The organism is Denitromonas iodatirespirans (assembly GCF_018524365.1).
Taxonomy (GTDB): domain Bacteria; phylum Pseudomonadota; class Gammaproteobacteria; order Burkholderiales; family Rhodocyclaceae; genus Nitrogeniibacter; species Nitrogeniibacter iodatirespirans.
In genome coordinates this window covers 1-49,338 of sequence record NZ_JAEKFT010000034.1, presented here as the reverse complement: position 1 = coordinate 49,338, position 49,338 = coordinate 1, and the positions used below count along the sequence as shown (strand labels likewise).

The 49,338-nt window shown below is 65.0% G+C and carries 43 protein-coding genes, 6 tRNA genes and 1 pseudogene; 16 read left to right on the top strand and 34 right to left on the bottom strand.

All coding sequences use genetic code 11. The features are described from left to right. Positions 1–165: 165 nt before the first annotated feature. The 13 genes from I8J34_RS20970 to I8J34_RS20910 all read right to left on the bottom strand — a co-directional run bounded on the left by I8J34_RS20970 (position 166) and on the right by I8J34_RS20910 (position 8,931). Positions 166–242, bottom strand: a tRNA-Asp gene (locus I8J34_RS20970). Between the two features lie 74 nt (positions 243–316). Further along, positions 317–392 (bottom strand) — tRNA-Glu (locus I8J34_RS20965). Between the two features lie 9 nt (positions 393–401). Next, positions 402–477, bottom strand: a tRNA-Ala gene (locus I8J34_RS20960). Between the two features lie 95 nt (positions 478–572). Then, positions 573–649 (bottom strand) — tRNA-Asp (locus tag I8J34_RS20955). A 74-nt stretch (positions 650–723) separates the two neighbouring features. Continuing rightward, positions 724–799: transfer RNA gene (locus I8J34_RS20950), tRNA-Glu, on the bottom strand. Positions 800–808: 9 nt separating this feature from the next. Continuing rightward, a tRNA-Ala gene (locus tag I8J34_RS20945) sits at positions 809–884 on the bottom strand. A gap of 69 nt (positions 885–953) precedes the next feature. After that, entirely contained in the window at positions 954–2,375 is a 1,422-nt protein-coding gene (locus I8J34_RS20940; protein WP_214363585.1) for an FAD-binding oxidoreductase, read from the bottom strand. Beyond that, positions 2,365–3,324: a patatin-like phospholipase RssA gene (gene rssA / locus I8J34_RS20935; RefSeq protein ID WP_214363584.1), complete on the bottom strand. Its 960-nt coding sequence runs from the start codon at positions 3,322–3,324 to the stop codon at positions 2,365–2,367. The genes I8J34_RS20940 and rssA overlap by 11 nt, the downstream gene beginning before the upstream one ends. Before the next feature lie 41 nt (positions 3,325–3,365). Next, the gene (rimO, locus tag I8J34_RS20930; RefSeq protein WP_214363583.1) at positions 3,366–4,700 is read right to left on the bottom strand and encodes a 30S ribosomal protein S12 methylthiotransferase RimO; all 1,335 of its coding nucleotides are present in this window, start codon (positions 4,698–4,700) and stop codon (positions 3,366–3,368) included. A gap of 37 nt (positions 4,701–4,737) precedes the next feature. Further along, entirely contained in the window at positions 4,738–5,340 is a 603-nt protein-coding gene (gene phaR / locus I8J34_RS20925; protein WP_214363582.1) for a polyhydroxyalkanoate synthesis repressor PhaR, read from the bottom strand. Positions 5,341–5,459: 119 nt separating this feature from the next. Further along, positions 5,460–6,200, bottom strand: a complete 741-nt coding sequence (locus I8J34_RS20920) for a beta-ketoacyl-ACP reductase (protein ID WP_214363581.1) — start codon at positions 6,198–6,200, stop codon at positions 5,460–5,462. A gap of 202 nt (positions 6,201–6,402) precedes the next feature. Next, positions 6,403–7,143, bottom strand: coding sequence for a beta-ketoacyl-ACP reductase (locus I8J34_RS20915; protein ID WP_214363580.1), 741 nt, complete (start codon positions 7,141–7,143; stop codon positions 6,403–6,405). Positions 7,144–7,245: 102 nt separating this feature from the next. Then, on the bottom strand, positions 7,246–8,931 hold the full coding sequence (locus I8J34_RS20910; protein ID WP_214363590.1) for a PHA/PHB synthase family protein: 1,686 nt from the start codon (positions 8,929–8,931) through the stop codon (positions 7,246–7,248). A gap of 109 nt (positions 8,932–9,040) precedes the next feature. On the opposite strand from I8J34_RS20910, the gene I8J34_RS20905 reads away from it, so the two are divergent. Further along, complete coding sequence (locus I8J34_RS20905; RefSeq protein WP_214363579.1) at positions 9,041–9,262, top strand: hypothetical protein; 222 nt, start codon at positions 9,041–9,043, stop codon at positions 9,260–9,262. Between the two features lie 103 nt (positions 9,263–9,365). Here I8J34_RS20905 and pgeF read toward each other — a convergent pair whose 3' ends face one another. Both pgeF and rluD read right to left on the bottom strand, forming a co-directional pair. Then, positions 9,366–10,100, bottom strand: a complete 735-nt coding sequence (gene pgeF, locus I8J34_RS20900) for a peptidoglycan editing factor PgeF (protein WP_214363578.1) — start codon at positions 10,098–10,100, stop codon at positions 9,366–9,368. Then, a complete protein-coding gene (gene rluD, locus I8J34_RS20895; protein WP_255553136.1) occupies positions 10,097–11,020 on the bottom strand; it encodes a 23S rRNA pseudouridine(1911/1915/1917) synthase RluD in 924 nt (307 codons plus the stop codon). Before rluD ends, pgeF begins: the two co-directional genes overlap by 4 nt. Before the next feature lie 56 nt (positions 11,021–11,076). Between rluD and I8J34_RS20890 the strand changes: the two genes are divergently transcribed. Both I8J34_RS20890 and I8J34_RS20885 read left to right on the top strand, forming a co-directional pair. After that, positions 11,077–11,874 (top strand): outer membrane protein assembly factor BamD, encoded by a 798-nt coding sequence (locus tag I8J34_RS20890; RefSeq protein WP_214363577.1) that lies wholly within the window; start codon positions 11,077–11,079, stop codon positions 11,872–11,874. 12 nt (positions 11,875–11,886) lie between these two features. Then, the gene (locus tag I8J34_RS20885; protein ID WP_214363576.1) at positions 11,887–12,477 is read left to right on the top strand and encodes a DUF2946 family protein; all 591 of its coding nucleotides are present in this window, start codon (positions 11,887–11,889) and stop codon (positions 12,475–12,477) included. Here the strand turns inward: I8J34_RS20885 and I8J34_RS20880 are convergent. Further along, on the bottom strand, positions 12,462–13,907 hold the full coding sequence (locus I8J34_RS20880; protein WP_214363575.1) for a mannose-1-phosphate guanylyltransferase/mannose-6-phosphate isomerase: 1,446 nt from the start codon (positions 13,905–13,907) through the stop codon (positions 12,462–12,464). The two genes, I8J34_RS20885 and I8J34_RS20880, sit on opposite strands and share 16 nt — an antisense overlap. Positions 13,908–14,040: 133 nt before the next feature. Further along, on the bottom strand, positions 14,041–14,889 hold the full coding sequence (locus tag I8J34_RS20875) for a 3-hydroxybutyryl-CoA dehydrogenase (protein ID WP_214363574.1): 849 nt from the start codon (positions 14,887–14,889) through the stop codon (positions 14,041–14,043). A 212-nt stretch (positions 14,890–15,101) separates the two neighbouring features. On the opposite strand from I8J34_RS20875, the gene I8J34_RS20870 reads away from it, so the two are divergent. Then, positions 15,102–15,698: a LysE family translocator gene (locus I8J34_RS20870; RefSeq protein ID WP_214363573.1), complete on the top strand. Its 597-nt coding sequence runs from the start codon at positions 15,102–15,104 to the stop codon at positions 15,696–15,698. Positions 15,699–15,930: 232 nt separating this feature from the next. After that, complete coding sequence (locus I8J34_RS20865) at positions 15,931–17,334, top strand: chloride channel protein (RefSeq protein ID WP_214363572.1); 1,404 nt, start codon at positions 15,931–15,933, stop codon at positions 17,332–17,334. A 4-nt stretch (positions 17,335–17,338) separates the two neighbouring features. Here the strand turns inward: I8J34_RS20865 and I8J34_RS20860 are convergent, their stop codons facing one another. Further along, on the bottom strand, positions 17,339–19,201 hold the full coding sequence (locus tag I8J34_RS20860; RefSeq protein ID WP_214363588.1) for a DUF8508 domain-containing protein: 1,863 nt from the start codon (positions 19,199–19,201) through the stop codon (positions 17,339–17,341). A gap of 270 nt (positions 19,202–19,471) precedes the next feature. On the opposite strand from I8J34_RS20860, the gene I8J34_RS20855 reads away from it, so the two are divergent. Continuing rightward, a complete protein-coding gene (locus I8J34_RS20855; RefSeq protein ID WP_230411942.1) occupies positions 19,472–20,167 on the top strand; it encodes a PEP-CTERM sorting domain-containing protein in 696 nt (231 codons plus the stop codon). Between the two features lie 82 nt (positions 20,168–20,249). Here I8J34_RS20855 and htpG read toward each other — a convergent pair whose 3' ends face one another. Beyond that, a complete protein-coding gene (htpG, locus tag I8J34_RS20850) occupies positions 20,250–22,175 on the bottom strand; it encodes a molecular chaperone HtpG (RefSeq protein WP_214363570.1) in 1,926 nt (641 codons plus the stop codon). Positions 22,176–22,304: 129 nt separating this feature from the next. Between htpG and I8J34_RS20845 the strand changes: the two genes are divergently transcribed. Next, positions 22,305–23,144 carry a class I SAM-dependent methyltransferase gene (locus tag I8J34_RS20845; RefSeq protein WP_214363569.1) on the top strand — a complete coding sequence of 280 codons (840 nt, stop codon included), beginning with the start codon at positions 22,305–22,307 and terminating at the stop codon, positions 23,142–23,144. Between the two features lie 84 nt (positions 23,145–23,228). Here I8J34_RS20845 and I8J34_RS20840 read toward each other — a convergent pair whose 3' ends face one another. From I8J34_RS20840 to I8J34_RS20830, 3 genes are all read right to left on the bottom strand, one after another. After that, positions 23,229–24,860 (bottom strand): methyl-accepting chemotaxis protein, encoded by a 1,632-nt coding sequence (locus tag I8J34_RS20840; protein WP_230411941.1) that lies wholly within the window; start codon positions 24,858–24,860, stop codon positions 23,229–23,231. A gap of 149 nt (positions 24,861–25,009) precedes the next feature. After that, positions 25,010–25,561, bottom strand: coding sequence for a transcription elongation factor GreB (gene greB, locus I8J34_RS20835; protein ID WP_230411940.1), 552 nt, complete (start codon positions 25,559–25,561; stop codon positions 25,010–25,012). An 85-nt stretch (positions 25,562–25,646) separates the two neighbouring features. After that, entirely contained in the window at positions 25,647–25,877 is a 231-nt protein-coding gene (locus I8J34_RS20830) for a DUF3567 family protein (RefSeq protein ID WP_214363567.1), read from the bottom strand. 178 nt (positions 25,878–26,055) lie between these two features. Here I8J34_RS20830 and I8J34_RS20825 point away from each other — a divergent pair, with 178 nt between their 5' ends. From I8J34_RS20825 to I8J34_RS20810, 4 genes are all read left to right on the top strand, one after another. Then, complete coding sequence (locus tag I8J34_RS20825; protein WP_214363566.1) at positions 26,056–26,268, top strand: DUF465 domain-containing protein; 213 nt, start codon at positions 26,056–26,058, stop codon at positions 26,266–26,268. A gap of 21 nt (positions 26,269–26,289) precedes the next feature. Beyond that, the gene (locus tag I8J34_RS20820; RefSeq protein WP_214363565.1) at positions 26,290–27,594 is read left to right on the top strand and encodes an O-acetylhomoserine aminocarboxypropyltransferase; all 1,305 of its coding nucleotides are present in this window, start codon (positions 26,290–26,292) and stop codon (positions 27,592–27,594) included. Continuing rightward, on the top strand, positions 27,594–28,388 hold the full coding sequence (locus I8J34_RS20815; RefSeq protein ID WP_214363564.1) for an alpha/beta fold hydrolase: 795 nt from the start codon (positions 27,594–27,596) through the stop codon (positions 28,386–28,388). Before I8J34_RS20820 ends, I8J34_RS20815 begins: the two co-directional genes overlap by 1 nt. Before the next feature lie 93 nt (positions 28,389–28,481). Beyond that, entirely contained in the window at positions 28,482–29,273 is a 792-nt protein-coding gene (locus I8J34_RS20810) for a DUF2189 domain-containing protein (RefSeq protein WP_214363563.1), read from the top strand. Here I8J34_RS20810 and I8J34_RS20805 read toward each other — a convergent pair. Next, the gene (locus tag I8J34_RS20805) at positions 29,259–30,122 is read right to left on the bottom strand and encodes an endonuclease/exonuclease/phosphatase family protein (RefSeq protein WP_214363586.1); all 864 of its coding nucleotides are present in this window, start codon (positions 30,120–30,122) and stop codon (positions 29,259–29,261) included. The two genes, I8J34_RS20810 and I8J34_RS20805, sit on opposite strands and share 15 nt — an antisense overlap. 169 nt (positions 30,123–30,291) lie before the next feature. Here I8J34_RS20805 and I8J34_RS20800 point away from each other — a divergent pair, with 169 nt between their 5' ends. The 3 genes from I8J34_RS20800 to I8J34_RS20790 all read left to right on the top strand — a co-directional run bounded on the left by I8J34_RS20800 (position 30,292) and on the right by I8J34_RS20790 (position 33,708). After that, the gene (locus tag I8J34_RS20800) at positions 30,292–31,803 is read left to right on the top strand and encodes a cyclic-di-GMP receptor FimW-related protein (protein WP_214363562.1); all 1,512 of its coding nucleotides are present in this window, start codon (positions 30,292–30,294) and stop codon (positions 31,801–31,803) included. Positions 31,804–31,884: 81 nt separating this feature from the next. Further along, positions 31,885–32,805, top strand: a complete 921-nt coding sequence (locus I8J34_RS20795) for a cation diffusion facilitator family transporter (protein ID WP_214363561.1) — start codon at positions 31,885–31,887, stop codon at positions 32,803–32,805. 54 nt (positions 32,806–32,859) lie between these two features. Further along, complete coding sequence (locus tag I8J34_RS20790) at positions 32,860–33,708, top strand: HDOD domain-containing protein (protein WP_214363560.1); 849 nt, start codon at positions 32,860–32,862, stop codon at positions 33,706–33,708. Here the strand turns inward: I8J34_RS20790 and I8J34_RS20785 are convergent. The 7 genes from I8J34_RS20785 to I8J34_RS20755 form a co-directional block, all read right to left on the bottom strand. Continuing rightward, entirely contained in the window at positions 33,697–34,149 is a 453-nt protein-coding gene (locus I8J34_RS20785) for a hydrogenase maturation protease (RefSeq protein ID WP_214363559.1), read from the bottom strand. The genes I8J34_RS20790 and I8J34_RS20785 overlap by 12 nt on opposite strands. Before the next feature lie 16 nt (positions 34,150–34,165). After that, entirely contained in the window at positions 34,166–35,632 is a 1,467-nt protein-coding gene (locus I8J34_RS20780) for a Ni/Fe hydrogenase subunit alpha (protein ID WP_214363558.1), read from the bottom strand. A gap of 8 nt (positions 35,633–35,640) precedes the next feature. Then, positions 35,641–36,216 carry an NADH-quinone oxidoreductase subunit B family protein gene (locus I8J34_RS20775; protein ID WP_214363557.1) on the bottom strand — a complete coding sequence of 192 codons (576 nt, stop codon included), beginning with the start codon at positions 36,214–36,216 and terminating at the stop codon, positions 35,641–35,643. 130 nt (positions 36,217–36,346) lie between these two features. After that, positions 36,347–37,063 (bottom strand): 2Fe-2S iron-sulfur cluster-binding protein, encoded by a 717-nt coding sequence (locus tag I8J34_RS20770; RefSeq protein WP_214363556.1) that lies wholly within the window; start codon positions 37,061–37,063, stop codon positions 36,347–36,349. After that, entirely contained in the window at positions 37,060–38,865 is a 1,806-nt protein-coding gene (locus tag I8J34_RS20765; protein WP_214363555.1) for an NAD(P)H-dependent oxidoreductase subunit E, read from the bottom strand. The genes I8J34_RS20770 and I8J34_RS20765 overlap by 4 nt, the downstream gene beginning before the upstream one ends. 81 nt (positions 38,866–38,946) lie before the next feature. Continuing rightward, positions 38,947–40,434: a sensor histidine kinase gene (locus I8J34_RS20760; RefSeq protein WP_214363554.1), complete on the bottom strand. Its 1,488-nt coding sequence runs from the start codon at positions 40,432–40,434 to the stop codon at positions 38,947–38,949. Continuing rightward, positions 40,431–41,771, bottom strand: coding sequence for an HD-GYP domain-containing protein (locus I8J34_RS20755; RefSeq protein ID WP_214363553.1), 1,341 nt, complete (start codon positions 41,769–41,771; stop codon positions 40,431–40,433). Before I8J34_RS20755 ends, I8J34_RS20760 begins: the two co-directional genes overlap by 4 nt. A gap of 445 nt (positions 41,772–42,216) precedes the next feature. Between I8J34_RS20755 and I8J34_RS20750 the strand changes: the two genes are divergently transcribed. Beyond that, positions 42,217–45,084 (top strand): adenosylcobalamin-dependent ribonucleoside-diphosphate reductase, encoded by a 2,868-nt coding sequence (locus tag I8J34_RS20750; RefSeq protein WP_214363552.1) that lies wholly within the window; start codon positions 42,217–42,219, stop codon positions 45,082–45,084. 326 nt (positions 45,085–45,410) lie between these two features. On the opposite strand, the gene I8J34_RS20745 is transcribed toward I8J34_RS20750, so the two are convergent. From I8J34_RS20745 to I8J34_RS24870, 4 genes are all read right to left on the bottom strand, one after another. Beyond that, a complete protein-coding gene (locus tag I8J34_RS20745) occupies positions 45,411–46,007 on the bottom strand; it encodes a Cap15 family cyclic dinucleotide receptor domain-containing protein (RefSeq protein ID WP_214363551.1) in 597 nt (198 codons plus the stop codon). Further along, complete coding sequence (locus I8J34_RS20740) at positions 46,004–46,438, bottom strand: hypothetical protein (protein WP_214363550.1); 435 nt, start codon at positions 46,436–46,438, stop codon at positions 46,004–46,006. The genes I8J34_RS20745 and I8J34_RS20740 overlap by 4 nt, the downstream gene beginning before the upstream one ends. Before the next feature lie 140 nt (positions 46,439–46,578). Continuing rightward, a complete protein-coding gene (locus tag I8J34_RS20735) occupies positions 46,579–47,982 on the bottom strand; it encodes a CBASS cGAMP synthase (protein WP_214363549.1) in 1,404 nt (467 codons plus the stop codon). Next, positions 47,982–48,110 (bottom strand): hypothetical protein, encoded by a 129-nt coding sequence (locus tag I8J34_RS24870; RefSeq protein WP_255553135.1) that lies wholly within the window; start codon positions 48,108–48,110, stop codon positions 47,982–47,984. The genes I8J34_RS20735 and I8J34_RS24870 overlap by 1 nt, the downstream gene beginning before the upstream one ends. Positions 48,111–48,206: 96 nt before the next feature. Here I8J34_RS24870 and I8J34_RS20730 point away from each other — a divergent pair. Further along, positions 48,207–49,338 (top strand): annotated as a pseudogene (locus I8J34_RS20730) (DDE-type integrase/transposase/recombinase); the annotation flags it as partial.

Here is a 49,338-nt window from a genome sequence, read left to right as displayed (position 1 = left end):
GTTTATGCTCCACGCTTCCTTCCCACGCTCGGTCGCCCTCGCGCAGTTGCGCTTCACTTCGTTCGCTGTGATCAACTTACGGCGGGACTTGCACCCGCAGGAGTGCGCCCATGCTGGGCGCACAAAGAAAAAAGCGGGCGCCTAGGCGCCCGCTTTCAAAATATCTGGCGGAGTGGACGGGGCTCGAACCCGCGACCCCCGGCGTGACAGGCCGGTATTCTAACCAACTGAACTACCACTCCACACCTTTCGGTGTCTTGACCGTGCCACCGGTCAAATCAAAGGCTGCCGTTCTTCTGGCAGCCTTCGTGCAACTTGGCGTCCCTACGGGGATTCGAACCCCGGTCGCCGCCGTGAAAGGGCGGTGTCCTAGGCCTCTAGACGATAGGGACCTTGTTCTTTGGTGGAGGTAAGCGGGATCGAACCGCTGACCTCTTGCATGCCATGCAAGCGCTCTCCCAGCTGAGCTATACCCCCGAAAGAGCCTGCTATTCTAGCTTTCCAACTTCTCCCAAGCAAGCGGATTTTTCATCTCTGCTTGCAGCAACCGGCCATGCCGATTGCAATGTTTCTGGCGGAGTGGACGGGGCTCGAACCCGCGACCCCCGGCGTGACAGGCCGGTATTCTAACCAACTGAACTACCACTCCACACCTTTCGGTGTCTTGACCGTGCCACCGGTCAAATCAAAGGCTGCCGTTCTTCTGGCAGCCTTCGTGCAACTTGGCGTCCCTACGGGGATTCGAACCCCGGTCGCCGCCGTGAAAGGGCGGTGTCCTAGGCCTCTAGACGATAGGGACCTTGTTCTTTGGTGGAGGTAAGCGGGATCGAACCGCTGACCTCTTGCATGCCATGCAAGCGCTCTCCCAGCTGAGCTATACCCCCGAAAGAGCGCGCATTATAGGTAACGTTTAAAGCGCTGTAAACCCCTTTGTGACGCGATTTTCGGAAGTTTCATGCCTCGGGCAATACCTTGCCCGGATTCATCACATCGCGCGGGTCCAGGGCATGCTTGATGGCACGCATCAGGTCGAGTTCCACCCCCGACTTATAGCGCACGATTTCCTCTCGTTTGAGCTGGCCAATACCGTGTTCGGCCGAAATCGATCCGTCGTAGCTGGCCACGAGATCATGCACACAACGATTGACGACTTCCGTCTGCGCCACCAGAGCAGCGTTGGAAGCGGCATCCGCAGCGGAGATGTTGTAGTGCAGATTGCCGTCACCCATATGACCGAAGGCGACGATACGGACCCAAGGAAAGGCATCGGTGAGCGTTTTTTCCGCTGCCGCCAGGAAGGCCGGAATGGCGCTGACCGGCAGCGACACATCATGCTTGATGCTCACCCCTTCGATACGTTGCGCCTCGGAGATGTTTTCCCGCAGCGCCCACAAAGCTTCGCATTGGGCCAGAGAGGCGGCGATCACGGCATCGACCACCCAGCCGGCCTCGAACGCGGCGGCAGCGACGCTTTCGAGCACCGTATCGAGCGGTGTCTCCTGGGCCACGTCGGCCACCTCGAGCAGTACCGACCAATCGGCGCCCCCCTCAAGCGGCGCACGCGCCCCCGGGATGTGTTTCAGTACAACGTCCAGCGCGTTGCGACCGATCAATTCGAAAGCGCTTACACGCTCTCCCAGGCGTTCGCGCGCAGCTGCCAACAAGGACAGCGCAGCGACCGGGTCGGTAACGGCAAACCACGCCACCACACGCTGACGCGGACGCGACGCGAGGCGTAGCGCCGCTGCCGTGATGACGCCAAGCGTTCCCTCGGCGCCGATGAACAGTTGCTTGAGGTCGTAGCCGGTGTTGTCCTTGAGCAGGGTCCGCAGCCCGTTCCAGACAGTGCCGTCGGGTAATACCACTTCCAGCCCGAGCACTTGCTGGCGCATGTTGCCGTAGCGAACGACATGCACGCCGCCGGCGTTGGTCGCGATATTTCCGCCGATCTGGCAGCTACCCTCCGAGGCCAGGGACATTGGAAACAGTCGATCAACACCCGCGGCTGCCTGCTGGATCTGGGCCAGCGTACATCCCGCCTCTGCCACCAACGTGTTGTCGACCGGGTCGATCCGGCGGATGCCATTGAGGCGATTGAGCGAGAGGACGATTACATTCTCGCCCGGCCGCGGCGTCGCACCGCCGCACAGGCCCGTATTGCCGCCTTGCGGCACCACGCCGACGCCGCGTTCATGGCACAAGCGAACCACCGCCGATACCTGCGCGGTGTCGGCCGGGCGCACCACCGCATGCGCCGAGCCGGTATAGCGGCCGCGCCAATCCGTCAGAAACGGCGCCATGTCGTCGCTTCGCGTCAGGACATGACGCTCGCCGACACACTCACTCAGACACGCCAGAAATTCGTCATTTTTCATGCTCGGCATTCTCCTGCCCCAGGGCATAGCGGATGGCGGGCATCATGCGGGTTACCGCGGCTTCGCCTTCGGCGATGGCCTCCTTCGCCCGATGGTAGTCCATGGGGCCGACCTGTCCGACGCGTGGTGCAATCAATACGTCGGCCGGTTCACCGGCCAGACGGCTGCGTGCGATGCGCACCTGCATGATGTTGATACTGGTGTTGAGCACATCCAGCATGGAGAATTCGTCATCGCCTTTTTGTGCGTCGTTGAGGCCGAAACGATCGAGCAGGCGCTCTGCCCAACTGCGCTCGGCTGCAGGGTCCACCACCGGTTTGACGCTTCGCGTCATGCGGCGCCGGGCGCGGCCGACGATGTCGGAGCCCAGATCGACAGCGATCACGATATCGGCTCCCATGGCCCGGCACAGCGACACCGGCACGGGATTGACCAGGGCGCCATCGACCAGCACCCGACCGCCCTGTACCACTGGCGTAAACAGGCCCGGTGTGGCAATGGACGCACGCACGGCCTGCGCCACGCTGCCTTCTCTGAGCCAGACTTCGCGTCCGGTCTGAAGCTCGGTCGCAACGCAGCCAAAGGGCAGTTTCAACTCGTCGAAACCCAGGCCGGTCACTTCACGCTCGAAGTAATCGATAAGCCGGTCGCCCTTGATCAGCCCGCCTCTCAGACTGACATCGAGATACGACACCACGGTCTGCCAGGTCAGCTTCTCGACCCAGCCCGCGAGCGCCTCGAACCCACCCGTCGCGGCGGAAGCGCCGACAAAGGCCCCGATCGAGGCGCCGCTGATGACGTCCGGAGATATTCCTTCACGTCGCAGCGCACGGATGACGCCGATATGCGCCCACCCGCGCGCCGCGCCACTGCCGAGCGCCAACCCGATCTTCGGGCCGTCGCTTCCGCGGTCGTGTTCTTCGCTGTCGTATTCTTCGGCATTTTTCATGGCGGGCCCCTCCAGGGTCAGCGCGCTCACGCCGAACCGGTCTAGCGCGGAAGAGGATCCTGCAACAGATCGGCGTAGAGATCGTGAACGTCGCAATCAGTGATGCGTACCTGGGCAAAGGTCCCGACTTCAAGATGATCCGCACCCGGGATGTACACCAGGCCATCGATATCCGGCGCATCGCCGGGCGAGCGCGCAATGGCGCCGTCTTCATCGACATCGTCGATCAGAACGGTCATCTCCCGGCCGATCTTGGCTTCGAGCCGTTGCGTGCTGATGTCCTCCTGAAAGGCCATCAGGCGCGCCCGGCGCGATTCCCTGACCGCTTCCGGCACCGGGTTGTCCAGCGCATTGGCGGCCGCCCCTTCGACCGGCGAATAGGCGAAGGCGCCGACCCGATCGAGTTCGGCCATTTCGAGGAAACGCAGCAGCTCTTCGAAATCCGCCTCGGTCTCTCCCGGAAAACCGGTGATGAAGGTGGACCGGATGGTCAGGTCGGGGCAGATGCTGCGCCACTTCTTGACGCGCTCAAGCACGTTCTCGGCGCTGGCCGGACGACGCATCGCTTTCAAAACGCCAGCGCTGGCATGCTGGAACGGCACATCGAGATACGGGAGGACATGCCCCTCGGCCATCAGCGGTATCAAGTCGTCCACGCTCGGGTAGGGATACACATAGTGCATCCGCACCCAGATACCCAACTCACCGAGCGCTTTGGCCAAGTCGAGCAAGCGCGTCTTGACCGGCCGACCGCCCCAAAAGCCGGTGCGGTATTTGACATCGACGCCGTAGGCGCTGGTGTCCTGGGAGATGACGAGCAACTCCTTGACCCCCGCCTCCGCCAGTTTCTCGGCCTCGCGCAGCACATCGCCGATCGGACGGCTGACCAAATCGCCGCGCATCGACGGGATGATGCAGAAGGTACACCGATGGTTGCAGCCTTCGGAGATCTTCAGATACGCATAGTGCTTCGGCGTCAGGCGGATGCCCTGCGGCGGCACGAGGTCGACGAAAGGATCGTGCGGCTTGGGTACATGGGCATGAATGGCCTGCATCACCTCTTCGGTGGCATGCGGACCAGTCACGGCCAGGACCTGGGGGTGCGCATCGAGAATCACATCGGATTTGGCGCCCAGGCAACCGGTGACGATCACCCGGCCGTTTTCCGACAAGGCCTCACCGATGGCATCCAGCGACTCGGCAACCGCCGCATCAATGAATCCACAGGTATTGACCACGACAAGTTCCGCGTCGTCGTAGCTGCCCGAGATCTCGTAGCCCTCGGCGCGCAGGCGCGTCAGGATGTGTTCGGAATCAACCGTGGCCTTGGGGCACCCCAGGCTGACGAATCCGACCCTCGGAATGGAGTGGCTCATCGCAACTCACTCCGACAAACAGTACTCTGGTGCAGGTTCACTTCTTGCTGTTACTCGTCTTGCGCGGATCCACAGCGACATCGCCATTGGGCTGCTGGGGATTCTGCGAATAATTGGGGAACTGGAAACCGGAAAACAGGTTGCGCGTCTGGCTCTCGACCTGCTCCTGCATCTGGGTGAGCATCTTCTTGCTCTGTTCCATATAGGCGCCCATCATGCTCTGCATGGCCGGTCCCTGGAAATTCAGGAACTGCGCCCACAAGTCCTGGCTGATCGGGCTGTTTTCGCCGTAGATCGAACGCGCCTGGTCCTGCAGCTTGAGCTGCATGTCCGTAAAGGCCTTGATGTTGTTCTCCAGGTACTTGCCCATCATGCCCTGCATCGCATTGCCGTAGAAACGGATCATGTGGGAGAGCAGATCGCTGGTGAACATCGGCGCGCCGCCGGCCTCTTCTTCAAGGATGATCTGCAGGAGGATCCCGCGGGTCAGATCATCGCCGGTCTTGGCGTCGACCACCTGGAAGTCGTCGTTGGCCAGCACCAAATCCTTCACGTCCGAGAGCGTGATGTAGGAACTGGTACGGGTGTCGTACAAGCGGCGGTTCGGATATTTCTTAATCAGTCGCACTTGGTCTGGCATTGTGTTCGTCTCCACGCGGTGGGTGGATGTCCCACTCTCGCGCCGATTATACCGCGGCGCGCAAAGAAAAACCCCGCCCTAAGACGGGGTTTGCCGTGATGCTTTTCGCAATGCGGCAATTACGCCATGTGCAAACCGCCATTGATGTTCACCGTCGAGCCGGTGATGTAACCGGCCATCTCCGATGCCAGGTAGGCGCACAGGCCGCCGATCTCTTCCGGCTTGCCCAGACGCTTCATCGGCACGGTGTCGGTAATGGCCTGGCGCACGTCTTCGCGAATCGCCATCACCATGTCGGTCGCGATGTAGCCCGGCGCGATGGCGTTGACCGTCACACCCTTGGTTGCCAGCTCCTGCGCCAGCGCCTTGGTGAAGCCCAGCACGCCGGCCTTGGCGGTCGAGTAGTTGGTCTGGCCGGCCTGCCCCTTGACGCCGTTGACCGACGAGATGTTGATGATCCGACCCCAGCCGCGCTCGGCCATTTTCGGCGAGATGTGGTGCGTGACGTTGAACAGGCTGTTCAGGTTGGTATTGATGACGGCCTGCCACTGACCGGTTTCCATCTTCGGGAAAAACTTGTCGCGGGTAATGCCGGCGTTGTTCACCAACACATCGACCGGACCGATGTCCGCTTCGATCTTGTCGACCATCACCTTGCATGAGTCGTAGTCGGACACATCCCCTTCCGCGACCAGGAAATCAAAACCCAGCGCCTTCTGTTTGTCCAGCCAGGCATCCTTTTCCGCAAACCCCGGCAGACAGTTTGCCACCACCGTCATGCCATCCTTGGCAAACGCTTGGCAAATCGCAGTCCCGAGCCCGCCCATTGCGCCGGTAACCAATGCGATCTTCTTGGTCATAATCAACCCCTTATCTCACTTATCGATGACTTGGGCATCCGCGCCGCCGCCGTACGCAAGCTGTCACATCCGATTGCGCAATGCACGATATGCCTTGGCCGGATTATAAGCCTAAAACGAAAGGAATATTGCACTGCACCATAAATCTACAAAAAAGAAGGCGCACCGAAGTGCGCCTTGCTCGACAACCGGCAGCAGCCCGTCAGAACATGTGCTGTCCACCGTTGATGGAAATGTTCGCGCCCGTGACGAACGCCGCCTCTTCGGACGACAAGTAGGCAACCAGGCCTGCGATCTCTTCCGGCTTGCCCAAGCGGCTGATCGGAATCTGCGGAAGAATCTTGGAGTCTAGAATCTCCTGCGGGATCGCCATCACCATCTTGGTGCCGATATACCCCGGCGAGATGGTATTGACGGTCACGCCGTTGCGCGCGACTTCAAGCGCCAACGCCTTGGTGAAGCCATGCATGCCGGCCTTCGCTGCCGAATAGTTGGTCTGGCCAAACGCGCCCTTCTGGCCGTTCACCGACGACACGTTGATCACCCGGCCCCACTTGCGCTCGACCATGCCATCGATGACCTGCTTGGTCATGTTGAAGACGCTATCGAGGTTGGTGCTGATCACGGCATCCCAGTCGGCCTTGGTCATTTTCTTGAAGGTCATGTCGCGGGTGATTCCCGCGTTGTTGACCAAGACATCGACTGGGCCGACTTCCGCCGTCACGCGGGCCACGCATTCCTTGGCCGAATCGAAATCGGATACGTCACACGGCACGGCACGGAAGCCATAGCCCATGCCGTTCATTGACTGCAGCCACTCCGCCGCCTTGTTGTTTCCGGGCGAATGGGTCGTGACCACGCGATAGCCGAGGGCCGCCAGCTTGATGCAAACCGCTTCGCCCAAGCCACCCATACCACCCGTTACCAGTGCAATACGCGCCATATTTCTCTCCTCTCCCTTCGTTTCGCAGGGGCTTCGCACACACGCCCGGCAGCGCCCCTTTGTCCCTGCCGAGCTGAAACTCTGGCCCTGACCCCGTGCGGCTCAGGACTTCTCCTTCACATAGCGCCCCGGTGCCGGCTCGATGGCCTGATAGGTCGCATTCCCCAACCGGCCCCGCGCGGCAATGGTCTTGCCTCCGCGCTTCTTGAGCCACTCGATCCAGTGCAACCACCAGCTGCCGGGCTGCTCCTCCGCGCCTTCCAGCCATTCTTCCGGCGCTGCGGACTGCCCATCGCCCGTCCAGAAACTGCGCCGATTCTTGCTGGCCGGATTGATGGCGCCAGCGATGTGGCCACTGGCGCCGAGCACGAACGTCGTTTCGCCTCCCAGCAGCTTGCGCGCGAGATAGGCGCTCTGCCACGGCACGATATGGTCTTCCCGGGCCGCCAGCAAATACGCAGGGACATCCACCTTGCCCAGATCGACCTTGACCCCGAGCATCTTCAGTCGCCCAGGCACACGCAGGTTGTTCTCCAGGTACATGTTCCGCAGATACCAGGACAGGAACGGCCCGGGCAAGTTGGTGCTGTCGGAATTCCAGTACAACAGATCGAACGCCGCGGGCTTGTCGCCCTTCAGATAGTTGCCAACGACATACTGCCACACCAGATCGTTGGCGCGCAGCGCCGAAAACACGTTGGCCAGTTCCTGCCCGGGCAGCAGCCCGCCCTTGCCGATGGTCGCTTCACGCGCAGCCACCGAGGTTTCATCCACCAGGCAGCCCAATTCTCCGGCATCGGCGAAGTCGAGCAAGGTGGTCATCAGCGTCAGGCTCTCGACTGGATCCTCGCCGCGCCCTCTGGCCACGGCCAGCGCCGAGGTCAGCAAGGTGCCGCCGACACAGAATCCCAGCACGTTGGGCTTCTTGACACCGGTAACCTGCCGGACAACGTCGAGCGCCGCCAGCGGCCCCTGCTCGAGATAGTCGTCCCAGCTCGCGTGTGCCAGATCGCCCTTCGGGTTCCGCCATGACACCAGGAATACCGTGAATCCTTGCTCGACAATGAAACGGACCAGCGAGTTGTGCGGCTGCAAGTCCATGATGTAGAACTTGTTGATGCACGGCGGCACGATCAGCAGCGGATTCGTGGCGACCTTGTCGGTCAGCGGCGAATACTGGATCAGCTGCATCAGCGCGTTCTCGTAGATGACCGTCCCCGGCGTGGTGGCCAGATTTCGGCCCACCTCGAAGGCCTCGTCGTCGGTCATCGAGATGCGGCCCTTCTCCATGTCGGCCAGCAGATTCTGGATACCAGCCGAGATACTCTCGCCCTTGGTCTCCAGCGCCTTCTTGATGAACTCGGGATTGGTCGCCGCGAAATTGCTCGGCGCCAGCGCATCGACATACTGGCGCGTCAGGAACTGCAGGCGTGCCTTGGCGCGTCCGTCGGCGACCGGCAGAGCGTCTGCTACCTGATTCAGATATTCCGCATTGAGCAGATAAGCCTGGCGCAGATAGTCGTACATCGGGCTTTCCTGCCAGGCTTCCGACGAGAAGCGGCGATCCCCCCGAGGAGCGGGCACCAGCGGCTCGGCGCTACTACCGGGCTGGCGCTGCAGCATGTGCGACCACAATTGCGCGTGGCGACGCGCGAAGTCCTGTTGCAGGGTGGACATCGCCTCGGTCTCAGGCAGTGGAATGCGCCCGCCGGCATGCTTGAGCGATTCGCCATGCTTGCCCACCACATCGAAGAACTGCTTGGCAAACTGCTCGCCGAACTTGAACATCTCGGTCACGTTGGGGAACGTGGGCGTCTTGCTGTCTGTCATTCCTTCTCCTCGGGAACCATCCGCCCGGCCGTCGGCGAGGACCACGAAGGGCGGCTACAATCGCACGATGTACATCATCGCAATCGCCTGGCTCTACGTGGCCTTGCTGGCTGCCATCACCGACACGACGGTGGTCGGGGGCGTGCTCACCTTTGTTTTTCTGGGTCTGCTACCAATGAGCCTGTTTCTCTGGTTGTTCGGCACGCCGGCCCGTCGCCGTAAACTACGCGAAAAAGACGACGACATCGACTCCGCGGCACAGCCAAACGAATCCGACCGGAATCAATAATACCCGTGCCGCGCCATCGCGCAATCGCCACAGGCACACCACGCAATGGTTTCAGGCATGCAGATGGCACCAAATCGTTCATTCGGAACGCAATGGCCAAGGCTCAAGACAGCCACACCATGGCGGCCATCCGGCCGGTCTGGCCGTCGCGACGATAGGAGAAAAACCGCCGCGGATCACTGACGGTGCACATTCCGCCGCCATAGACCCGTGTCACGCCACATGCCGCAAGTCGCTGACGGGCCAGAAGGAAAAGATCGGCCAGCCACTTGCCCCGCTCGCTCCCCGGCTTGAACGCCGCGGCGGCCGATGCGCGCTCGCCGACAAAGGCGGCGCGCACCTCGTCGCCCACCTCGAAGGCCTCCGGGCCGATCGCCGCCCCCAGCCACGCCATCACCTCAGCGGGCGGCACCCCGAGCGCCGACACCGTGCGCTCGAGCACACCCGCGTGAAGGCCCCGCCATCCCGCATGGGCCGCGGCGACGACCCGCCCCCCGACATCGCAGAACAACACCGGCAGGCAGTCGGCCGTCATCACGGCACACACCGTCGATTCGCGCCGGGTCAGCGACGCGTCGGCCGTCGCGCCCGTACTGGTTTCGTCCGCCACCACCACATCGACCCCGTGCACCTGATTGAGCCAGACGGGAGATCCCGGCAGCGCCTCGGTCACCCGCCGCCGGTTTTCGGCGACGGCCAGCGGATCGTCGCCGACATGATCGCCAAGATTGAGACTGGCGAAGCCCCCCGAACTGACGCCACCGGCACGGGTCGTCATCAAAGCCCGAACACGCGCGGGAGCCGGCCAATCGGGGACGATCCAGTGGTCTGGATTCATGGTGCCGCATCTCCCAGCGAGGCGATCAGCGTCTGCATGTCATCGGGCATGGGCGCCTCCCAGGACATCGCTTCGCCGCTGACCGGATGAATCAGGCCAAGCTGCGTGGCATGCAGTGCCTGACGGGGAAAGGCCTGCAGAATCGGATCGAGGCAGCGACGCTTGCCATAGACCGGATCGCCCACCAAGGGGTGACCGATGTGGGCCATGTGGACCCGGATCTGGTGCGTACGACCGGTTTCGAGCCGGCAACGCACCAGCGTGCAATCGGCGAAGCGGCTGACCACCGTGTAGTGCGTGACGGCATCGCGCCCCTGCCCGACCACCGCCATGCGGGTGCGCTGTGTGGGATGGCGGCCGATCGGCGCATCCACGGTACCGCCGGCAGCAATCGCACCATGAGCCAGCGCCAGGTAGACCCGATGGACCGACCGGGCCTGCAACTGGCGCACCAGATCGGTTTGCGCCGCCAGGGTCTTGGCCACCACCAGCAGGCCGCTGGTGTCCTTGTCGAGCCGATGCACGATGCCGGCGCGCGGCACGCGCGACAATGCCGGGCAATGAAACAGCAAGGCGTTGAGCAAGGTTCCCTGCCAGTTGCCGCTGCCCGGATGCACCACCAGGCCGGCCGGCTTGTTGATGACGATCAACGAAGCGTCTTCGAAAACCACCGTCAGATCGATGGCTTCGGGCGCGTCGGCCACCGCCTCGGGCGGCGGCGGCACATCGATGAGCAGCCCCTCACCACCGCGCACGCGAAACTTGGGCGGCACCTCGCGGTCATCGACCAGCACACGCCCTTCGCGCACCCAGGATTGCAGGCGATTGCGGGATTGGTCCGGCAGCAGCTGAGCCAGCACCTGGTCGATCCGCATGCCGGCGCAAGCGTCCGGAACAATCAGTGGCAGATCCGGATCCACGTCGGGGTCTGCGCTATAATCCGCGCGATTAATCACAAGAGACAAGAGCGTTTTCGATGGCCAAAATCACCCTTCGCAGTTTAGCGGTAATCGGCGCCCTGTTGCTGGCCGGCTGCAGTGCCACACCCGACGAGTACGACGAGACCGCCGGATGGAACGCGCAACGGCTGTATTCGGAAGCCAAGGAGTCCATGTCGGACGGCGGGTACGAGCGTGCGATCCAGATGTTCGAAAAGCTCGAAGCGCGCTACCCCTACGGGCGCTACGCGCAACAAGCCCAACTCGAGGTCGCCTACGCCTATTACAAGTCGAACGAAACAGCCTCGGCGCTGGCCGCCTGCGATCGCTTCATCAAGCTGCACCCCAACCACCCCAACGTGGACTACGCCTACTATCTGAAAGGCTTGGTCAATTTCAACGAAGACCTCGGCTTGCTGGGCAGTTTGGCCAACCAGGACTTGAGCGAACGCGACCCGCGCGCGTCGCAAGAGGCGTTCGACACCTTCCGCGAACTGGTCCAGCGCTTCCCCGACAGCCGCTACGCGGATGATTCACGGCAGCGCATGCAGTATCTGGTCAACGCGCTCGGACAATACGAAGTTCACGTGGCGCGCTACTACTTCAAGCGCGGCGCGTATCTGGCATCGGCCAACCGTGCGCAAACGGCACTGACGTCCTACCCCCAGACGCCGGCCACCGAGGAAGCGCTGTACCTCCTCACGCAGGCTTACGACAAACTCGGCATGACCCAGCTGCGGGACGACGCGGCACGCGTGCTGAACCAGAACTTCCCGAACAGCATCTACCTGAGCGGCGGCCCGCAAAGCGACAAGCCCTGGTGGCAGCTGTGGTGACCGTCCGCCGCGATGGATGATGCCGTCCGGGCGGCGATGGCGAAATGGCCGGCGGTGCCGGCCGTTTTCGGCTGGCTGTCGCTCGATGCCCGCGGCCAGTGGCGCGTGGCCGACACGCCGGTGCGGCACGCCGGGCTGGCGGCCTTCATCGGCCGCAACTACCTGGCCGACGCAGCGGGCCGCTGGTATTTTCAGAACGGGCCGCAGCAGGTGTTCGTATCGCTGGCATACACCCCGTGGGTGTTCCGCCTGGCCGCCGAGGGCACGCTGAGCACCCACACCGGCGCTGCCGTCGACACCCCGTCGGCGGCCTGGCTCGACGAAGCGGGCCATCTGTTGATCAGCTGTGCCGACGGGAGCGTCGGCCTGCTCCATGATGCAGACTTGGCCCAGGCGATCGAAAGCTTTCAGACCCAGGCCGGCGACGCCGTCGATCCGGCCGCCCTGCTCGATGCAGGCGCTTGGCCCGCCGATGCGGGCATTGCCCTGGCGAGCGGCTGGGTGCCGCTCTCGCCGATTCTCCGCCGCGAGGTGGCCGGCCGTTTCGGCTTTGTCACCGACCCGACCGACGAGTCCCCCGACAACGTTCACTGCCGCCCGTAGGAATCCTCGAAGCGGACGATGTCGTCTTCGCCCAGGTAGCTGCCCGACTGCACTTCGATCATCTCCAGCGGCAGGCGCCCCGGGTTCTCCAGCCGGTGGGTGGTCCCCAGCGGAATATAGGTGGACTGGTTCTCGCTGAGCAGGAAGGTCTCGTCACCGCGCGTGACGCGCGCCGTACCCGTTACCACGATCCAATGCTCGGCCCGATGATGGTGCATCTGCAAGCTGAGCGAGGCGCCCGGATTGACCACGATGCGCTTGACCTGGAAACGATCGCCGCTATCGATCGAATCGTAATACCCCCACGGCCGCTGGATCTTGCGATGCGCGCTGGCTTGCGGCCGCAGTTCCGCCTTCAGCCGCGCGACGATCTTCTTCACATCCTGGGTGCGCGATTTGTCCAGCACCATCACCGCATCCGGCGTCTCGACCACCACCAGGTCGCGCACGCCGACGCAGGCCACCATGCGGTCGGTAGCGATGGCCAGCGTGCCGTGCACATCCTCGAACAACACGTCGCCCTGCCCGACGTTGCCCTGGCCGTCCTTCTCGGCGATCTGCCATAGCGCGTCCCACGCGCCCAGATCCGACCAAGCGGCGGCCAGCGGCACGACCACGCCGGGAATGCCCACATCTGCCCGCGTCGGCAGATGCTCCATCACCGCGTAGTCGATGGAATCCGACGGGCAGGCGGCAAACGCCTGGGCATCGACCCGAATGAAATCCGAATCGCGCCGACATCCACGCATCGCGCTTTCGCAGGCGTTCAGGATCTCCGGCTGAAGCTGGGCCATGGCACGAAGCCACACGCCTGCCCGCACCAGAAAGATGCCGCTGTTCCACAGGTAGTCGCCGCTGGCCAGATAGCGCTCGGCCGTGGACACATCGGGTTTTTCGACGAACTCGGCGATCATGCGTACGCCCTCGGCGTAGTCGGCGCCGCAGCGGATGTAGCCGTAGCCGGTTTCGGCGCGCTCGGGCACGATGCCGAAGCTCACCATGGCCCCCTGCGCCGCCATGCGGGCGCCGACCACCACGGCCTGCTGAAAGGCCTCGCGTTCGCCGATCACGTGATCGGCCGGCATCACCAGCAGCAGCGGATCCTCACCGTCGGCAATCGCCGCCAAGGCGGCCAACGTCAGCGCCGGGGCGGTGTTGCGGCCGGCCGGTTCGAGAATGATGCGGTCGCTGGCCTTGCCGATGGCACGCAACTGCTCGGCGGTCATGAAACGGTAGTCTTCGTTGCACACCACCATCGGCCGCTCGGCCACGGTGCACTCGCCCGACAGACCGTCGAGGCGCAAGGCGGTGGCCTGCAACATGGTTTCTGCGCCGGCGAGCGCAAGGAGCTGCTTGGGATACTGCTCCCGCGACAGGGGCCAGAGCCGGGTGCCGGATCCCCCGGACAGGATGACAGGCTGTAACTGCATCAATCACTCCATAGAACAGCCGCACGAGTGTGCAGCGTCAAATATGGCGAGATGATAGCGGATTACGACAATACGTTTGTGACACAGGCATCGCCCGGCATGGCGCCGGGCGAATTCATAGGCGTCGACAATCTCAGTAGACGAAGAAGCCCTTGCCGGTCTTGCGGCCGAGATAGCCGGCCTCGACCATCTCGACCAGCAACGGCGCCGGACGGTATTTCGGATCCTTGAAGCCCTCGAACAACACCTGCATGACCGCCAGCTGCACATCCAGGCCGATCAGGTCGCACAGCGCGAGCGGGCCGATCGGGTGGTTGGCGCCGAGCTTCATCGCGGTGTCGATTTCCTCGGCAGACGCCAGGCCTTCCTGCAGCGTGAAGATGGCCTCGTTGATCATCGGGCACAGCATGCGATTGACCACGAAGCCGGCGCTGTTGCGCACCTGCACCGCCGTCTTGCCCACCTTGACCACCGCCGCTTCGGCGATTGCGTAGCTCTCGTCGCTGGTCTGCAACCCACGGATCAGCTCGACCAGCGCCATCATCGGCACCGGGTTGAAGAAGTGCATGCCGATCACCTGCGACGGCCGGCCGGTCGCGGCGGCCAGCTTGGTGATCGAGATCGACGAGGTGTTGGAGGCCAGCACCGCGTCGGCGCGGGCGATCTGGTCGAGCTGGCCGAACAACTTGAGCTTGATATCGAGATTCTCGGTCGCCGCCTCGATGATCAGATCGCAGTCCGCCAGCGCAGCCAGATCGGTCGAGGTGCTCACCAGCGCCAGGGCGGCGTCTTTGGCCTCAGCGGTCATCTTCTCTTTCTTGATCAGCCGGTCGAGACTGCCGGAGATCGTCGTCACGGCCTTGTCGAGCGCCGCCTGCGCGATGTCGGTCATCACCACGTTCACCCCAGACACCGCAAAGGCCTGGGCAATGCCGTTGCCCATGGTGCCCGATCCGACGACGCCGATTTTCCTGATTTCCATTTTCATCTCCACAAAGACACAGGCCGAACAGACACCGATCCATACCGGTGCGTATGGCCAAAACTCTAACCCAACTCGCCCAATCCGCCAAACATCAAACTGTGCCGGCGTTTGCACCATGCCAATATCGACGTGGCCGGACAAAGCTTGAAGGGCGTTCGTCGCCTCGAACGCCCACACTGCAAGCATGCTCCAATGCCACAGGCCTCCCCATGCTTGACCTTCTGCCCCTGCTCAGCTTCGTCGTCGTCGCCTCGATCACCCCCGGCCCGAACAACATCATGCTCGCCACCGCCGGGGCCAGCGCGGGGTTTCGGGCCACCGTGCCGCATATGCTGGGCATCAGCATCGGGCTGTGTGTCCAGATCGCCCTGGTCGGCACCGGCATCGCCACGCTGATGCACCAGTCCCCTGCCCTCACGTTTGCCATGCGGATCCTGGCCGTCGGCTATCTCCTGTGGCTGGCCTTGCAATTGCTCAAACCGGCCCGTGGTGGCGAGCGCAGTGGCGCCGGCCAACCGCTCAGCTTCATCGGCGCGGCCTTGTTCCAATGGATCAATCCCAAGGCCTGGATGATGGCGCTGACCATCAACGCCGCCTTTCTGCCCACCGACACGACCCCGGAGGCGGCCATCGCACGGGTGGCGCTGGTCGCAGCGCTGGTCAACCTGCCGTGCATTGCCTGCTGGGCGGCCGCCGGCTCGTCGATCCGCCGGCGCCTGGCCGACCCAGCTCACCGGCGCACCTTCGACGGCGTGATGGGTATCGCGCTGGCTGGCACCGCAGTGTGGCTGGCCATGAGCACGTAATATCTGCATAGAATGCGCACGAGCTCCCGTCAAGATCCTTGCCGGGAGCCGATTCCAGCCCCAAAGTGCATGAAATTTACCGGCCCGGCGTGTTAAGGTTGACCGCTCCCACCTTTCCCATCATCCGGCGCTTTTCACAAATAACATGCCGAACAACGGCTCTCCCGGTGACCCGCCCCGCGGCATAGGCCGCTTTTTCCATCATCTGACCCGTCACAGCGTCCGTTTCGCCATGCCCTGGCTCTCCTTCGGGCGATGGCAGAACCGGCTCCTTCTCGTCAGCGTCACCCTGCTGGCCGGCCTGGCGGCCATCGTGTTTGCCATCGGCGCCGATCTGGCGATCGAAATCCACCGGGAAACCGTGCATCTGGCGTGGTGGTCGAGCCTGTTCATCGCGCCCGCGGGCTTCGCGCTCATCTGCTGGCTGACCCGGCGGTTCTTCCCCGGCTGCGAAGGCAGCGGCATCCCCCAGGCCATCGCCGCATCACTGACCGAAGACAGCGCCATCCGCAATCGCCTGCTGTCGGTGCGCAACATCTTCGGCAAGATCGTCCTCACCCTGATCGGCTTGCTCAGCGGCGCCTCGATCGGCCGCGAGGGCCCGACGGTGCAAGTCGGCGCGTCGATCCTCAATCTGATCAGCGGCAAGCGAAAGAACGGCCGCATCGCCCCGACCCGCGACCTGATCGTCGCCGGCGGCGGTGCTGGTGTCGCCTCGGCCTTCAACACCCCGCTCGGTGGCATCATGTTCGCCATCGAAGAGTTGTCGCGCTACCGCGCCTTCCGCGCCAACAGCACGACGCTGGTCGCCGTCATCTTCGCCGGTCTGATGTCGCTCGCCACCCTCGGCAACTACACCTACTTCGGCCGTACGCCGGCCGCGGTCGGCTGGCCCGATGGTCTGTGGCCGGTACTGCTGTGCGGCGTGCTCGGCGGTTTGGCCGGCGGCATCTCCACCCGCTTGTTGATCGCCTCGTCCCGTGGCCTGCCCGGCCGCATGGGGCAGTTCAAGCGCGAACGCCCGGTCGCCTTTGCCGCGGCCTGTGGCCTCGCCACTGCCATCATCGGCCTGAGCACCGGCGGTATGACCTGGGGCACCGGCTATGCCGAGTCCAAAGCAGCACTCGAAGGCACCGCCGACCTGCCGGTGTATTTCATGTTCGCCAAGGCGCTGGTGATCTGGATCGCCTTCATCAGCGGCATCCCGGGCGGGATCTTCGCACCGGCGCTGGCCATTGGCGCGGGCCTGGGTGCCAATGTGGCATTGATGCTCGGCATCGACCATAACCCTGCCATCCTGGTATTGGGCACGGTGGCTTTCCTGGCCGGCATCACGCAGTCGCCGATCACGTCCTTCGTCATCGTCATGGAAATGACCGCCAACCACCAGATGCTGATGCCCCTGATGGGCGCCGCGGTGGTGGCTCAGGGCTTTTCGCGTTCGGTGGCGCCGGTGCCGCTCTACGACGCGCTGGCCATCGACATGCTCAAGCGCCTGACCCACGAGGAGAAGGAGCGCAAAGGCGGCGGAGCCTCCAGCGACATCGAGCCGGAAACCGTCTCCGCCGACCCCGCCCCACCGCCAGGTAGCGCAGAAGACGCCCCCCGGGCGGCCGACTCGCCGCGCCCGACCTGAGCGCTCAGCGCTGCGCCCTGCGGCGACCTGCGACAGCGCCCAGCACGCCCAGACCCATCACCATCAGCGCGTAGGTTTCCGGCTCGGGGACCGGCATGGCGAGGGTCAGAAGCAGCGGATCGTGATCCGAGATCTGGCCGGCGAACTCGGCATTGGCATGGACGATGTCGTAGCTCAGCGAACCGTCGGCCAGCAAGGCCGCCGACACGAACATGTGATCGAGCGCCTGCGCGTTGCCCTCGTAAATGTAGGTGTAGCGTTCGCCTTCCGGCAGGGTATCGGTCAGATTGAGCAGCCCCGCGGCGCTCAAGGGCGCCAGCGTGTCCGCGAACTGAAAGTCGTTCAGGTCGCCCAGCACGATCACCCGCGCACCGGCGTCGGCTGCCAGCAGGTCGCCGACGAAATCGGCCACCGCCTGCGCCTGCTCGAGGCGTGCCGCTTCGCTGCCGCGCTCGGGCGCCTGATCCGGCCCGAACAGCGGCTCATCGCCGCCCTTCGAGCTGAAGTGGTTGTTCACCAAGATGAAGTTTTCGCCGTTGATCCGAAACTGCGCGGCCAGCGGCTTGCGGCTGTCGACGAAGGCCGCATTGCCCGGATCGACCCGGCCAGCGTCGAGCGTCAGGCTGCCGTCGGGCAGCACACCGATGGCGTCGGTCGCTCCGCCTAGCCCACCGGCGAAGCTGACCACGCTTTTGTCGTACAGAAAGGCGTTGCGGATGTTGCCGCCCGGCTGGCCGCCATCGGCCTTGTCGAGCGGGTCGATCACCACGTAGCCATAGTCGCGGCCACCGGCGTCGCGAACGGCCTGGGTCAGGCGATCGAGCGATTGGTCCGCGGCCGTGGTGCCGTTGTCCGTCGCACCGTTGTTGTCCTGCACTTCCTGCAGGGCGATGAGCTGCGGCGAACCGAGATTGCCGACGATCTGGCCGGCAATGCTGTCGAAGCGCGACTGTGCGGCGTTGCCAGCGAGGTTTTCGACGTTGTATGAGGCGATGGCGAGGCGGTTCGGCGCCACCGGCGTGACCGCTTCCGGCAGCAGATTGCCGTGGGTCACGCTGGGCGCGTCGGTCAGGTTCAGCTTGTAGTTCGAGAAGCTGTAGTGCATCACGCCGGTCACGTTCGCCAGCGAATCGCCGACATTGACGATCGGTGTGCTGCGCAGCGCATCGTCCACAATCAGCCGGTGCGGATTGAAGTTGTCGCTCTGCACGGTGGCGACCCCTCGGGCGTTGCTCAGCGTGGCCCCAAGCTGGTCGTGCGAGATCACCGCGATCTCGCCGAATTTGGCGTTCGGCCCCACCACGGCGGCCGACGCCATGCTGACCCGCATGCCCTCCAGGCTTTCGTAGAAATCCATGGCGTACAGGCTCGGCGCCAGACGATGGCCGCTCGTTTCCACATTGCCTACGTCGGGTGCTATGGACGTGGTGGGCGCCAACAGGCCCGCATTGCCGAGCTGGATCGCCGCGGGCAAGGCATTGCCACGCGACTGCAGCGTCCAGGCATGCGCGCCGAAGCTGGTGTTCAACTCGGTGATGGTCAGGTTGTTCGCTGCGCCGCCGGGCCGGTATTCATCCACCCGGCCGCTCACCAGCACACGATCGCCGACCGTCGGGCGTCCGCGGCTGTTGGTGAACACATAGAGTCCGTCCGAAGTCAGCGCGTTGCCGTCCGGGATGACATCCTGCATCCAGAAACCCCGCGCATCGACGGCCGTGACGATGCCGTCGACTCCACCGACGGTTTGCCCCTGGTAGGCGGACAGGTGGCTTTCGCCCTGAATCTCGCCAATCGTCAGGGCATGGGATGAGGCGCCAACACACAGCAGGCAGGCCCCAACGAGCGGCTTCAAGCGGAACGGAAACATTCAACACTCCTGATCGAACAAGAAATCGCCATTTGAGCGCCACAGGATGACACAGGGGCTGCGCCGTCCCGGCCACGTGATGATCCGATGGAGCTATCCACCCCATCGCTCAGCGACAAAGACAAGAGCATATGACATTCGCGGCGCGGCGATTAGTCCGATGGAGCCATCGGCGCCCGGCCCGACGCGTATATGCCTGAAAAGCGCCTACGGGAGGATGACTGCACCGGAACAGCCCGTTCGATCCCACGATTTCGCAGGAGACTTTTCATGCTCGTCAAAACCCTGATCGCCGCTGGTGTAGCGCTCGCCACCAGCCAGGCCCACGCCCTCCAGATCCTCGACTATGGCTGGGAGGATGGCGTCGGCACGATTCTCGGCAGCTTCGGCAACCTGGCCGACGCCACCAATGTCAGCGGCCCGCAGTCCGGCAGCGACGGCGACAGCAGCTACGGCGTGAGCGGCGCGCGTTCGGGCAGCCGCTTCCTGCATGTGGCGGAGGCGCCACTCAGCGGCACGCCGCAGGCCTATCTCGCATTCGTGACCGGCCTGCAAGCGGGCGATCTGGTCAGCGCCAGCTTCTGGGGCTATGACAGTTCGGCCGGCACCAACCCGTCGCTGCGCATCTGGGGGCACTATGCCGACGCCGCCGACATCAACAGCTATGTCAAGTCGGCCGGCGGCAGCAACACCTACACGGATGGTAGCGGCTGGAGCGAACTGAGCAATACCTGGACCTTCGACGGTGGCGCCACCGACGGTCTGGTCATCGAGGCCCGGCTCTACAGCATGACCGTCGGCGGCAACGACCGCACCGATTTCTGGATCGACGACCTGCGCATCAGCGCGCCGGACCATGCCACCATCCAGTTCGCGGCGGCAGTGCCGGAGCCGGAGTCCTACGCATTGATGCTGGCCGGCCTGGGCATGATGGGCGTCATCGCCCGTCGTCGCAGCCGCCGTTGACGAACACTGCCCCGGCGCCGATGAAGGCACGCCGGGGCAGTCGGGATGCGCCATCGCCGACCCCTCGGGGTCGGCTTGGAGTTTACTGCGTGCCGCTCAGCGCCAGCATCAAGGCGTTGGTGCGCTTGACGAAGGTGGCCGGGTCGTCGAGCGTGCCGCCTTCGGCCAGCAGGGCCTGGTCGAACAGCACCGCGGCCCAGTCGTCGAAATGCTCGGTCTCGGTGTTGAGACGCTGCACCGCCGGATGGGTCGGATTGAGTTCGAGGATCGGCTGGCTCGACGGGGCCTCCTGGCCGGCGGCCTTGAGGATGCGCGCCAGGTTCATGCCCATGTCGTGCTCGTCGGCCACCAGGCAGGCGGGCGAATCGGTCAGGCGATGCGTCACGCGCACATCCTTGACCCGCTCGCCGAGGCTGGTCTTGACGCGTTCGAGCAGGTCCTTGTACTCGTCGGCCAGCTTCTCGACTTCCTGCTTCTCGGCTTCGTCTTCGAGCGCACCGAGGTCGACGCCGCCCTTGGCCACCGACTGCAGCGCCTTGCCGTCGAACTCGGTGAGGTAGCCGATCACCCACTCGTCCACCCGGTCGGAGAGCAGCAGCACTTCGATGCCCTTCTTGCGGAACACCTCCAGATGCGGGCTGTTCTTGGCGGCGTTGAAGGTCTCGGCGGTGACGTAGTAGATCTTCTCCTGGCCTTCTTTCATGCGGCCGATGTAGTCGGCCAGCGTGACGGTCTCCTCCGGCGTGTCGGCCTGCGTGGAGGCGAAGCGCAGCAGGCCGGCGATCTTCTCGCGGTTGGCCGAATCCTCGCCCACGCCTTCCTTGAGCACCTTGCCGAAGGCCTTCCAGAAGGTGGTGTATTTCTCGGCGTCGTTCTTGGCCAGGTCTTCGAGCAGGCCGAGCACTTTCTTGGTGCAGCCAGCGCGCAGGGCGTCGATGTCCTTCGACTCCTGCAGGATCTCGCGCGACACGTTGAGCGGCAGGTCGGCCGAATCGACCACCCCGCGCACGAAGCGCAGGTACATCGGCATCAGCTTCTCGGCGTCGTCCATGATGAACACGCGGCGCACGTACAGCTTGATGCCGTGGCGGGCGTTGCGGTCCCACAGGTCGAAAGGCGCGTTGCCGGGGATGTAGAGCAGCTGGGTGTATTCGTGACGGCCCTCGACCTTGGCGTGGGTCCACGCCAGCGGCTCCTGGAAGTCATGGCCGACATGCTTGTAGAAGGCCTTGTACTCGTCGTCGGTGATCTCGTTGCGCGGGCGCGCCCACAGGGCATTGGCCTGGTTGACGGTCTCGTCCTCGTCGGTGGGTACCTGCTTGCCCTTCTCCTCGTCCCATTTCTCCTTCGTCATCACGATGGGCTGGACGATGTGGTCGGAGTATTTGCGCACCAGTTCGCGCAGCTTCCAGCCGCTGAGCAGGTCTTCCTGGCCGTCGCGCAGGTGCAAGGTGATCTCGGTGCCGCGATCGGCCTTGTCGAGCGGTGCCACCTGGTATTCGCCGGCGGTGTCGCCGGTCATGGCGCATTCCCACATCACGCCGTCGGTGCTGGCCAGACCGGCCCGGCGGGTGCGCACGGTGACGCGGTCGGCGACGATGAAGGCGGAGTAGAAGCCCACGCCGAACTGGCCGATCAGGTGCGCGTCCTTCTTCTGGTCGCCGGTCAGCTGACCGAAGAACTCCTTGGTGCCGGACTTGGCGATGGTGCCGAGGTTGGTGACGACCTCGTCGCGGCTCATGCCGATGCCGTTGTCGGAGACGGTGACGGTCTTGGCCTCGGCATCGAAGCGGATGCGGATCTTCAGGTCGCCGTCGCCTTCGAACAGCTCGGCCTTGTCGAGCGCTTCGAAGCGCAGCTTGTCGCAGGCGTCGGAGGCGTTGGAAATCAACTCGCGCAGGAAGATCTCGCGGTTGGAATACAGCGAGTGGATCATCAGGTGCAGCAGCTGCTTCACCTCGGCCTGGAAGTTCATTTTTTCTGCTTGGGCGCTGGGCGCGTCGGACATCGGTGACTCTCCGTGACTCAGGAAATGGACGGCATCCAGATGGGGGCACCCCGCCCCGCTTTCAAGAGCTGCCGGTGGACAAACGCCGGGCGCGGTAGAATCGCCCTCCTGCGCCCCCGAGTTCCGTCCATGTCATCGCATCCCGAAATCCATCCCGAGCAGTCCGTCGAGCTGCTCAAGCACCTGCACATCCTCACCCGCGACGGCAAGATGAACCAGGACAGCCGACGCAAGCTCAAGCAGGTCTATCACCTCTACCACTTCATCGAGCCGCTGCTGGCCGAGTCGCTGGCCGCGCGGCCCGACATCCAGCTGGTCGACCATGGCGCCGGCAAGTCCTACCTCGGCTTCATCCTCTACGACCTGTTCTTCAAGGCACAAGCCAGCGCCGGCAAGATCTACGGCGTCGAGACCCGCGACGAGCTGGTCGCGAGCTCGCGCCGCCTGGCCGACAAGCTCGGTTTTTCGGCCGGCATGCGCTTCTACAACCTGTCGGTGGCCGAGTCGATCACCGCCGAACAGCTGCCTGAGCAGATCGATATCGTCACCGCCCTGCATGCCTGCAACACCGCCACCGACGACGCGATCCGCTTCGCGCTGGCAAAACACGCCCGTCACATCGTGCTGGTGCCCTGCTGTCAGGCCGAGGTCGCCTCGGTGCTGCGCAAGCACAAGCAGCAGGCGCTCAAGAACAGCATCACCGAGCTGTGGCGCCACCCCATCCACACCCGCGAATTCGGCAGCCATGCCACCAATGTGCTGCGCTGCCTGCAGCTGGAAAGCCACGGCTATCAGGTGAGCGTGACCGAGCTGGTCGGCTGGGAGCATTCGATGAAGAACGAGCTGATCATCGCCACGTTCAAAGACCTACCCCGTCGCCGCCCGGCCGAACGCCTGGCCGAGCTGCTCGACACCCTCGGCCTGGCCGAGCTGCGCGAGCGCTTCTTCGACGGCAACACGGCGTCCTGAACGCGGCGCGCCCCCCGTCACCTGAGAGACGGGGGGCGCGATCGATGGCCATCGAGGCGCTGCATCAGCGCCTCGCAGCCCGCATCAACAGCGGAAGCGCCCGACCAGCCCGTGCAGGTCCGCCGCCAGCTTCTCGAGCCGATTCACCGATTCGACGGTCTTGCGCATCGCGTTGCTGGTCCCCTCGACCATGCCGGCAATGTTCTCGACCTGCTGGGCGATCACCGTGCTGGCCGCGCTCTGTTCGGTGGTGGCACTGGCCACATCGCTGATTCGCGCCAGCGCGACACGCGTGCCCTCGCGGATCTCGCGCAGCGAATCGGCCGCGCCCTGCACCTGCTCGACGCCCGACTGCACTTCGCTGGCCACCGTGCCCATCACGTTGACCGCACCGTGGGTGTCTTCCTGGATGCCGTGGATCATGCCTTCGATCTGCACCGTCGCCGCTGCCGTTCGTTCGGCCAGGCCGCGCACTTCGTCGGCCACCACCGCGAAGCCGCGCCCCTGTTCGCCGGCACGCGCCGCCTCGATGGCCGCATTCAGGGCCAGCAGGTTGGTCTGCGCGGCGATCTCCTTGATCACATTGGCGATCGAACCGATCTCGTTGGCCCGGCCAACCAGCTCCTGGATCTTGCCGGAGGCGGTATCCACGGTCGAGGCGATGCGGCGCATGCCCTCGGCAGCCCCCACCGCCCGCGACTCGCCGCGTTCGGCCAGCTTGGCGGCGTTGGAGGAGTTCTCTTCCGTTTCACGTGCGCTGTCGGAGATATGGTTGATGCTCACCGTCATCTCCTCCACTCCGGCAGCGATCGACGAGGTGGCGTCCGACTGCTGATGCGCCTTGTCGGCCACATCGCGCGCCACGCCGGAGATCTGCCGCGAGCTGCCGGCCACTTCCTCGGCATTGCGGCCGATCTCGGCCATCATGCCGCGCAACTGCTCCACGGTCTTGGCCAAGGTACCGAGCAAACTGCCGGCGCCGCCCTTGTTGTTGACCGTCACCGTCAGGTCGCCCTGCGCCACCGCCTGCATGGTCTGCACCGCGTAGCCCGGCTCGCCGCCAAGCTGGTGGATGATGCTACGCACCACCAGGAAGGAAATCACGGCGATGACCACCAGCATCAGCAGACCGACGAGGCCCGTCTGGATGGCACCGTGATAGAAGGCATCATCGACCGCAGACAGATAGACGCCCGTGCCGTAGGCCCAACCCCAGGGGGCGAAGCTCTTCACGGTCGAACGCTTCGCCTCCGGTGCGCCGCCACTTGTCCGCGGCCAGGCATAGTCAATCGTCGCCGCCTTTCCCGAGCGCGCAACTTCGGCGATCTTGTCGAACAGGGGCACGCCGTTCGGGTCTGTCTTGCCGGCCATCGACTTGCCTTCGGTCTCCGGTTTCATCGGCGACAGCAGCGTCGTGGCATTGCCGTCATAGACGAAGATGTAGTTCTTGCCGTTTTCGAAGCGCACCCGGCGCAAGGCGTCCAGCGCCTGCTTCTGGGCCTCGTCACGGCTGATCGTGCCGGCCGTCTCCTGCGCATGGTAGTGCTCGAGAAAATAGCCGGCAGTGGTGACGACATCCTCGCTCCGACGCTCCTCGGCGTCGAGCAATTCGGCACGCATGTTCCACAGCGCATCTGCCCCGAGAATGACCACACCAACCACGGCCACGACCACCAGCACGCCCAGACGGCTGACCAACTTCATTCGTTCAAACATCGCGCTCTCCCTCCAGCGGCACCCATCGGGAACGAGGTCGTTCACCACGGATTCACTGATACCAATGCTTCCCTGGCAGGGCTAACGTCGGGAACGGCTACAACTTTAGGCAGATAGGGCAATCAGCTGACCGGCGGCCGGATTGCGCTTCAGGCCTCGTAGCGGATGTCGAGGATCTCGATGTCGCGCGGCCCGGACGGGCTGACAAAACTCACCATGTCGCCCTCGCGCGCCTTGAGCAAGGCCCGGGCCAGCGGCGAGATCCAGCTGATGCGCCCCTCGCTGGCGTTGGCTTCGTCGACGCCGACGATCCGGTAGGTGGTTTCCGTCGCGCCGTCGTCATCGGTGATCACCACCGTGGCGCCGAAGAACACCTGGTCGAGATTCTGCTGGTCGGCCGGATCGACCACCGTCGCATTCTCCAGGCGCTTGATCAGGAAGCGGATGCGCCGGTCGATCTCGCGCAGGCGCTTCTTGCCGTAGATGTAGTCGCCATTCTCCGAGCGGTCGCCGTTGCCGGCTGCCCAGGCCACGGTCTCCACCAGCTTGGGGCGCTCGTCGCGCAGCAGCGTATCGAGCTCGGCCTTGAGCTGCTGCCAGCCGCGGCGCGTCATGTAGATGGGGCCGCCAGGCGCAGGGCCGGCGGGGGTCTCGGGGGATTCGTCGTCCTCGTCGGACGCTTTGACAAAAGCCTTGTTCACTGTCGACTGCCGTCGATTCGACGGATTCATTGGGGGCAAGAGCCCGATCTTAGGCCAGCCCCCCGTCAGTCACAAGCCGGTCGGCTCAGTGATACACGGCCGGCTGGGTGAGCATGCTCTGGTAGTGGTCGATCAGATCGTCGAAATCGGCCATCTCCTCCGAGGCAGCCAGCTCCGCCAGCTCTTCCCGGAAGCGACGCGCCGCTGCGTCACGAATGATGGTGCCGCGCCCGCGACGCTTGTCGATCACCTCGATGGCGTCAAAGCCCGGAAAATCCATCACGTAGAGCACCGAGTTGTTACACACGACATGCATGATGAGACTCCTTTGTCTGTGACCGTCGCACGAACGGTCGTCCTTGACACCCAGATGGGGGCGATTGTGCGCAGCGACAAGGGCCGGCCTGTTGTCTTTCCCCCGCGACGACGCATACCATGTCCCGCCTGACCTTGTTCACGGCGCCCCGCGCACGAGCTTGAGACTTTCCCCGACGATGCTTGACGACTTCGAAGACATGGCCAACTGGGTCGATACCCTCACCCAACTCAAGGCCGAACACCGCGATCTGGACGCCGCCATCGAGGCGCTGGCCAAGGTGCCGCCCGAAGACGGCCTGCTGCTGCTCCGGCTGAAAAAGCGCAAGCTCGCCCTGAAAGACCGGATCGCCTATATCGAGCGAATGATCGACCCGCCCGAACTCGCCTGAGCGCCCACGCCACACTGCCCAATGACCTATCGCCCCCTCTACGCGCCCGCCACGCTCAGCCTGCACGCCGGCCAGAGCCCCGATTCAGACCACGGCGCCCGTGCCGTCCCGATCCACTTCACCACCAGCTACGTCTTCGCCGACGCCGAACAGGCCGCTGCGCGCTTCAATCTGGAGCGGCCCGGGCATGTCTATTCGCGCATATCGAACCCCACCTGCGCGGTGCTCGAAGAGCGCATCGCCGCGCTGGAGGGCGGCATCGGCGCCATCGCCACCGCCAGCGGCCAGGCTGCGCTGCATCTGGCCATCTGCACGCTCACCGGTGCCGGCGGGCATATCGTGGCCTCGCGCGCGCTGTACGGCGGCTCGCACAACCTGCTGGCCTACACGCTGCCGCGCTTCGGCATCCAGACCACCTTCGTCGATCCGCGCGATCCGGACGCCTGGCGCGCCGCCATCCGCCCCAACACCGCGCTGCTGTTCGGCGAATCGCTGGGCAACCCGGGCCTGGACGTGCTCGACATCCCAACCGTCGCCGCCATCGGCCACGAGCACGGCCTGCCGCTCCTGGTCGACGCCACGCTGGTTACGCCCTGCCTGCAGCAGCCGATCGAACTGGGTGCCGACCTGGTGGTGCACTCGGCCACCAAGTTCCTCGGCGGCCATGGCGTGGCCGTGGGCGGCCTGCTGGTCGACGGTGGCCGTTTCGACTGGGAAGCCGGCGGCCGGCACCCGACGCTGACCGAACCCTACGACGGCTTCCACGGCATGGATTTCGCCGAAGAATCGCCGATCGCCGCCTTCCTGCTGCGCGCCCGCCGCGAGGGCCTGCGCGACTTCGGCGCCTGCCTGTCACCGATGAACGCCTTCCAGATCCTGCAAGGCATCGAAACCCTCCCGCTACGCATGCGTGCGCACGTGGCCAATGCCGAGACGCTGGCGTCGCATCTGGCCCAGCACCCGATGGTCGCGCGGGTCGGCTACCCAGGCCTGGCCGATCACCCCGACCACGCCCTGGCCAAACAACTGCTGCCCAAAGGCGCCGGCGCGGTGTTCAGCTTCGAGCTCAAGGGCAGCCGCGCCGCGGGCAAGGCCTTCATCGACGCCTTGCGCGTGTTCTCGCACCTGGCCAACGTCGGCGACGCCAAATCGTTGGTCATCCACCCCGCCAGCACCACGCACTTCCGCATGTCGGCCGACGATCTGGCCGCCGCCGGCATCGGCGAAGGCACCATCCGCCTGTCCGTCGGCCTGGAAGATGCCGGCGACCTCGTCGAAGACCTCGAACGCGGCCTGCGCGCCGCCGCCAAAGTGGAGGGCCGCTGATGGCAGACACCCGCTACGCCTACACCGGCGGCCGCCCTGCCGTGGCCGGGCAGCCCACGCTGGTCTTCGTTCACGGCGCCGGCCACGACCATAGCGTGTGGAACATGCCGGCCCGCCATTTCGCGCATCACGGCTTCAACGTACTGGCCCCCGACCTGCCCGGCCATGGCCGCTCCGGTGGCACGCCGCTGACCAGCATCGAAGCGCTCGCAGATTGGCTGATGGACTGGCTCGCGAGCAGCGTCGACGGCCCGGTCATACTCGTCGGCCACAGCATGGGCTCGCTGATCGCCCTGCGCGCCGCCGCCACGTATCCCGACCGGGTCGCCCGGCTGGTGCTGGTCGGCAGCGTGGTCCCGATGCCGGTTGCCGCCCCGCTGCTCGACGCCACGCTGGACGCCCGCGACAAGGCCCACGCCATGATCAACCAGTGGTCCTACACGCCGGCCCATCACCTCGGCGCCAGTGCCCAGCCCGGCATGGTGCTCACCAGCGTCAACCGGCGCCTGATGGAGCGCTGCGCGCCCGGCGTGCTGCACACCGACATGGCCGCCTGCAATGCCTACACGGCTGGCGAGGCCGATGCCGGCGGCATTACGGCGCCAACCCGGCTGATCTGCGGCGCGCGCGATCAGATGACGCCCCCCAAGGCTGCCCGCGCCTTGCAGACAGCACTTGCCAAGGTACCCTCGGGTGCGCATATCATCATCCTGCCGGACGCCGGTCACGCCATGATGGCCGAAGCGCCCGACGCCTTTCTCGACGCACTGCGGGGGTTTATCGTCACAGCTTAAAACCACAATTCGTGACCGAGGTTTCACCGGCATGCCGGTAGCCTCACCCCGTTTGCGCTGCCCACACAAACAAGAACCCAACAGGAGACAACCATGCAGCAGCCGGACGATACCCATAAAGAGTCGGACACACCGACCTTCCCGACCATCCGCGATGTCAAGGCGGGGGCGCCGTTTCGCTGGTTCGCCGAGGGCTGGCAGGATTTCAAGTCCTGCCCGATTCCCAGCCTGTTCTATGGCTTCTGCTTCGCCGGCATGGGGCTCCTGATCACCTTCGTGTTCGAGCACGCCTACGAATACACCTCAGGCCTGACCTCCGGCTTCCTGCTGCTCGGCCCCTTCCTGGCCATGGGCCTGTACGAAATCAGCCGCCGGCGCGAGCAGGGGCAATCCTGCTCGCTGACGCCGACCATGACGGTATGGCGCCGCAACGCCGGCAACATCGGCATTTTCGCGGTGGTGCTGGGCATCGTCTTCCTGATCTGGGCGCGCGCCTCGCTGATCGTCTTCGCGCTGTTCTACACCAACGAGATGCCCAATCTCACCGGCTTCCTGCAGCAGTTGCTGAGCTTCGAGAACCTCGAATTCCTGATGGTCTATTTCGCCGTCGGCCTGATCTTCGCCACCCTGGTGTTCGCCGTCAGCGTGGTATCGATCCCGCTGATGCTCGACCGCAACCAGGACGCCATCTCGGCCATGCTGGCCAGCGTCGGTGCGCTGGCGCGCAACCCGGCCGCGATGATCACCTGGGCATTTTGCATCGTCGCCGCCACCTTGATCGGCTTCATGACCTTCCACATCGGCCTGGCGATCCTGATGCCACTGGTCGGCCATGCCACCTGGCATGCCTACCGCGACCTGATCGAACCCTTAAACCACGGCTGACAGATCCAGTTCGATGATCACCGGCTGGTGATCCGAGGCGGCGGTGGCGGCGTCGTAGCGCACCTCGCGCACCGCCGGCGCCAGCGCCTCGGACACGAACATGTAGTCGCAGCAATACGGCCAGTCGGGCCAGTCGGCGCCATGCAGGCCGACACTCGGCGGATGCGCTTCATCTTCCCGCAACACCCGCCAGGCGTCCTGCCAGGGTGACAAGGTCTCGGCCGGATCGACGATGGCCGCCCATGCCGGCGCCCCCGGTTCGCAGTTGAAGTCACCACACAGCACGGCGGCCACCGGCATCTCGCGGCGCATGAACGGCCCCGACTTATCCCGCGCCGGCGTGGCAAAACCGGCCGCCAGCGCCACCGCTGCCTGACGCTGCTGAAGCCAGCGTGCCTGCGCCAGCCGCTGCCGCGCGGCATGGTATTCGAGATGCGTCGTCATCACGCGGATCGCCACCCCGTTGTCCGCCCGTAGCACCGCTTCGATGCACCCGCGCATCATGCTCGGCGAGTCGTTCACCGGTGGCGCCGGCAACAGGTGGCGAAATACCGTATCCACCGGCAGGCGCGACAACATCAGGTTGCCAAAGGTGCTACGCCCGCCATCCGGCCCCGGCACGTCGACCGCCGGCCCGTGAATCAGCTGGTAGTCGGGAAAGGCCGCGGCCAACAGGGCGACCTCGTCCTCGCCGCACCCACCGGCCAGGCCTTCGAAGGCAACCGCCACCTCCTGCAGGCAGATGACGTCCAACGGCCCCCATTCGCGAATCCGTTCGACGATTCGTGACAGATTCACCACCCCGTCGGCCCCTCGCCCCCACTGGATATTCCAACTAATGACGCGCATCACGTTCATAACCCTCCAGCCATGACAAAATCACGGCACATCTTGTCCTTCGACGTCTCCATCAGCCCCCACACCCCTAGCCCAGATGCCGAAACTGCCCCTCCTGCGATGGCTTGGCCCGGCGTGGATCCAGCCGCACCGGAGCGGCGGCCCGGTCCGGGGCGACCCCTTGGCTGAACTCGAGCACTGGATCGGCCAGCTGCCCCAGCGCCTGCCACTGACCCGGGCACGCATGCTGAGCGCGCGCCTGAAGGCCTTGCTCGAGGAGGACGGCAAGGTCCGCGTCCGGCTCAAGATGCTCGAACTCATCGACGACGCCACCTTGCGCCTGTGCAGCGAAATCGAAGCGCAGCTGAACATGGCATCGCTGCCGCTCACCCGGCGCATCCAACATCCGCTCGTCGCCACCGCGGGCCTTCTCAAACTGCTCAGCGGTGCCTACCTGGCGCTCGCCGAACAGCTGTCGCGGCGCTGGGTGCGTTTCACCGTCACCCGTCCGCTGCGCATCGCCATCGAGCGCGGCACCGTGCTGGCAGCCCACCGGCTGTCGCTCACCCATCGCGCCTACACCATCGGCAACTCGTCGAGCTGGCGCCATCTGTATGCCTTCCACCGCCTCGCGCGCCAGCACGGCTTCGCCGATGAGCGCCCCAACAAAAGCGGTCTGGCCCTGTCGCCGGCCGAGCACTACGCCCAGGCGGTGCTGCTGTCGGCCGCCGATCCGACCGCCATCGCGCTCGGCGATCTCGACCGCTTGCGGTTTTATCTTCAACGCCATGTACGCTATACCCGTTTCATGCGCGTCGGCAACGATGGGGACGCCTTGCAGGCGCAGGCCCACGGCCTCTATGTGCTGACCGACAGCACGCGCCCGCCGGTCGCCCTCAGCCGCCACCGGGCACCGCTACAGCCCGGCCAGCACCTGCTCGATTGCCGCGAGATGCTGGCCAAGCTGCAGGGCCAGATCGATGGCCTGCGGCTCGGCGTGGTGCCCGCGCGCCTTGGCCTGCCCATCGCCGCCCGCCAGCGCCGCTATGTCCGCATGCTCGAATCCCTGCACGAGCACTGGGCCCATCCGCGCTCGCGCAGCCACGGCCGCACCCGCTTTCTGCCGCGTGCCGATCTGGTCACCGGTTTCGACGCCATTCGCCCCTTCCTGGCCGGCCCGGCCCTTCAGCGGCGCAAGGGGGAAGCGGCACCGGCCGGTCAGTCGACACCGAGCGAGCGGGCCAGCGAATGGGGCATTGTCGACGAAAGCCCGGGCGGCTTCGGCCTGCGCTACCAGCGCGGCCAGACGGACTACATCCAGGTGGGCGAAGTGGTGGCGCTGCAACCGCATGAGCGCGCCGCCGTCCTCATCGGCGTCATCCGTCGCATGGTCAATCGCAAGGACAGCGAGTTCGACATGGGCGTCGAGATCCTGGCCGCCTCGGCCATCGCCACCCAGGTCGTCCTGCCCGCCGGCCCGCTCGAGCAACGCCCGCAGGTGCCCGTGCTGTTGCTGCCCAAGCTGCCCGCCTTCGAGGCGCGACCAGGACTGCTGGCACCGATCGGCGAGATCCCCCCGGGCACACGCATCGCCCTTCAGCAACACGGCCAGCGATTGACGCTGAAAACCGGCGTGCCGCTCGAACGGCTCGCCGGCGTCGAGATCATTCCCCTGGCGCGCAGCGAACCTTGAGCACGACATACCCGCCGCTTGTGAGCCTCCGGCGAATCCCCGACAATCGCCCTCATTGCCGCTCTCCGACCGCCCCCCGACATGCATGATCACGGCCACGGCCATCACCACGGACACTCTCACGGCCAAGTGGCCGGCAGCGCCGCCCTGCTGCTCGCACTGGGGCTGACGCTCGGCTTCTCCTTCGTCGAGGCCGCGGCCGGCTGGTGGGCCGGTTCGCTGGCCTTACTCGGCGATGCCGGCCATATGCTCACCGACAGCATCGCGCTGGCGCTGGCCGCCCTGGCGGCCCGGCTGGCGAAACGCCCGCCCAGCCAGCGCCTGACGTATGGCCTGGGCCGCATGGAGGCGCTGGCCGCCCTGATCAACGGATTGCTGATGTTGGCGGTGGTGGCGGGCATCGTGTGGCATGCGATCGAGCGCCTGCTGAGCCCGCAGGATGTCGCCGGCGGCGCCGTCACCACGGTGGCCCTGATCGGCCTGGGCATCAACCTGCTGGCCGCCTGGCTGCTCAGCCGCGGCGGCAACGATCTCAACACCCGCGCCGCCTTGCTGCATGTGATGGGCGACCTGCTCGGCTCGGTGGCCGCGCTGGCGGCCGGCCTGATCATCCAGTTCACCGGCTGGATGCCGATCGATCCGCTGTTGTCGGTGCTGATCTGCGGGCTGATCCTCGCCTCGACGCTGAGCCTGCTGCGCCAGGTGTTCACCACACTGCTCGAAGGCGTGCCCGAATCGCTGTCGCTGCCCGACGTCGGCCGCACCATGGCCGCGGTGGACGGCGTCGCCTCGGTTCACGACCTGCATATCTGGAGCCTCGGCGCCGGGCGCATCGCCCTGTCGGCCCATGTGGTGCTCACCGCCTCGGCCGAATGGCCACAGGTGCTGAAGCGGCTGCAGGCCACACTGGCGTCGAGCTTCGACATCGAGCACGCCACGCTGCAGCCCGAACTGCCGCGCGCCGAACCCATTGTCTTCAGGCGAACGCTCGGCGGCGGCTAAAGAACCCGCGCCAGAATCCGATAGGATAGGCACGAACTGCTCACAAGACGCATCATGCACAGTGCTCTGGAAATCGTCGCCTCCGTCGACCGCCTGAAGAGTTTGCCGGCGGTCTATCACCGCATCCGGGCCGAGCTGGAATCGCCGGAGGGCTCGCTGTCGGAAGTGGCGCGACTGGTCACCCACGATGGCGTCATCACCGGGCGCATCCTGCAGGTGGTCAACAGCCCCTTGTATGGCTTCGCCGGCAAGATCGACAGCGTGATGCGCGCCGTCCAGCTCCTCGGCATGCAGCAGGTGCACGACCTGGTGCTGGCCACCGCGGTCAGCGAAGCCTTCGAGGGCGTCCACGCCGAACGCATGAACATGCGCCTGTTCTGGCGCCTGAGCGTGCTACGCGGCCTGGCGGCACGGGTCATCGCGCGCCATTGCGGCCTGCTCGACGCCGAGCGCATGTTCGTCATCGGCCTGCTGGCCGACATGGGCCATCTGGTGATGTATCTGACCGTGCCCGAATTGGCCGAAGAGGCGCAGCAGGAAAGCGACGACACCGGCCTGCCCCTGCATGAGGTCGAACGCCGCCTGATCGGCGCCGACTATGCCGAAGTGGGCGGCGCGCTGCTCGACAACTGGCAACTGCCGCAAGGCTTCGCCTCGGCGGTGGCCGGCCAGCACACCCCGTGCACCGCCGGTGCGCACAATTTCGAAGCCACGATCCTGTCGCTGGCCAACCGTATCGCCGATGCCGACCGGCGCGGCCTGTCCAGCGAAGACGCCGCCACCCGGGTGGATTCGGCGATCTGGACCCACCTCGATCTGGAACCGGCCATGATGGGCGAGATCCGCGAAGAGGCCGAACTCAACTTGGCAGCGGTCACCGCCCTGTTCTTTTCACGCCACTAACACCGACCGGCGCGCCAGCCAGTCGACGAGCAGGCGCCACGCCGCCTCCACATGTCGCTCGCCCCCCACGCTGAGCGGCTCGCCGAGCCGAAAATCCTCCCCGCGCACACTGAGTAGCCAGCTCGGCGGCAAGGCCTCGCCCAGCTGCCGGCGCACGCACAGCACTTCGGCCGGCGTCAGCGCATGCGAGGCCACGCCCACCCGCGCCGCCGACACCAGCGGCGCGAGGAGCGCATCCTCGGTCTGACTATGATGCGCGTCGATGAACAACACCGCCTCGGCGCCATCCAGGTCCAGCGCATGCTCGACCTGGAACTGAAAGGCCTCGATCACCGTCAGCTCGGGCAGACGCTGCGCCGCCAGCCGTGCTGCCAGCGCGGGGCCGATGCCGTCGTCGCCGCGCGCATCGTTGCCGGCAGCGAGCACCACGATGCGGCTCACCGCACGGCCCGCCCGCTCATGAATCGCGCACCCGCGTGTCGATGCATTCGCCGGCTGCGTCGAGCAGGCGCACCTCCAGCGGCATCTTGCCGAGGGCATGGGTGGCGCAGGACAGGCAGGGGTCGAAGGCGCGGATCGCCACTTCGATGTGGTTGAGCAGCCCTTCGGTCAGTTGCCGGCCGTCGAGCTCGCGCCGCGCCACCTCGCGCACCGCGCGGTTCATGGCCTCGTTGTTGTGGGTGGTGGAGACGATCAGGTTGCACCAGCGCACCAGATCGTCCTCCCCCACCCAGTAGTGGTGAATCAGCGTGCCGCGCGGCGCCTCGATCACGCCCACGCCGGCGGGCGCACGCGGGCCGCCAGCCATGCGCTCGCCGGCCGTAAGGTCCGGATCGGGCAGCAGGTCGCGGATCACCTCGGCGGCATGCAGCATTTCGATCATGCGCGCCCAGTGGTAGGCCAGCGACGCATGCTGGATGCGCCCCTGCGTGTAGTCGCGAAACGCCCGCCGCTCAAGCTCGGCCAGCGGCGTGGGGATGAAATCGCAGTTCTGCACCCGCGCCAGCGGCCCGACCTTGTACCAGCCGGCCTCGGGGCCCATGTCGGTGACGTAGGGAAACTTCATGTAGCTCCACGGCTTGACCGCTTCGGTGATGAAGTCCATGTAGGTGTGACTCGGTACGCCGTCGCGCAGCACGGTGCCGTCGGCCGCGCGCAGGCGCAGCTGGCCGTCGTAGAGCTCCATCGCGCCGTCGGCACGCACCAGGCTCATCAGCGACGCGGGCACGCAGCCGAAGCGGTCGTAGAGCGCCGGGTCCGCCTCATGCAGCCGGCGCACCAGCTGCACCGCCGCCTGCGACCATGCCACCATGGTGCCGGCCTCGGCCAGCAGCGCATCGCGATCCGTGGCCGACAAATGCCGGTTGATGCCGCCCGGCACCGCGGCCGTGCCGTGGATGCGCTTGCCGGCTGTGGCGGCGATCACCGACTGACCGAAACGGCGCAGGCCGACGCCCTGGCGCGCGATGTCGGGGTGGGCCGCGATCACGCCGGCGATGTTGCGCTGGGTGGCCGGTGCGTCGAAACCGAAGAGCAGATCGGGCGACGCCAGGTGGAAGAAATGCAGCGCATGGCTTTGCAGGATCTGGCCGTAGTGCATCAGCCGGCGCATCTTGTCGGCGGTGGCGGTGACCGGCACCGCACCGACCACATAGTCGAGCGCTTTGGCCGCCGCCAGGTGATGGCTGACCGGGCAGATGCCGCACAGGCGCTGCACCATCACCGGAATCTCCCAGTACGGCCGCCCCTCGATGAAGGCCTCGAAGCCGCGGAACTCGACGATATGCAGCCGGGCCTCATGCACCTGACCGGCCTCGTCGAGCAGCAGCGTCACCTTGCCATGGCCCTCGACCCGCGAGATCGGATCGATGGCGACGCGGCGCAGGTGCTCGCGGTCGGTGGCGGTTTCGAGATCTCGCGTCATCGTCTATCTCAATCGAAATGCAGGATCGGATAGGCCACCCGCGGCGTGCGGCCGGCGAGCAGATCCGACAGGAACTGCCAGATCGCTTCGCCCGAGGGCGGGCAACCGGGCAGGAAGTAATCGACCCGCACCACTTCGTGGATCGGGTGCACCTTGTCGAGCGGCAGCGGCAGCTCAGGGTCGTCCGGCACCTCGGCGGTGTCCATGCCGGGGCGTGACTGGAACACCGCGCTCAGGCAGCGGCCGACATCCAGGTGGTTGCGCTGCGCCGGCAGCCCGCCGTTGATGGCGCAGGCGCCCAGCGCCACCAGCGTCTTGCACTGAGCGCGAAACTCGCGCAGCACATGCACGTTCTCCGAATTGCACACCCCGCCTTCGACCAGGCCGATATCGCAGGGGCCGCAGTGCTTGAGGTCGGTGAGCGGCGAGCGGTCGAGTTCGACACGCTGGAGCAAGTCGAACACATGCTCGTCGATATCGAGCAGCGACATGTGGCAACCGAAGCAACCGGCCAGCGAGACGGTGGCGATGCGTAGTTTGGGCGGTGCGCTCACAGGACAGCCCTCCTGTCGCTGGCGCGACATCCTCCCCAAGGGAGGTTCGCGCGCCCTTCGGGCGGCCGGGCGGGCGCGCTCAGGACAGCCCTCCTGTCGCTGGCGCGACATCCTCCCCAAGGGAGGTTCGCGCGCCCTTCGGGCGGCCGGGCGGGCGCGCTCATGCGTCATCCTCCGATTTGGGCATGGCTACGGTGTGCAGCGGCGCGCGGTCGTAAGTGCGCTCGCCGATGGGCACAGCGAAGCCGACCCGCTTCTTGAGGATCACGCCCACCGGGCAGATGTGCGCCGCCTTGTCGTCGGCCGAAAAATCGGTGTCGGCCAGCCGGCCGGATTCGGCATTGACCGCCAGATGCTTGTGGATGCCGCGCCCGGTCAGCGCGAACACCGACTTGCCGTCCTGCTCGCGCGAGGCGCGCACGCACAGCTCGCAGTAGATGCAGCGGTTGAAGTCGAGCAACACCTCGGGGTGCGAGGCATCGACCGGGCGGTCGGGGTAGAAGTGGCGGAAGCGCGGCGTGGTCATCTCCAGGTCGTAGGCCATGGCCTGCAACTGGCATTGCCCGCTCTTCTCGCAAGCCGGGCAGAAATGGTTGCCCTCGACGAACAGCAGCTGCAGCAGCATGCGCCGCTCGGCGTTGATCTCGGGGGTGTCGCTTTCCACCTCGGCGCCGGCGCGCGCCGGCGTGGCACAGGCCGACACATGCCGCCCGGCCACCTTGACCACGCACAGCTTGCAGCTGCCATGCGGCGGAAAGTCCGGATGCCAGCACAGGTGGGGGATGTAGCGCCCCGCCGCGCGCCCGGCTTCGAGAATCATCTGCCCCTCGTCGAAGGGCACGGCGACGCCGTCGAGCAGAAACTCAGGGCGGCTCATGGCTGCGGCTCCTGGTGTTGCGGCAAATGGGCGGCGGCATCGTCCCGGCCGGTGATCTGCCGGGCGCGGCGCAAGGCACCGTCCAGGTCGAAGGCCGGGGCGAAATCGGCATGCATCAGGTGGCGCTCGTAGGCCGGGCGGAATTTCTGCAGGCCGTCCATCACTGGATTGGGCGCCGCGCTGCCCAGGCCGCAATGGCTGGCCTGCTTGAGCAGGCGGTCGAGGTCTTCGATCTCGATCAGGTCGACCGCACTGCCCTTGCCCTCGGCCAGCTTGTCGAGAGTGTCGGCCAGCATGGCGGTGCCGACCCGGCACGGGGTGCAGAAGCCGCAGGACTCGTGCGCGAAGAAATGCACGAAGTTGTGCGCCACCTCGAACATGTCGCGGGTGTTGTCGAAAACCATGAAGGCGCCGGCGGTGGGCACGTCCTCGAAGGCGATGCGCCGGTCGAACTCGTAGGGCGCCAGCGTGATGCCCGCCGCCCCGCCGACCTGCACCGCCAGCGTGTCGTCGGCACCACAGGCGTCGAGCACCTGGCGCACGGTGACGCCGAAGGGGAATTCATACACGCCGGGGCGCGCACAATCGCCGGAGACCGACAACAGCTTGGTGCCGGCGGACTGCGGCGTGCCGGTGGCGGCAAAGGCGGCCCCGCCCTGCAGGGCGATCAGGCAGCACTTGGCCAGGGTCTCGACGTTGTTGACCACCGTCGGCCGCCCCAGATACCCATGGGTGACCGGGAACGGCGGCCGGATGCGCGGCGTGCCGCGCTTGCCTTCGAGCGATTCGAGCAAGGCGGTTTCTTCGCCGCACACATAGGCACCGGCGCCCAGGTGGATCTCGATGTCGAAGTCGAAGCCCGCCACGCCGCCGATCGCCGCGCCCAACCAGCCCGCCGTGCGACGGCGCGCCAGCACGGCCTCAAGTGCCGGGCGCAGGTTGCGGTATTCACCGCGCAGATACAGAAAGCCGCGCCGCGCGCCGACCGCCCAGGCCGCCAGCGTCATGCCTTCGACCACCAGATCGGCATGACTGTTGAGCAGCACCCGGTCCTTGAAGGTGCCCGGCTCGCCTTCGTCGGCATTGCACACCACGACCTTGTCCGGATTCGGCGCATCGCGGCAGGCCTGCCACTTGACCGCGGTGGTAAAGCCTGCCCCGCCCCGCCCGCGCAGGCGTGAGGCATGCACCTGCGCCAGCCAGCCCACACGCCCCATCGCCAGCGCGGCCTGCAGGGCATCGCCGGGCTGTGCCGGGCAAGCCAGCAAGGCGTCGCGGCGCTGGATGTTGTCGTCGAAGCGGAACCAGTCGGCCGGCCAGGCGTCGAGCGGCTGCTGTTCGCGGATCAGCTCGGCGATGCGGTCGATCCGCGCCTCGTCGAGCCGAGCAATCGCGCGGCCATTGACCAGCAGCGCCGGCCCCTGATCGCCCAGGCCGGTGCAGGAAGTGACATCCACACTGACCAGGCCATCTTCGGACACCTGACCCGGGGCCAGCCACAGCGTATGACACAGTCGCGCCATCAGCGCCTGGCTGCCGAGCATGCGGTCGATGATGTTGTCGGAGAACAGCAGCCGGTAGCGCCCGACAGGGCGGGTGTGCAAGAAGCTGTAGAACCCGGCCACGCCTTCGACCCGCGCACGGGGCAAGCCCAGCGCCGCGGCCAGCGCGGTCAGCGCCTCGGGCGGCAACCAGTTCTCGGCCTCTTGCAGACGGATCAGCATCTGCAGCAGATACTCGGGCCGGGCCGCGAATTCGCCGACGGTGTCGGCCACTGCAGACGCCCAGGGGTCCTGGCTCATCTCGACATCCCCGTTTCACCACAGCGCTCATGGTGCCCTCGACGGGCGGCAGGAATGTTGACCCGGCTCAAAGTTGGCCGATCATGCGGCGGGCGGCACCTGTTCGAGACACACATCGACCGTGAAGCAGGTGCCCTGCCCCGGCTGGCTGTCGACCTTGATCCCGCCCTGCATCAGTTCGCACAACATGGTGCAGATCGGCAGGCCGAGGCCGGCCCCGCCGTGTGGCCGGGTGGAGGACATGTCGGCCTGCATGAACGGCCGGAAGATCGCGCCCTGATCGCGCGGGTCGATGCCGATGCCGGTGTCGCGCACCGCGATGCTCAGGCGCTGCGTGCCGCTGCGATCGCCAGGGTGCGAGGCGGCACACGCCACGTGGACGGATACCCGCCCCCCCGGGGTGAACTTGAAAGCATTGCCGAGCAGGTTGATCAGGACCTGCCGCAGGCGGCCCTCGTCGCCGATCAGCACGTCGGGCACCTCGTGCTCGACGCTCACCTCGAAAGCCACGCCGCTGCTGCGCGCCTGCCCGGCGAAAAGACCGGACACCGCATCGACCAGCTCGCGGATCCGGAAGGGGCGCGCCATCAACGCCAGCTTGCGGGCATCGCCCCGGGCAAAGTCGAGAATGTCGTCGATGACCGCCAGCAAGGCCTCTCCGCTGCTGCGAATGGTCCCTACGCATTTTTGCTGCTCGTCGTCCAGGCCGGTGCTTTCGAGCAGGCTGGCCATGCCGATGATGGCGTTCATCGGGGTGCGGATCTCGTGCGACATCATCGCCAGAAACTCGCTCTTCGCCCGGCTCGCCGCTTCGGCGGCGTCGCGCGCCTGTGCCAGTTCGTTGGCCGCGCGCTGGCGGACCGAGGCGTCGGAGAAGCAGAACACCCGGCCGATCACCTGGCCGCCATGGCGTGCGGGACGCGAGGTGCACTCGAAAACGCGGCCGTCCTTGAGCGTCAGCAGATCGAAGGTGTCGTCGTTGCCGGCGCACTGGGCAAAGCGTCCGCTCAGCCGCAGGCCGTCGTCCTTGAGCGCGGCGCACATCGCATCGCGCACCGCGGCGTCATCGCGCCGACGCAGCAGCGCGTCCGGCAAGGACCACATCCGGGCCAGGCGTCGATTCATGCCGGCCACCGCGCCGGTGTGGTCCAGCAGGAGAATGCCGTCGGCGGTCGCTTCGAGAATCGCCTGCAGCTGGGCGAAGGCATCGACCGGCGCCGCCTCGTCGGCGCACGACGCTGCCACTTCGCGCGCGCGGATCACCAAGGCGTCGTCGGCGCGCGCCACGCTTTGCACCACGGCCATCATGCTGCCGTCGGCACATTGGTAGAGCCCTTCGGCATCGGTCAGCCGGCCCGCGCCGCCGGCCTGGACCTCGTCCCAGAAGCACATGTCGGCCAGGCCGCGGGCCAGCGCGACGATCGGCGTGCCGGCCAGCGCCTGGACGCTGTAGCCCAGGCGCGCGGCCGCTGCCCGGTTGGCGCTGCGCACGGTGAGCGTCCGCGCATTGATCACCAGCAGCATCTCGGCGCTGGCGTCGAGCATCAGTTCGATATCGGCACGGCTCATGCGCACTCCTGCATGGACGCTTCGTCCTGAACGGCATCGACCTCGGTATCGAAGAAATAGGCGATCCGGTTGCGGGGGCTCAGGTAGTCGAAGGCCTCCGGCGGCAGATCGCCCGGGCGTATCGCCTTGGCGATGTTGATCTCGGGCACCAGCGACAGATTCAGTACGCCGGCCTCGTCCTTGGGCAGATCGGGCTGATAGAGCATCACGCTGGGGCGCAGCGGTGCGCGCGAGTTGACCGACACCACCATGCCGAGCCGGTCGTCCGACAAGCTCACCAGCGTGCCCGGGGGATAGACCCCGAGCTGGCGCACCAGCAATTGCAGAACACGCCCCTCGAAGCGGTTGCGGCGCTGGGTGAAGAGCATCGACAAGGCCTCGTAGGGGGTCATCGCGCGCATCACGTCGGGCGGGTTGCACAGGTTGTCGTATTCGTTGACCAGGGCCACCACGCGCGCCAGCGGATGGATGCGATCGGCACTGATGCCTTTGGGAAAGCCGCTGCCATCCCAGGCTTCGTGATGTTGCCCGATGATCGCCAGCACCGCTGGCGGCAAACCGATCTGGTGGCCGCGCTTGACCCCGTATTCGCAATGCAGCTTGCGCAGGTCGGCCTCGGCACGCGTCAGCGGCTCGCGCTTTTTCACCACTCGGTCGGGGATCTCGGTCAGGCCGAGGTCATGCAGCATCGCGCCCAGGCCAAGCATCGGCACCTGATCCTCGGGCATCTCCAGCTGCCGTGCGAGCATCAGGCTCAGCACGGCGGTGTTCAATTCGTGGCAGTAGGTTTCCTCGCCACCGATCCGGTCGTTCATGGCATGCAGCGTCACTTCCTGCGCTGTCAACAGGCTGCGGGTGATCTGGCTGACCACCTCGTGGAGCGCCGCGACGCTCTGCGCCGGCCGGGCCAGCAGATTGCGCTGCGCATCGCGAATGGCGCGCCCGGAGTTGAGAAACGCCTGCTCGACCCGCGCCATCCGCATCCGCCGGGCGGCATGACGGGCGCGCCGCCGCTGCCGCGCCTCCGCCTCGGCCTCCGTCTCGGGGGGCTCGCCGACCTCGGCTTCGGTGTCGGGTGAGGGAACGGGCGCTGTGGTGGTCGCCGTGGTGGTCGCCGTTGGCGTTGGCGAGACACTGGACAGGGCAGCTTCGTCGCTGCGCGCCGGGTCGAAGCGGAAGCGGGCCACCCCCAGCTCACGCAGTTGGGCGATCTGACCGTCCGTCTTGATCTTGAAACGGTCGAACGCAAAGGGATGCCTAAACCAAGGCAGGTCGACAAAGACGAACAGCCCCACGGTCAGCTGGTCGGCAGTGATGTACGAGACAGCGTCTTCCATTGGTGCATCTTCTGGACACATGATCATCGGGTCGCTGTGGGTTCCAGGAATCGAAGCGTCATCGGCGTACTTTGCGGACACGCACGCCTCCCCGGGCTTTACGACCCGGCACCGGGATTCTTGAGGCATTCGGCCGGGCTTTTGTCCCGGAAGATGCCGATCGGCGCTATTCGCCCGACATGCCACCGACCGACCCGCCCGGCCAACTGATCCGCGACTTCAATGCATGCCGCCAAGCGTCTGATTTGTATTGATTTTGACTTGCACACACCGCTTTCATGAGCTACTACATGTAGTAGGAATGAAACAAATCAGAGCACAACGCAATTGCACAACATACTGTTTATTAACGATTTTTTATTCTTTGCTTTTCGCGTAACTTCCGGTTATTCTGGAGCCCGTTTTTACTGAGACACGACCACGCTTTGAGGGACGAGACAACAACATGAGCAAGACCACCTCCACTCCGAAAAAAGCCGTCGCCGACGCATCCACGCTGATTGCGCAAGAGATTTCCGGCGAAGTCCTGATCGAAAAGTATGCCAAAGGCGACGAAAGCAGCGTCGAGGCGGTCCGCCGTCGGGTTGCGCGCGCACTGGCCAGCATCGAAACCGAAGAGAAGCGCGCCTACTGGGAAGGCAAGTTCATGGAAGCCCAGGAAAACGGCTTCATCCCGGCCGGGCGCATCAACTCCGCCGCCGGCACCAACCTGCAGGCCACGCTGATCAACTGCTTCGTGCAGCCGGTGGGCGACTCGGTCACCGAGTCCATCGATGGCCGTCCGGGCATCTACACCGCGCTGGCCCAGGCCGCCGAAACCATGCGCCGCGGTGGCGGTGTGGGCTACGACTTCTCCAGCATCCGCCCCAAGGGCGCGCTGGTGAAGGGCACGCAGTCCAACGCGTCGGGCCCCGTGTCCTACATGCGCGTGTTCGACCGCTCCTGCGAGACGGTCGAGTCCGCCGGTGCGCGCCGTGGCGCCCAGATGGGCGTGCTGCGCTGCGACCACCCCGATATCGAAGAATTCATCCACGCCAAGGATGAAGGCGACCTGACCAACTTCAACATCTCGCTCGGCGTGACCGACGACTTCATGAAAGCCGTCGAAGCCGACGGCGACGTGGAACTGGCGCACAAGGCCGAGCCGACCGAAGAGATCAAGGAAGCCGGCGCCTACCAGCGTGACGACGGCCAGTGGGTGTACCGCAAGGTCCGCGCCCGCGTGCTGTGGGAGCAGGTCATGCGCTCGACCTACGACCACGCCGAGCCGGGCATCCTGTTTCTCGATCGCATCAACCGCGACAACAACCTGTATTACTGCGAAACCATCGAGGCCACCAACCCCTGCGCCGAACAGCCGCTGCCGCCCTACGGCTGCTGCTGCCTGGGCTCGATCAACCTCACGCCCTTCGTCACCAATGCGCTGACCGACAAGGCCGAGTTCGACTTCGCCGCCTTCGGCAAGGTGGTGGCCATCTCCACCCGCATGCTCGACAACGTGCTCGAAGCCACCCACTGGCCGCTCGAGCAGCAGTACGAAGAGGCCCAGTCCAAGCGCCGCGTCGGCCTCGGCTTCACCGGCCTGGGCAACACCCTGGCCATGCTCGGCCTGCGCTACGACACCCGCGAAGCCTGCGCCATGGCCACCCGCATCTCCGAGTTCATGCGCGACCAGGCCTATCTGGCCTCGGCCGAGCTGGCCAAAGAGCGCGGCGCCTTCAAACTGTTCAATGCCGATCTGTATCTGTCGGGCGGCAACTTTGCCTCGCGCCTGCCCACCAAGGTCAAGGACGAGATCCGCAAGCACGGCATCCGCAACTCGCACCTGCTGTCGATCGCCCCCACCGGCACCATTTCGCTCGCCTTTGCCGACAACGCCTCCAACGGCATCGAGCCGCCCTTCTCCTACACCTACACCCGCCGCAAGCGGATGGCCGACGGCACCTTCAAGGAATACGCCGTCGAAGACTACGCATGGCGCCTGTACAAGCACATGGGTGGCGATGTCGAGAACCTGCCCAAGGCCTTCGTCACGGCACTTGAGATCTCCGCCCAGGCGCACAAAGACATGGTCGCCGCGGTCGCGCCCTACATCGACACGTCCATCTCCAAGACGGTGAACGTGCCGGCCGACTACCCCTATGCCGACTTCGAGCATCTCTACCTCGAAGCCTGGAAGTCCGGCCTCAAGGGTCTGGCCACCTACCGGCCCAACTCGGTGCTCGGCTCGGTGCTGTCCGTCACCCCGAGCAGCGAACAAAAAGCCCCGCACGACGTCGAGATCACCGACGCCAACCGTCGCCTCTCCATCAAGAGCCTGCCGGCACCGGTGCTGTCCTCCCTGCGCTGGCCCGGCCGCCCCGAGCTGCCCGACGGCAACGCCGCCTGGACCTACATGCTGTCCACCCCGCAGGGCGAGTTCGGCCTGTTCGTCGGCCACATGGAAAACAACGGCCAGGGCAGCTTCCCCTTCGAAGTGTGGGTCAACGGTGCCGACCAGCCCCGCGGCCTCGGCGCTGTCGCCAAAACGCTGTCGATGGACATGCGCACCAATGATCGCGGCTGGCTCAAGCTCAAGCTCGAAACCCTCTCGCGCACCATCGGCGAGAAGTCCTTCGAAATGTCCTTCCCGCCGCATGGCGAGAAAAAACTGGTGCCGGGTGCAGTGGCCGCCTTCGCCCAGGTGGTGCGCTATCGCTGCGAAAAGCTCGGCGCGCTTGAAGTCGAAGGCCCCACCCCGGTGCTCGACTCCCTGTTCAGCCTGCAGGAGCCCAAAACCGGCACCGACGGCACGCTGTCCTGGACGGTCGACATCCAGAACCCGGCCACCGGCGAAGACTTCGTGCTCGGCATCAAGGAAATCACCCTGCCCGACGGCGTCACCCGCCCCTACTCCATGTGGCTGTCCGGCAACTACCCGCGCGCCCTCGACGGCCTCGGCCGCATCCTGTCGCTCGACATGCGCGTCATGGACCCGGCCTGGATCGGCATGAAACTGCGCAAGCTGCTCAACTACCCCGAGCCGCTGGGCGACTTCATGGCCTTCGTGCCCGGCTCGCGCAAGCAACAGAACTACCCCTCGACCGTGGCCTACCTCGGCCAGCTCATCATCCACCGCTACGCCATGCTCGGCATCCTCGACGAGCGCGGCTACCCGGTCCAGGAAATGGGCCTGCTCGAAGCCCCGCGCGACGACAGCGAACCCAAGCTGATGCAAGGCTCGCTCTGCCCCGAGTGCGGCAACTACTCCATGATCCGCAAAGACGGCTGCGACTTCTGCACCGCCTGCGGCGCGGTGGGAACTTGCGGTTGAGGTGAGGTTTGGATGCGGCGGGTGGTGAAGGCCGCCGCCGCATTGGACGGATGGTGAAAGGCCCAACTCCTTAGGGAGTTGGGCCTTTTCCGTTTAGTACCCGACATTTGGTGCGAGGCTCGTCGTCACCTTGGAACGACAGCACATCGGCCACTGCGGTCATTGAACGTGGAGGCCAAATCGGTCAGCAATGCGACGGAAAGCAGCCCTTGGACCCTCGCTCACCCTAAATGGCTACTTTCCGGTGCGGCGAAATCACACTTCCGAGCCCAAGTGGAAATTGTCCAGTTGGAAAAGCGGACGCTTAGGAATAGGGAAGTGATGGGTTAGGTACTAGTCCGGGTGAGTTCATAATGGCCAATCGTTTTCCGACTAGTGAAGTAGTTTCCTTGAAGTAGTTCGCCGCTTTCAAGGCTAAGTTTTAGAATTGCCGCACCTTTATATGGCGCCTGTGTGGCAGCACCTGACTTATGTTTCGGTGTTGTGAGGAATACATAATAGAGTACGCCGCGGCCTGTTTCTGGATCTCTTTTGGGCTTTGCCAACAATGTTTCCGAATCGGAATCTTCAGCATCTACATCCATTCCGATTTTCAGAAAATCCTGCTTTATTATCGCCTTTGCGTAAGATATTCCTCTTTTTCCTTCCCAGTCCCAATGGATCACCATCCTCCAAGTGCCGTTTAAGTTTGGAAATAGCCATTTGTTTAGTGCAGGAAACTTTCCCCAAAGCCGTTGCCAGCCAAAGTAGAAGAATCCAAGCAGTATAAGATGCAGTGCTGCAGAACCACCGCTTGCGATCGATATGGCGGTTGTAAATCCCGTTCGACTATCGTAAACGGCCCATAAAATAAGCCCCGTAACGATAGAGTAAACGACGGCGACAAAAGTGACAATTCGCCCAATAGGCAGGAGACCGATCATTTTAGCGTCTCGAAAAGAGTTTCGTAGCCATCCTCGAATATGGATAGACCGTGCCCTTCACTAACCATGCCAGTCATTAAAACCCCAGGGATAGCTGATCCGAAAATGGCTGCAGCAAAACGCCCACCAATAGGTCGACCTCTATCGATATTGACGTTCAGGACAATAGGCGGCGAGAAGTATTGCGCAATATGAGCAATTAAGCCTGCTTGATTGATTATGTGAAATCCGTCGTGGTATTTGCTTTTAGTGCTCGACAAATGCGACAAGACTTCGGTGGTTGTGCCTGAGATGGTTGGGAAATCCTCTCGAAGATTTATGATCGGCAAACAGATTGGTGTGTCACATACAATAATCCAGACCCCTGAGAAATCCGTATCAGACTTCAGCCATATTTCGTGCAGTAGGTTTCTAAAATCGAGCCTAGTCATAGCAGAATGAAGTGATGTAATTAACGTAGAACCAACAGACGCTGCGCGGCTTTATCGCCCAGTATCCAACAACCGAAGGGAGCGATGTTAAGCGCCATGCTAGGCATTTATTAGAGGCGCCCCCTTTCTGGAAGACCAACCTACCGCCGGCGCAGGATGCTTCTGAGCTTCGTGTAAGCAGGACGCGGGGGGTTGCGCTGCGGGTACGACAGGTTACGAATGTTCACGGGCACCCTTCTAACGGAATAGACGCGCCCGTTGAGGCGAACGATGCAGTCCATGAAATGCCGGCCGACGTAGGCCGTATGCTCGTTGGCGGTCAGCATCCTGAGTCCCGCACGCCTGTGGCCGAGGTCGCTTACCTGGTCGGCGTCTTCGCCCTCGTTGCGGACGGTCCATTCTACGGTCGCGTATTCGGGCACCACGTGGGGGTTGGTAATGCGAAAGGTGAGCTCGCAGTCCTTAGCGACGGAGGGGACCTCGTTCCGGTACGTGGCGAGGACGGTTTTGGGATTGCCTCCGTGGACCTGCACCTCGATATCCGGAAGCACCATCACGGCCCGGCCCGACCTTTCATCCACGATTTCCACCTGGTCGGTTTCCGGCAACGGCATGAGGAAGGAGAAGGCCTCCGACCAGACGAGGGCGGCGGAGGCTTCGTCCTCGGCCGCTTCCGCGCGTTCTGCGACGTCTAGCAGGGCTTGGAGCCGGGGCAGAAAACCTTCCCATCCGGCGTCTGAAATCCGGTTAAGGTCCTCAGTCCTGTCCACCGGATTGGGCACCGCCTTCTTGTCGAAGAGGCGGCCATGTACCTTCTTAATGACGGCGGTCAGGGCATCATCGTCATCCATGCCCAACAGGCTTCCCCACAGGCCTTGGTATGCCTGGGTCGCAAGCACAGTAAGGAGGATGGACCAAGGCCTCGATTCCGGGGCTTCGTCGAACGAAACGGCGGCCCAAGCCTTCAGATACCGAACCAACCGCCGCAACTGCTCGCGGTCGTCCCCGCTCGCCGCGTTCCTGAACCATTTGTAAAGCTTCTTGGGATCGCTGTCCTCCCAGGCGTCTGATAGGCAGGCTAGGCGGCGCCGGTCGGTTTCCGGATCCAGGTGGTAGACGGGGGTGTCGATATGGAATTGGCGGGCGTATACGACTCTTGAGCAGCGCTCTTTCGGCGGGGTGACGACTTCCTTCACATCGCCGTTGCCCCGTCCGTAAAGCACGAGCTCATCTTGTACCCATTCTCGAAGCTGGGCTGGCGACGGAGTCGCGTCCCCTTCGTCGGTCCAGTGGAAGTAAACGCCGACGTCCACGTCGTACTCCTCGCCGGGATGCACCGGCCTTATCAGAGTGCCGTACTTGTACGATCCCTGCAGCCAGGTGGAAACGGGGTAGCCGTGCCTGGCCGGCAGGTGTTTCTTCAGGTGGTCCGCCAGGGCGTTCCACTGTTCTTGGAGAAATTGCCGCTGTTCGGCGGTCGGGGTAACCCGCTTTATGAGTGTTTGATCCCGGTTTCCTGCGAACAACTGCGCTGCGTGGCCCATCAGTTTTCCCTGTATATCTTCAGTTGCGGGCGGTGCCCGAGGAACGGCTTCAGCTTGGTGCCCAGCACGTCGGTTACCGCTTTTTCCGCCAGGCCTTTCAGCGTCCTGCAGGCGGTCGGGTCCGCCACGTCGAGGCCGAGGTCCGTTGCCTGCTCCCCCCCTGGGTCAGAATAGTTGTCGCCTCGATAGAATCCGAAACCGAGGGGCGATAAGAGAAGAACGAAGTGGCCAGATACGGACAAGCATTCAAGGACAAGGCAGTGGCGCGGTTGCTGCCGCCGGAGAGCGCGCCGCTGGAGACGGTCTCCAGGCAGTTGAGCATCTCGGTGGCAACGCTGGAGCGGTGGCGGGCGGATGCGCTGTCCAGGCCCGCTCGCGAGCGGGCCTGGACAGCGCGGGCCCGATTCGAAGCGGTGTTGGCCACCGCGGCGATGGACGAGGCCAGCAAGAGCGCCTGGTGCCGCGAGAACGGGGTATATCCGCAGGAGCTCGAACAATGGCGCATTGCGGCCACCGAGGCGCTTGCAGACCCTGAGGACGGCGCGCGCGCCAGCCAGCGGGAGAAGAAGGCCGACCGGCGTCGCATCAAGGAGCTCGAGCGCGACCTGCGCCGCAAGGAGAAGGCGCTGGCCGAAGCGGCCGCGCTGCTGGTGCTGTCAAAAAAGCTCGAGGCGATCTTTCCGAAGGACAAGGACGAGGACGCATGATCGGCCTGGAAGATCGCCAAACACGGGTCCGCCATATCGAGGCTGCGCACGCGGCCGGTGCGCGGCTGCGCCCGGCCTGCGAAGTGGCCGGCATCACCGTGCGCACGCTGCAGCGCTGGACGGCTCAGGATGGGCTGCAAGTCGGCGACCGGCGCCCACTGGCCGAACGCCCAACGCCCCCTCATGCGCTGAGCGAAGCCGAGCGAGCCCGCATTCTGGCGGTGGCCAACGAGCCGCGTTTCGCCGACCAGCCACCGGCGCGCATCGTGCCTGCGCTGGCCGACGAGGGGCTCTACATCGCCAGCGAATCGAGCTTCCAGCGGGTGCTGCGCGCCCACGGGCAAACCCGCCATCGCGGTCGCACCCGTGCGCCGCAGCCCTCGCGGGCACCGACCACCCACGTGGCCACCGCGCCTTGCCAGGTGTGGTGCTGGGACATGACCTACCTGCCCACGCAGGTGCAGGGGCAGTGGTTCTACCTCTACCTGATCATGGATTTGTACAGCCGCAAGATCGTCGGCTGGGAGATCCATGAGCGCGATGACGCCGACCACGCGGTGAGCCTGCTCAAGCGCACCGCGCTGGCCGAAGGCATCCACGCGATGACTGACAAGCCCGTGCTGCACGGCGACAACGGCAGCACGCTCAA

Bases quoted from the DNA above. Each gene is read 5' to 3' on its own strand.
- I8J34_RS20940 (WP_214363585.1), bottom strand. From the start codon at position 2,375: ATGAAAAATGACGAATTTCTGGCGTGTCTGAGTGAGTGTGTCGGCGAG.
- rssA (WP_214363584.1), bottom strand. From the start codon at position 3,324: ATGAAAAATGCCGAAGAATACGACAGCGAAGAACACGACCGCGGAAGC.
- rimO (WP_214363583.1), bottom strand. From the start codon at position 4,700: ATGAGCCACTCCATTCCGAGGGTCGGATTCGTCAGCCTGGGGTGCCCC.
- phaR (WP_214363582.1), bottom strand. From the start codon at position 5,340: ATGCCAGACCAAGTGCGACTGATTAAGAAATATCCGAACCGCCGCTTG.
- I8J34_RS20920 (WP_214363581.1), bottom strand. From the start codon at position 6,200: ATGACCAAGAAGATCGCATTGGTTACCGGCGCAATGGGCGGGCTCGGG.
- I8J34_RS20915 (WP_214363580.1), bottom strand. From the start codon at position 7,143: ATGGCGCGTATTGCACTGGTAACGGGTGGTATGGGTGGCTTGGGCGAA.
- I8J34_RS20910 (WP_214363590.1), bottom strand. From the start codon at position 8,931: ATGTTCAAGTTCGGCGAGCAGTTTGCCAAGCAGTTCTTCGATGTGGTG.
- I8J34_RS20905 (WP_214363579.1), top strand. From the start codon at position 9,041: ATGTACATCATCGCAATCGCCTGGCTCTACGTGGCCTTGCTGGCTGCC.
- pgeF (WP_214363578.1), bottom strand. From the start codon at position 10,100: ATGAATCCAGACCACTGGATCGTCCCCGATTGGCCGGCTCCCGCGCGT.
- I8J34_RS20890 (WP_214363577.1), top strand. From the start codon at position 11,077: ATGGCCAAAATCACCCTTCGCAGTTTAGCGGTAATCGGCGCCCTGTTG.
- I8J34_RS20885 (WP_214363576.1), top strand. From the start codon at position 11,887: ATGGATGATGCCGTCCGGGCGGCGATGGCGAAATGGCCGGCGGTGCCG.
- I8J34_RS20880 (WP_214363575.1), bottom strand. From the start codon at position 13,907: ATGCAGTTACAGCCTGTCATCCTGTCCGGGGGATCCGGCACCCGGCTC.
- I8J34_RS20875 (WP_214363574.1), bottom strand. From the start codon at position 14,889: ATGGAAATCAGGAAAATCGGCGTCGTCGGATCGGGCACCATGGGCAAC.
- I8J34_RS20870 (WP_214363573.1), top strand. From the start codon at position 15,102: ATGCTTGACCTTCTGCCCCTGCTCAGCTTCGTCGTCGTCGCCTCGATC.
- I8J34_RS20865 (WP_214363572.1), top strand. From the start codon at position 15,931: ATGCCCTGGCTCTCCTTCGGGCGATGGCAGAACCGGCTCCTTCTCGTC.
- I8J34_RS20860 (WP_214363588.1), bottom strand. From the start codon at position 19,201: ATGTTTCCGTTCCGCTTGAAGCCGCTCGTTGGGGCCTGCCTGCTGTGT.
- I8J34_RS20855 (WP_230411942.1), top strand. From the start codon at position 19,472: ATGCTCGTCAAAACCCTGATCGCCGCTGGTGTAGCGCTCGCCACCAGC.
- htpG (WP_214363570.1), bottom strand. From the start codon at position 22,175: ATGTCCGACGCGCCCAGCGCCCAAGCAGAAAAAATGAACTTCCAGGCC.
- I8J34_RS20845 (WP_214363569.1), top strand. From the start codon at position 22,305: ATGTCATCGCATCCCGAAATCCATCCCGAGCAGTCCGTCGAGCTGCTC.
- I8J34_RS20840 (WP_230411941.1), bottom strand. From the start codon at position 24,860: ATGTTTGAACGAATGAAGTTGGTCAGCCGTCTGGGCGTGCTGGTGGTC.
- I8J34_RS20830 (WP_214363567.1), bottom strand. From the start codon at position 25,877: ATGCATGTCGTGTGTAACAACTCGGTGCTCTACGTGATGGATTTTCCG.
- I8J34_RS20825 (WP_214363566.1), top strand. From the start codon at position 26,056: ATGCTTGACGACTTCGAAGACATGGCCAACTGGGTCGATACCCTCACC.
- I8J34_RS20820 (WP_214363565.1), top strand. From the start codon at position 26,290: ATGACCTATCGCCCCCTCTACGCGCCCGCCACGCTCAGCCTGCACGCC.
- I8J34_RS20815 (WP_214363564.1), top strand. From the start codon at position 27,594: ATGGCAGACACCCGCTACGCCTACACCGGCGGCCGCCCTGCCGTGGCC.
- I8J34_RS20810 (WP_214363563.1), top strand. From the start codon at position 28,482: ATGCAGCAGCCGGACGATACCCATAAAGAGTCGGACACACCGACCTTC.
- I8J34_RS20805 (WP_214363586.1), bottom strand. From the start codon at position 30,122: ATGCGCGTCATTAGTTGGAATATCCAGTGGGGGCGAGGGGCCGACGGG.
- I8J34_RS20795 (WP_214363561.1), top strand. From the start codon at position 31,885: ATGCATGATCACGGCCACGGCCATCACCACGGACACTCTCACGGCCAA.
- I8J34_RS20790 (WP_214363560.1), top strand. From the start codon at position 32,860: ATGCACAGTGCTCTGGAAATCGTCGCCTCCGTCGACCGCCTGAAGAGT.
- I8J34_RS20780 (WP_214363558.1), bottom strand. From the start codon at position 35,632: ATGACGCGAGATCTCGAAACCGCCACCGACCGCGAGCACCTGCGCCGC.
- I8J34_RS20775 (WP_214363557.1), bottom strand. From the start codon at position 36,216: ATGTCGCGCCAGCGACAGGAGGGCTGTCCTGTGAGCGCACCGCCCAAA.
- I8J34_RS20770 (WP_214363556.1), bottom strand. From the start codon at position 37,063: ATGAGCCGCCCTGAGTTTCTGCTCGACGGCGTCGCCGTGCCCTTCGAC.
- I8J34_RS20765 (WP_214363555.1), bottom strand. From the start codon at position 38,865: ATGAGCCAGGACCCCTGGGCGTCTGCAGTGGCCGACACCGTCGGCGAA.
- I8J34_RS20760 (WP_214363554.1), bottom strand. From the start codon at position 40,434: ATGAGCCGTGCCGATATCGAACTGATGCTCGACGCCAGCGCCGAGATG.
- I8J34_RS20755 (WP_214363553.1), bottom strand. From the start codon at position 41,771: ATGGAAGACGCTGTCTCGTACATCACTGCCGACCAGCTGACCGTGGGG.
- I8J34_RS20750 (WP_214363552.1), top strand. From the start codon at position 42,217: ATGAGCAAGACCACCTCCACTCCGAAAAAAGCCGTCGCCGACGCATCC.
- I8J34_RS20745 (WP_214363551.1), bottom strand. From the start codon at position 46,007: ATGATCGGTCTCCTGCCTATTGGGCGAATTGTCACTTTTGTCGCCGTC.
- I8J34_RS20740 (WP_214363550.1), bottom strand. From the start codon at position 46,438: ATGACTAGGCTCGATTTTAGAAACCTACTGCACGAAATATGGCTGAAG.
- I8J34_RS20735 (WP_214363549.1), bottom strand. From the start codon at position 47,982: ATGGGCCACGCAGCGCAGTTGTTCGCAGGAAACCGGGATCAAACACTC.